Origin of the sequence: Acinetobacter sp. V115_6 (assembly GCF_031799025.1) — a bacterium.
GTDB lineage: Bacteria > Pseudomonadota > Gammaproteobacteria > Pseudomonadales > Moraxellaceae > Acinetobacter > Acinetobacter pittii.
Window position 1 is genome coordinate 57672 of sequence record NZ_JAVQNO010000020.1, and the last position, 57671, is coordinate 115342.

The window sequence follows — 57671 nt, forward strand, 5'->3', positions numbered from 1 at the left end:
ATAAAAGTTTTTATTTCACCAGACACAAAAAAATCGAAAATATTAATAACAAAAAAAGGTTTATCATTTAGAAACTCTTGGATGATAAACCTTGTTTTAGAAATTCAGTTAATATTTTTGGTCTTAATTGGATTAATTGTATATTTGATGGTGACTTCTAAAAAATAATAGAGGACTAATTTGTATGTTAATAGTATATAATTATCTGTCATTTGCTAAAAATTAATCTATTATAGTTTTGAGTCATGAATAAATTTTTCTATATTGGCCTCTATCTTGTGCTATTTTTACTTGTTGTAATATTTTTTTGCACAAGCATTCCTGCTGCTAAATTAAAAATCTTTAATGTAACTCATCCAAATTGGATACAGCTAGAAAAATTTCAGATCTTAAATTATAAAATTAAGTGCTCAAGTCCTTGGGGACGAGGCGGGGACAAAATGGCAAATCTAGCAGTTTCATATCAATATAATTATGGAAATAAAAGCTATCTTCAACAAGACGAAATTTTTTATAGAATATATAAAACATATATTTTTGAACGTTGCGATTTTTTTAAAGAAAAAAATAAAGAGATTTTTAATAAGGCTATAAAAGACCAGACAATAAAATTATTAATAAATAAGAATTCCCCTAATACATCTAAGTTATTTCTTTCAAATAAAGAATTTAACTATAGATTATCTTGGTTAAGTATTTTCTTCTCAGAAATACAAGGAATTCTATTAACCTTACTTGCGATTGTTACTCTTTATAGTATTTATATGTTATTTAACCGAAGATAACCTTTCTAATGCTTGATCAGCTTCAGGGATATGGTTTTTTGAGGCTTCCATATACCAAAATTTAGCCTTTTCCAAATCAGGGAAAATATTTTCATACATATAAGCTAAATTATATTGTGCTTGAGGAAAGCCTTGCTGAGCTGCTTTAGTAAAATACTCTAAAGCTCTCTTATTATCTTGGGTAACCCCTTCACCATCTGCATACATATTACCTAAATTATAGGATGCTTGAGGAAGGTTTTGCTGCGCTGCTTTTGAGAAAAGTTCTAAAGCTTTCTTATTATTTTGTGGAACACCATCTCCATTGGCGTAAGCATTACCTAAATTATATTGAGCCTTAGCGTAGCCTTGTTCAGTTGATAATTCATAAAGCTCTAGGGCTTTTTTTCTATCTTTTTGAATATAGAGACCTTTATCATACATGAGTCCAAGGTTATATTGGGCTGCTGCTAATTTTTGGTTAGCTGCACTATCAAAATATTTAAAAGCTTTTTGATAATCTTGAGTTGTTCCTAGACCTTCGAAATACATTCCCCCCAGATCATTTTGTGCCTCAGCTAATCCTTGATCAGATGCTTTTTGAAATAATTCTAAAGCTTTTTGATAATTCTGCTTAACATCTTTACCTAAAAAATATTTTTGACCTTCTTCATATAATCTCAGAGCTTCTGAAGGTTTTTCTTGTACAAGATTTTGTGACGAGGGTTGCTTGGCACATCCAGATAGTAAAAAACTATTAGATAAAATTAAACACCCAGCAATAATCAATAATTTCGATTTCATCTTTAGTCCCGATTAATAATTAATCAGCTCCCATTATGTGCCATTCTAACATAGGATCTTTTTCAAGCTGTCTTTGTCTTTCTGCTTCAGCAGTTGCTTTTTCTTGTGCTTCCATTAAGTCTGCTGCATCTGCTAACCCATTAACAATAGTGACTGCCGCTTGAGATTCACCAAGTTTTTGTCCAACTTTTGATCCGCCTATTACTTTACCAGCGGCATCCCCAGCCTTGTTTCCTAAAAAAAATAGTGTTCCAAAACATGACCCACCAACAAGCACTGCCTTTTGTGGAGAACCTTTTGCTAATTTGGGACATATTCTACCAGCTAGCGCTAATCCTCGATTTTCCCCATAAGTTGAACCAGCCATTGTTGCTGCTTTCACAACTAATCCTTTAGAATCACGTTCTCTGGTTAATATTCCAATTTCTGCAATATCACCACCTTTTCCTAGCCTTCCACCCATTTTATCAAATTTGTTTGCCACTTCTCCTACATTGGATACACCTATGTAACGATTTCCTCTAAATACCTGATTTCCTGTATTCTCGGGCTTGTGATAATACATACTTGCACTAGTAGCCTTTTTAATACGTTCTAAACTAAAAGGAGGAGTATTTTTTGAGTGTAGAAGTCCCCAGGAAAAGTTATTTTTCTCGATCAGTTTAGTTGAGTTAGTTAACACGCCAATATACGTTGAAGTATCTTGTGCTGTACTAGCAGCTTCTTTTTGGCTTGGCGAGAATAAATAAATAGGTCTACCATTTTGATTTACTTTTTGATTTCCATCACTCATCAGTCAATTCTCCTAATTACGCTTATTCCGAATAATTACTTCTTAAATAATCGCCCTTTTCTTCTGTTTCAGGCAATAATTCTATTTCTTTTAATATTTTAGGACTAATTAAAATAATTTCTCGAACAAAATTATTTTCAATACGCATCATAGGTTTATATGTTTGGTCTATAAAGTTTTTAATAGATAAAATAGGAAAGTCATCATTAGGGCTACTAAATTTCGCTTCTCCATTTTGGTCAGTTCGACAAGATGTTATTAATTTATTGTTGTCATTAGTGATTTGGAACTCTAAATTACTTATTGGATTCCCTAAGAAATCTAAGAATTTTATATATGTTTCATCATTCTTAGTTCCACCTAGTTTGTCGATATAATAATGCCAGTCATCGCCTCCGATCAGAACTTTAATCTTTTCTTTTTCATTAGATTTGATGCGTCCAGTCCTACCATACTGGTCAAGGAAACCAGTTTTTACTTGCCCATTTGAATGTAAAACAGAATATTCAATATTAGATATATCAGGGAATAAATTATAAACATCTAATTTATTACTGAAAGGAAGCTGAATATTAGGAATTTCAGGTAAAGAATAGTTAGCTTTTTCACCGCCTTTAAAAAGGTGTTGTCCAGCTTTCGGCTCAAATTTTCCTGGTGTAATCAGGGTAATACCATCTTTATTAATAATAATTTGAGAACCACCAGCCATCAATAACCTCAATTTTTATAAAAAATATTCAGAACTTTGCATAGATATAGCCTAAAATAAATGTATATCAAATGTCTCGTTATTTTACGTAAAATATGACTTTCATCTTAGCTATTCAATTAAACGATAGCATTATTGTTGCAGTTGACAATAAAAGAGTAACTGTAAATGAAACCTTAGATGTGGAGCTTTCTACTACACATTACTCGAAGTTATACGCTTGGGAGCAAGGTATTATTACTGGTACTGGCGAATCAAGAGTGGTTCAGCAATCAGTTGATATATTTAAAAATATAGCAAAATCTAAATTAATAACTTTACCTGAATGTCTAGATATTTCTAAGAGAATCCGTTCTTTAGAGTTAGGTCAAAACCTTGATCAAGTTCATAATGGAAAACTACTTTGCACTAGTTATAGTCAATCTGGTGCGCAATTATATAAAATTGAAAGATTTGATAAAACATCTCAGCATACGCTGAAAAAAGTTTCTCCTATGGAGATTATTATTTGGTTGTTTCATCCAAATGTAGAATTGATTGCGGATAACTTGAATAGCCTATATTTTGACCTTAAAGATTATTCTTATTTTTCAAATCAAGTTGATTGGATCAATTATTATATCAATAGGCTTAAACCAATTTATCAAAAACAAAGTGAAGTCGATCCATTTATGAGTCAAAGCTTTGATGTCTTTTTCCAAACAAAAGATGAGCATTTCTTTGGGCATATCCCTAATACACAAAATATTCCTTTAAGTTTCCAACAAGTTTTTAAAAAGAATAGCTATATTAAATAGAGATAAAAAATTCGAAATAAATCTAGATTTTACGATGGCTATTACCTTAGGCATAGCCATAAAATTACTGGCTTGTGCATCACTGATTTGATAAAAAGTTATACCCGTTTACAGGAAACTTTCTTCATACTCCACATACCCATCTTCAATTGCAGGAATAATCTCTACAAACTCAAAGTAGGGAACTGTACAAAATTCAGAGTCTCGAATCGCATCAATCACAAAATAATAATCTTGTAGAGATGTGGTCTCAAACACAGCAATATCACTGGCTTTAGTGCTAAACGCTTCAACGTCATACCACCGAACTTTTACAGTTGGGTACTTCGCAAAAATAGGTTCAAGCTTCTGTGTACTAAACTCAGCCCGCTTTTCACGAGCTAAAGCCAACCAAGCAGGCAAAGCTCTTAAATGAATAAAAAAAGTATAGGTTCTGGACATAACCACTCCATGACTGGGCCGAGTTTTAGTTCAATTGAAAAGACTGCATTTACTTGTCAGATCAACATGACTCAGTCAGTATATGAGTGATTACTCACATTAAATACTCGCATTTCGGCCCATGTCAGAAACCCTCCCAGACCCACGTAAACGCCCACGTCAAGCACGGTCAGTGGCTACATTTGAAGCTATTTTAGAGGCGGCTGCTCGCATTTTGGAGTCTTTAGGCTTTGCTGGATTTAACACAAATGCCGTGGCTGAACTTGCTGGCGTAAGCATTGGAAGCCTATATCAGTACTTTCCATCTAAAGATGCTTTAATCGTTGAATTAATTCGACGTGAGCGGGCTGAGCTTTCAAATCGTATTGTTGAAGCCATAGAGCAAAATGACGCTACAGACCTAAAAGAAAAATTAAAACTCATCATACACGCTGCTGTGCAACATCAATTGAGCCGTCCGCAGTTGGCACGAACACTAGAGTTTGCTTCTGAAATCATTGGAAAAGACATTGAGGAAAGTGAACTTCAACACGAACTTGAAAACATAATTTCTGATCTGTTTATACGCTCAGGTATTTCACATGCACAGTTAGCTGCACAAGATGTAATTGCTTTAAGCAAAGGAATGATTAACGCGGCAGGCATAGCAGGGGGAAGTGATTTAAACCATTTACAGCAGCGAGTTGAAAAGGCTGTATTTGGGTATTTAGAGTTATATTAAAGATTATTGATTTTGCTATAAAATAGCTTTTTTTATTTTATTAAATAATTATATTTTTTATTGGGGAATTTATGAAAGATGAAATTATGAGTAAAGCAGAGGTAAGCGCATTTACCTCAATTTTCTTAGGTTTGGCGGGTTACTCTATTTTTATGTTTTATCTACTTGCTAAACGAAGCAAAGGAATAAACTATTTTGATGATTTATCTTCTTTAAATGATAATGTTTTATATTTGATTTGTTTTCTTATTTTTATAGTAAGCAAGTTTTTTAAGGAAAATAAGAATATAGCTAAGTTTATACCATTTTTAACAGGGATTCTTTTATCTGTGATGTTCTTTATTGTTGTTTTATAGTGGGGATAGGTGTGATTTATAAACTTAAAATATGGATATCAGCTGAGGTGATTGATCCATTTTTTTAATTATATTCGTATATTTATAAAAATTTTGTTCTTGTCCTTTCCTTAAGTTTCTGTGTGATTGTACTGCTTTGTGCTCTTAACCCAAGTATAGTTTTTACTCCTAAAAAAGAGGATTTTATTGTTTATGAACCTGAATTTAATATTAAACATGGGCGAATGACATCACTGATAATAAAAAGGAGAAATAAAAAAATTTTTATTAATTGTGCATATTTTAAAAATGAGAATGGTTCATTTTGTGAATTATATAGACCTAGAAAATTGCTTAAAGTAGAAGGAAGTTTTTTTCCTTATCCTTCAATATTTCTTGATGGTAATAAAATTGTAGCTAGTAGTGTTCGCTTTGAAGATGAAAAAGGTAGTGTAATTAATTTTTCAACAAGTGAAGAAAAAATTGCTTCTTGGTGGAATTGGGTTATGTTCCCCACCTTATTGATGAGATATTTAATTTTAATCTGGCTAGTGGTGGTCGTTTTAATATTACTTTTAAAAGCTTTTAAATATCAGAATAAAAGCTAATTCTTATCACAACAGATATTCTTGTAGTTCTTTTTCAATTGTTTCGCTAATCAACGTTGAATAGTCACTATCCTTCGTATCTAAATGACGCATTAGCCACACATCTTGTTTTAAAGTTTGCTTAGGTAGTATGGGTGCTAAACCAGAAGCCTGTGCAACAAAACAAGGCAGAGCTGTAATTCCTTGTCCTTCAATGACTGCTCGTAGTTGCGAGTGCATGTTATCAAAAGACAAAGCAGGGGCTGCATCTTGGGTGAGTTCACACATCCATTGTGCTAAGAACGTATATTGAAGGCTTCTGTCCCAACCGATTATACGATGATTCAGTAAATCATCAGCCGTTTCAGCATGCTCTGTGAAACTGGCAAAATAATCTTTACTACAATAAAGACCATATTCTAGTTGGCCAAGGCGTCGAATAATGTAACGCCCGCTTTCTGGGCGAACAAGTCGAAGAATAATGTCAGCTTCCCGTCGGGAAAAATCAACAGGAACGGCACTCGTTGAGATTTCTAATTGTAAATCTGGATGCTTCAATTGCAACGCTGTTAGCTTTGATTGAAGCAACTGCTGCCCAATTAACTCAGGTAAAGCAATGCGGAACAATGATTGTTGACCTTGATCATTGTAACGTTCCATCGCTATTAAATGCTCTTCAGCTTTTTCAGCCAAAGCAAAAAAATGTTTTCCAACGTGGGTGAGTGTATAGCCATCATTGTCTCGGGAAAAAAGAACCGCATTGAGGCTTTTCTCCAGTTGAACGGCTCTGCGATGTACGGTAGAAACACTAATACCAAGCAATTTTGCACTGCGGCTCAACCCGCCAGTTCGCCCAATAGCTAACAAAATTTTAGTATCGTCCCAGTTCATACCTTTCCATATTTAGAAAATGTGTTTGCAATAAAAACTATAGTATCCCCGATGTTTAGATTTATACAATTCAAACAATCACTACAAGGCCTCAAAACTCATTATATGAGGCGACTATAAACCTTTTAGAGCTGCGACATGCATTGCTTCAATTAAATAAGATTTTCTGGTTATGGCAGGAGCTATTTCTGAGATCAAAATATTAACAACAGAGGAGTTCTGCCATGACAACCATTTATGTGGTTGATGCATTTACCACCCAACCAAATACAGGAAATCGAGCAGGGGTTGTTTTAGATGCTGACCATCTTTCAACTCAAGAGATGCAAGATATTGCTGCATTCGCAGGGTATTCAGAAACTGCCTTTGTTTTGTCACCTAAAGATCAAAGCCATGACATACATGTTCGATATTTTACGCCAACAAATGAAGTCCCGATCTGTGGACATGCGACGATCGCTACTCATTTTTTACGTGCAACTACAGGCCACCAATCAGACTACCCATTAATCGCAAAAACGGGGGCAGGACATTTACCCGTTTCAATATTTGGAAGCCCAGAAGCGTTATTGCTGAAAATGACTCAAGGTCGCGTAGAGTTTTTACCACCTTTTAATGCGAGTCAACGGAGTGAACTTGCAAGCGCACTGGGTGTGAGTGAAAGTGATTTTGCGGATTTACCAATACAAGTTGTCACAACGGGGCATTCCAAGGTAATGGTGCCCATGCTGAGCAGAAGTACGCTTGATGGATTAACTCCGAATAATGAAAAATTGAAAGCTATGAGTACTGCAATAGGTTGTAATGGTTTTTTCCCCTTTGTGTTGGAAGGGAGTAGGCAAGAACCTATTACTTATGGTCGAATGTTTGCGCCTGCGATCGGTATTAATGAAGATCCTGTAACTGGTAATGCAAATGGTCCAGCGGGAGCGTACCTTGTTCACTATGATTTAATTGATTGTGATCAGAAAGTTAGCTATTGGGGCTATCAAGGTCTCGTAATGCAAAGACCTGGGCGAGTTTTAGTGACAGTTGAGAAAACAGATTCAATATTACATGTCAGTATTGCAGGACAAGCGGTTTTAGTTGGCTCAGTTTTGTACTCGGGTAAAGATTGATTATATTTAAGAAATTATGACTTCTTGCGTGTTCTAGAGAACTTCTTCTCTTTACAGCAGCGAGTTGAAAGGGTTGTGTTTGGGTATTTAGATTTGTATTAAAGATCACCGTTTTATGAGTATATAGATATAAAAAGGGTTGCTCTTGGCACCCTTTTTCTCTAACTAAAATACATTGTAGTTTACTGAAACTGTTCTAAAGCCTCTTTCGCGGGTTCATAGCCATTATCGGCAGCTTTTTTGAACCAAAATTTTGCTTTTTCATAATCTGAGAAAACATTAGCATACATATAGGCTAGATTGTTCTGAGCTTCAGGTATACCTTTCTCAGCTAGTTGTGTATATAGCTTCAAAGCTTTTTCATTATCTTGTTTAACTAAGCTACCATCTGAATAAATATTTGCTAAATTATATTGAGCTTCAGAAAGATTTTGTCTTGCAGCTTTTTCATATAATTCTAAAGCTAAATTAATATCTTTTTGTACACCATCTCCTGAAAGATAAGCATTTGCTAAATTATATTGAGCTTTAGCATAACCTTGATTAGCAGATAATTTATAGAATTCTAAGGCTTTAGATCTATTCTTACTTACATAATAGCCATTATCATACATAAGCCCCATATTGTATTGAGCTTCTGGAAAATTATTTTTAGCAGCTTTCTCATACCAATAGTAAGCTTTTTCTTTATTTTTCGACGTACCAATTCCTTTGGAATACATTCCTGCTAAATCATTTTGTGCAATAGGTAAGCCTTTTTCAGCCGCCATTTGGAAATAAGAAAAAGCTTTTTGATAATCTTTTGGAACATCTTTTCCTAAGAAGTATTTACCACCTTGTTCATATAATTGGCTTGATTCACTTTGGTTATTATTCTGTGGTGAAAGTGGTTTTGAGCAGCCTGCAATATTTAAGGTACACAAACTTATGACGCTAAAAATTATTAAATACTTTATATGCATAATGTATCTCTTATAAGCTAATCTGATTCAATTAATATTAATAATTATCTTAAATAAGTATAAAAAATCCGACATATAGTCGGATTTTTTATAGCCTCAAATTACCTTGAGGAAGAACGCTTAAACTTACCAGCTTAACGCACCACCAGTTTGGTAGTCAGTTACGCGCGTTTCAAAGAAGTTCTTCTCTTTACGTAAGTCCATCATCTCAGACATCCACGCAAATGGGTTGGTTACACCAGCAAATTGCTCTGGTAAACCTAACTGAGATAAACGGCGGTTACAGATGAATTTCAAATATTCTTCCATCATGCTTGCGTTCATACCCAATACACCGCGTGGCATCGTGTCACGTGCATATTCGATTTCAAGCATCGTACCTTCAACAATCATTTGAACCACTTCTTGTTGGAACTCAGCAGTCCAAAGGTGAGGGTTCTCAATCTTGATTTGGTTAATCATGTCGATACCAAAGTTCAAGTGCATAGATTCATCACGTAAGATGTATTGGAATTGCTCAGCAACACCGTTCATCTTGTTACGACGACCCATACTCAAAATTTGAGTAAAGCCACAGTAGAAGAAGATCCCTTCAAGTACACAGTAGAATGCGATCAAGTTACGAAGTAAGCGTTGGTCGTTTTCAGGTGTACCTGTGTGGAAATTAGGATCAGTTAAAGATTGAGTATATTTCAAGCCCCAAGCTGCTTTACGTGCAACAGATGGAACTTCGCGGTACATGTTGAAGACTTCGCCTTCGTCCATACCTAAAGATTCGATACAGTATTGGTAAGCGTGAGTGTGAATTGCTTCTTCAAACGCTTGACGCAAGATGTACTGACGGCATTCAGGGTTAGTAATATGACGGTAAATCGCCAATACTAAGTTGTTTGCAACCAAAGAGTCTGCGGTCGAGAAGAAACCTAAAGAACGCATAACAATAGTACGCTCATCTTCGGTCAAGCCATTTTCAGACTTCCAAAGCGCGATGTCATGGTTCATGTTAACTTCTTGAGGCATCCAGTGGTTTGCACACCCGTCAAGATATTTCTGCCAAGCCCATTCATATTTAAATGGAACAAGTTGGTTCAAGTCCGCACGACAGTTAATCATGGCTTTGTCGTCAACTTGAACACGTTGAGCACCCATTTCTAGCTCTTCAAGGCCAGGGGCAACGTCTAAGTGTTCTAAGGCTTGAGCGGCTCTAGCCACTGTATCGGAGGCAACTGTTGGTCGCACGGAATGGGTTCCAGCGGATTGTGGAGCTGCCACGCTCGGCGATGATGGCTGCGCAGTAGATACATTCTGCGAATCTGACGCTTTTTCCGATTGGACGGGCGCAGACTTGTGTTCAGGTGTAGTCGGTTTTTGCGAATCATCTTCAAAATCGTCCCAACTAAGGATAGACATTTTTGTTCTCTCTTCGTTGTATATATCTATATTTGACATCTCTTAAACGAAGATGTCCCTACTATACGCTTTTAATGTGTAAACAAAATTAAGTTTTATTGATGCATGACCAAATTTTGGGCCTTTGGTCTCTACTCCCTACAACTTATTTTGTTTACGCTGTTGCTTACGTATTGTGATAAATGCGTAAACCATCGGCATATAAAAGAAAATAAAGGCAAAGATTAAAACTCCAACACCAAGCATATAGTTATGGCTGAGATGAGAAAGCATAATCTTTACCTCTTTTAAGATTGCTCTTTAGTGAAAAAGAGCAATCTTATTAAATGTTATTGGCAAGCTTCACAATCAGGGTTATCGATTGAACAAGCCATTGGTACTGGAGCTGCTTGAGTAAAGCCTTCTTCCTCAACTGCTGCTTCTGGTTTCTTCGCTTCTACAACAGGGGCAGCAACCGCCGCGGCTTCAACAGTTGCAGGTTTAACTGCGTTTAAAGCACCTGTGTTGATTGTAGATTTTTCAGCAGAAGTTGCACCTAAAGCTCGGAGGTAATAAGTCGTCTTAAGACCACGTAACCATGCCATCTTATAAGTGATGTCAAGTTTCTTACCATTTGCACCAGAGATGTAAAGGTTAAGCGACTGAGCTTGATCAATCCATTTTTGACGGCGTGATGCAGCATCAACGATCCAACGTGTATCTACTTCAAACGCAGTAGCAAAGATTGCTTTTAATTCTTCAGGAATACGAGCAATTTTTTGTACTGAACCTTCAAAGTGTTTAAGGTCGTTAACCATTACTGTGTCCCAAAGACCACGTTCTTTTAATGCACGAACAAGGTATGGGTTAATAACAGTGAACTCACCAGACAAGTTAGATTTCACATATAAGTTTTGGAATGTTGGCTCAATAGATTGAGAAACACCACAAATGTTAGAGATGGTTGCAGTTGGAGCAATCGCCATCACGTTTGAGTTACGCATACCGTCTTTTTGAACTTTGGCACGTAAAGTGTCCCAGTCTAAACGTTGAGTACGGTCAACTTCGAACATGCGCTCTGGACGAGACTTCGCAACAATTTCTAAAGAGTCGATTGGAAGGATACCTTGATCCCACAATGAACCTTTGAATGTTGAGTAAGCACCACGTTCAACAGCCAAGTTGCTTGAAGTTTCAATCGCGTAGTAGCTAATTACTTCCATTGATTCATCAGCAAAATCAACAGCAGCGTCTGAACCGTAAGCAATACCCATTTCATATAGAGCATCTTGGAAGCCCATGATACCCATACCCACAGGGCGGTGTTTCAAGTTCGAGTTTTTGGCTTGTGGTACAGCGTAGTAGTTAATGTCGATCACGTTATCGAGCATACGTACAGCTGTTTTAATTGTGCGAGCTAATTTCTCACGGTCTAACACACCACCTTGAACGTGTTGTACAAGGTTGATCGAACCTAAGTTACATACTGCAATTTCGTCTTGATTTGTGTTCAAGGTAATTTCAGTACATAGGTTAGATGAGTGAACTACACCAACGTGTTGTTGTGGTGAACGTAAGTTACATACATCTTTGAATGTGATCCATGGGTGACCAGTTTCAAACAACATAGAAAGCATTTTGCGCCATAAGTCTTTAGCACGTACTTTCTTGTGTAGCATGTTGGTTTCTTTCGCTACAGACTCATAGTAAGCATAACGCTCAGCAAATTCAGCACCAGTTAAGTCGTGTAAGTCTGGAGTTTCAGAAGGGGTAAATAATGTCCATTCACCATCTTCAAATACACGTTGCATAAACAAGTCTGGAACCCAGTTCGCAGTGTTCATGTCGTGAGTACGGCGACGGTCATCACCCGTATTTTTACGAAGCTCTAAGAACTCTTCGATGTCTAAGTGCCAAGTTTCTAGGTATGCACACACAGCACCTTTACGCTTACCACCTTGGTTTACTGCAACAGCTGTATCGTTCGCAACTTTCAAGAATGGAACAACACCCTGAGACTTACCGTTAGTACCTTTAATATAAGAGTTCAAGGCACGTACAGGTGTCCAGTCATTACCTAAACCGCCAGCCCATTTAGACAGCATCGCGTTGTCACGCATTGCGCCATAAATGTCATAAAGGTCATCGCCAATTGTTGTTAAGTAACAACTTGAAAGCTGTGGACGTAATGTACCTGAGTTAAACAGGGTAGGCGTAGAAGCCATGTAGTCGAAGCTAGACAATAAGTTATAGAACTCAATTGCACGCTCTTCTTTATCTTGCTCATTGAGTGCAAGACCCATCGACACACGCATGAAGAATAATTGTGGTAATTCGAAGCGAACGCCGTTTGAGTGAATGAAGTAACGGTCAAATAAAGTCTGTAAGCCTAAATAGGTAAACTGATTAGAACGTTCTGGCTGAATTGCTGCTGATAATTTTTCTAAGTCGAAGTCAAGCAAGTCAGGTGAAAGCAAATCAAGCTCAACACCTTTTTTCAAGAATGCTTCAAGTGCATTGTTTTCAGGTGTGTCTGTTGATAAGCCTAAGAACGTTAAACCAGTGCTCACTAATTCGTTACAAAGCAAACGTGCAGTCACGTAAGTGTAGTTTGGTTCTTGTTCAATACGGGTACGTGTTGCCATCATCATTGTTGTGGCAATATCACTTTCTTTTACGCCGTTATATAAGTTTTTAACGGTTTCATCGACAATGGCTTGAACGTCAATACCTTCCAAACCTTCAGCTGCCTTAGAAACAGTTGCTTGCAATGCACTTAAATCAAGTGGCTGAAGCTGACCGTTTGTGTCGGTAACTTGTAAAGTAGGGTGGTGGTTTGAGTTCGTTTGCTGACGAGCGCTAGCACGTTGTTCACGGTAAATCACATAAGCGCGGGCAACCTTTTGTTCCCCAGTACGCATTAAAGCAAGTTCTACTTGATCTTGAATTTCTTCAATATGGATCGTACCGCCCGATGGTAAACGGCGAGTAAAAGTATTTAAGACCATTTCCGTCAACTGGGTAATACGGTCATGAATACGGCTAGAATCCGAACTCTGTTGACCTTCCACAGCAAGAAAAGCTTTACCAATCGCAACTGAAATTTTCTCTGCATCAAATGCAGCAACATCTCCAGTGCGCTTAATCACCTGAATTTGACCGGGAGTCGAAGTAATTACGCTCATGCCAGCATAGCTCCATTGTCACTTTTGTTATGTTCATAGACCGTTTGAACCGAGCAAAAAACATGCCACGATATTTGAGGGATAAACACAAGACTTAGTAGTTAAAGTTTATTTTCAACACAAGATACGGGATTTTTCATAGCAGATCAATCTTGACTTTTTAGTAATTTTTTATCTGTATGATTTGATGGGAGATAGCATAGCAAAGCTGTTAAAAAACACTTATAGATAACTTTGTGGATAACTCAAAAAACAAACACTTAAATAAATTTAAACTAAACAGAGAAATAATTTGTTTAATATTCATACATTGGAAATATGAATAGAATATGAAATTTAATAACAATAAATAAATCTTAAAAACACGTGAAAATTCAAAGGCTAATAAAATGCAACAAAATACGATGGTCATGTATCAGTTTGGTGAACGCCTACTTGTTTACAATGTAAACGTGTGTATATTGCAAATGATAAACGAATGTATCTGCAAGATTTTTAAGATGCATGAAACGAGATTTATAGGGGCAATGATATGAGCCAAGAAGAAAAGTTACCAAAGATTCTGATCGTTGAAGATGACGAGCGCTTAGCGCGATTAACTCAAGAATATTTAATTCGCAACGGTTTAGAAGTTGGTGTAGAAACTGATGGTAACCGTGCAATTCGTCGTATTATTAGTGAACAACCAGATCTAGTAGTTTTGGATGTCATGTTGCCGGGTGCCGATGGCTTAACAGTTTGCCGTGAAGTTCGTCCACATTACCATCAACCGATTCTGATGTTGACTGCACGTACAGAAGACATGGATCAGGTACTTGGTTTGGAAATGGGCGCAGATGACTATGTTGCTAAACCGGTTCAACCACGTGTTCTTTTAGCGCGTATCCGTGCACTATTACGTCGCACAGATAAAACTGTAGAAGATGAAGTTGCTCAACGTATCGAGTTCGATGACCTTGTAATTGATAATGGCGGTCGTTCTGTAACGCTAAATGGTGAACTTGTTGACTTCACTAGCGCAGAATATGACCTATTATGGTTGCTTGCATCAAATGCTGGTCGTATCTTATCGCGTGAAGATATCTTCGAACGTTTACGTGGTATCGAATACGATGGTCAGGACCGTTCAATCGACGTCCGTATTTCACGTATTCGTCCAAAAATTGGTGATGATCCTGAAAATCCAAAGCGTATTAAAACAGTACGTAGTAAAGGTTACTTGTTCGTTAAAGAAACCAATGGGTTATAAGATCTGAATAAACTTCCTATAAGGTTGGTCGAGTGTTTAAACACAGTATATTCCTGCGAATATATGCGGGACTGGTAATTCTTGTTGTTTTGGTGGCTGTCTTTGGTTATTTGCTTGTACAAATTATCAATTATCAACGGGCACAAGAATACCGAGAATCTTTAACTGATGGTATCTCTTATGTCATTAGTGAGGGAGTCGCTCGACAACCGGGGAAACAACAGAAAATAGACTGGGTTTCAGATGCGTCAGATTTATTGGAACTTCCAATTTATTATACTGATGCAAGTAAGGTTGAGTTATCTCGTACCGAGAAAAAACGAATCGAAGCTCAAAAATCTGTTGTCCGTTACGATGCCAGTAATAGTATTGCGTATATCATTATTGGCTTACGTGATGATCCTCAGCACTTTTTATCTATAAAAGTCGACAAAATTACTGAGCGCCAAATGAAGGCTCTCCCTATTTTTGTACTGGATTATCTAATGTTTTATCCGGGGCAAGAACAAGAATATCTTGCCAAGATTCAAAAGCATTTCTCTTACCCAATTAATATCTACAATATTCAAGACGTTAATCTGGACTCTGAACAAATTGGTCGGTTACGCCAAGACCAAAGCGTCATGTTGTACAAAGACAGTGCAACAGTCCGCGGTACAACCATTTCAATCGTCTCTCCAATTCCGAATCAGCCTACACGGGTTCTCGTGCTTGGACCAGTTCCGATGTTTAACTGGATGCCTTTGCAGCTTTCAGCAGGGATTACCTTATTTAGCTTATTTTTGCTGAGTCTAGGTGTCTATGGGTTGATCTTGCCACTTGAGCGTAAGATTCGCCAAGTACGTTATGCATTAAACCGTATGAAGTCTGGTGATTTGTCATTGCGTGTTCCTATTGAAGGAAGTGACGAAATGGCAAACTTGGCATCAAGTTATAACAACATGTCTGATCATATTCAGCGTTTAATCGAGGCTCAGCGTGAGTTAATGAGAGCGGTATCTCATGAGCTTAGAACACCTGTTGCCCGTATTCGCTTTGGTACAGAGATGTTGGCGGAAGAAGATGACTATAATCATCGTATGCATCAGGTCGACATGATTGATAAAGATATTGAGGCACTCAATACTTTAATTGATGAGATCATGACTTATGCAAAACTAGAGCAGGGTACACCTTCACTAGATTTTGATGAAATTACTTTATTTGATGTGTTAGATCAGGTTGCGGTCGAAACCGAAGCCTTAAAAACGCAAAAAGAAATTGAACTTGTTGCTCCTCCACTTTATGTAAAAGTAGATGCTGAGCGTCGTTACTTACATCGCGTTGTTCAAAACTTGGTGGGTAATGCGGTTCGTTATTGTGATAATAAAGTTCGGATTACCGGTGGTATCCACAGCGATGGCATGGCCTTTGTTTGTGTTGAAGATGATGGCGCAGGTATTCCTGAACAAGACCGTAAAAGAGTATTTGAAGCTTTTGCCCGTCTAGACGATAGCCGTACGCGTGCGTCGGGCGGTTATGGTTTAGGATTGTCTATCGTAAGCCGTATTGCCTATTGGTTTGGCGGTGAAATTAAAGTGGATGAAAGCCCAACCTTGGGTGGCGCTCGTTTTATCATGACATGGCCAGCAAAACGCTTTAAACAGCCTCCTTTAAAAGCCAATAAAAAAGCACCTTCATAAGGTGCTTTTTTATTGATCTATTTATAGTTGAGTCGCATCTGGTTCCAAAATAGGTTTTCCGCTTCTTAAGCTGGTTAACGCATCGGAATTAAAATCGATCAGTAACGAATTGTTTTTTGCATCAATCTGGTATTTTTGAATAAGAGGTTGATCTCCATTAAGTGTTTCTATTTTATATTCATCTGCAATATGCAAAATACCTTCTAGGTTTGTTGTGGTTGACGCAAAATCCTGTCTAAATATTTCATAGACATCCCGCAAGTCAAAAATTGCATTGTTGGCATCTGGATGTTTGTGAATATAGCTTTCTATATGTCGCACCAGTAATTGTGCAAACAAGTAGTAGTTTGGTTTATGCGTATATTCTAGAGTCATGCATTTTTCTCCTTATTATCTGCTATTAGCATACATGGCAAAACACAGGTTATTGTATAAAATTCATTACACTAGATGATGAAATGAAAAAGTTATAAAGATATAAATACTCGATTACGTCCTTGGCGTTTTGCTTGATATAAAGCGTCATCTGCTTCTTTAAATAAACTTTCAATAGCTCGATGGGAAGATGGGGAATATAAGCTTATGCCAATACTCACCTGTATAAAAATTGGTAATTTTCCATAAATATAAATCGGTTGCTGACTAATTTTAATTCGAATTTGTTCAGCCAGTTCAAATGCACTTTCCTTGGTGGTATCTGCAATAAAAATGGCAAACTCTTCACCTCCAAAGCGACCTAATAAATCATGAGGATGTAAAATATTTTGAATCGTAGTGACACAAGTTTGTAGCGCTCGATCACCGATTTGATGACCATAGTTGTCGTTAACTTGCTTAAAGTGGTCGACATCAAGCATGAAAAAAGCTGAGGTCTTATTTTCTTTTTGTACTTTTTCTTGAAGTAATCTGACCGACTGTAAAAACTGGCGTCGAGTCAGACTTGAAGTTAGTTCATCATGTGCAATGGCATGTTGAAGTTTTTGGATTAACTCTGAATGCAAAACACTAATACTAGAAACCGTAAGTGGGGCAATCGTCATCATAATTAACCCAATTCGGATTGAGATCGTATTGCTGAAATATTCGTTTGGATAGAGCAAAAGGTAATGTCCAGAGACATGATAAATAATATAAGCACTGGTAAAGCTAGTAATGAGTGCAACAACAATAGGTTTGTAGCGAATAGCACACCAGATCAGTGCAGCAATCGGGTAGAGCAGCGAACCCGGGCCAGAGTCATAATAGCTAGCAGCAATCGAAATAAGCACAGCGCCAAAAGGTAAAAGGTCGGTTGGTTGTAGGCCACGATTTCTTGAAAAGTAATGCTTAACCTGACTATATTGAGGAATGTTCAATATGATAGGTAAAAGAAGCAAGGCATTTTGCAGTTCTGAAGTGAACCAGTAACCAAACTCATCCAACAAGCCACCAATCATAAATTTGGTATTAAACATAGGCACGAAAGTTGCTGCAAACAATGCACCTACTACGCTACCTATTCCGCATAATCCAAATAAAAAAAGGTAGGAATAACCGCGATAGGCCGCCTTAATATGTTGATTAAAAAACATATAGAGCGCAAATGTAGTAACAACATAAAGAAAGTTTGATGTTGTTAAAACAAGTGTGAGAGCAAATGGAGTGCCCTGAAATAAGTCAGCAATCACATATCCTATATAGGCACCTAAAAATGCGCTTGGTCGGCGTGTGATTGGAAAACGAATAAGCAATCCGAGCAAAACCGAATTGGCAGGCCAAAAGAATGCAAGAAAACTTAAAGGGCGAGATGCAATGCCAATGAAACAACATGTCGCAATAATGAAGCTAAATAGGAGAAAAAATTTTAAAAAGGAGAGAAATGAAAATTCACGAAGTGAGTATGGCATCAGCTGCCCTTAATGATAAATACTCTTATCCAAGAGTAATAAAATATTATGCATGATTAAACATTCATCATAATTCAGAGGAGAAGCTGAATACAATAAAAAACAAACTAATATTATAAAAAAGTAAGTTATAAAAAGTTAATAAGCGCTTCAACTGTGTAAATATTCTAAAATTAAAAAATGAAAAAAATCATCATAAATAAAAAAACTATTAGTTAAACCGATTATGTGCTGTGAAACCCCCCTTACAACACATAGAAGAATAGTTTTGTCTAGAAAATCATCCGAAAGACTAAGACGCTTCAACTAGCATGGGAAATTAGAAATCAGGTACAATTGGCGGGATTAATTTTGTGTTTGGTGTATTTGAAGGCCAATACATACATTCTTTGTTAAATAATAGGCCTGCCAGGAGTTATCCCCGCATGAGTGCCATTACTCCATACGACTGGGCGATTATCGCCTTCGTGATCGGCGTTACATTTCTTTGCGTCTTTATGCTCACAGTTCCCTTACTCCTCGGGGGAAAATCGTGGGGACGTGCTAAGCAAGAGCAGTTTGAATCAGGTGTCGTGAGTGCTGGTGGCGCTCGCATTCGCCTGTCTGCAAAGTTCTATTTAGTTGCAATTTTCTTTGTTGTCTTCGACTTAGAGGCACTTTACCTCTATGCATGGTCTACTTCTGTGCGTGAAGTAGGGTGGTTGGGATATACCACTGTAGTGATCTTTGTCGTTGATTTATTGATTGCGCTTGTTTATGCCTTCTCTGTAGGTGCTTTAAGTTGGTCACCAGCAGATCGCCGTAAATCAGCAGGTGAGGCGGTTAAAATCGGTTCACCAACAATGAACATTGCTGAAATTACACGCTTTAATTCTATTGAAGAGCTCGTAACTGACCCTACAGGCCAGATTCCAGCTCAATCATCAGGTCGTGTTAAGTCAAAAACTACACCTGCATTGTCATCTGAAAAGGAGTAAGTCGGGATGAAATATACTCTGACCCGCGCGAATCCGGATGCTGATCAATACCCATTGCAAGAACGTCAAATTGTGACGGATCCGCTTGAAGAGGAAGTGAATAAAAACGTATTCATGACTCGTTTAGAGGATGTCTTGCATACAGCAGTAAACTGGGGACGTAAAAACTCTTTATGGCCATTTAACTTTGGTACCTCATGTTGTTACGTCGAATATGCAACGACCTTAACCGGTGTGCATGACTTGTCACGTTTCGGTGCAGAGGTTATCCGTGCTTCACCTCGTCAGGCTGACTTGATGATTGTTGCAGGTACCTGTTTCGTAAAAATGGCACCAGTTATTCAGCGTCTGTATGAACAGATGTTAGAGCCTAAATGGGTCATCTCGATGGGTGCTTGTGCAAACTCTGGAGGTATGTACGACATCTATTCAGTAGTACAAGGTGTAGACAAAATTATTCCTGTTGACGTGTACGTCCCAGGTTGTCCGCCTCGTCCTGAAGCATTAATTCAAGCTTTAATGCTTTTACAAGACCAGATTCAATTAGAGCGACGCCCGCTTTCTGCCGTGATCGGTGATGATCTTCAGCCAGTATATAAGCCAAAGATGATGCCAGAACGTGACCGTAAGAATGCTGAGCGTATTGCCGTTAAAAACTTACGCTCTATGGATGAGATTAAATAATTTTTTGACGGTGTTTTGACATATCTAACTGATATGTTCATCGAGAAAATTGACAGAATTTGTATTAAATAGGAAGCCAAGCCAATGGCTGAAACTGACATTGCTATGCCAGAGTCAACAGCAGTTGATTCACGCCCAGCATTTGCAATCGTAGAAGAGCTCAAAACCAAATTTGGTGAGAACTTTTACGTGCAGGCGACTTTTGAAGAGTTTCCAACAGTCTGGGTCGAGCGCGCACGCGTGCAAGAAGTCCTTATGTTCCTGCGTAAAGTGGAACGTCCGTATGTAATGCTGTTTGACTTATCTGCGATGGATGAACGTTTACGTGTTCATCGTGATGGTTTACCAGCATCTGACTTCACTGTGTTCTATCATTTATTATCGCTTGAGCGTAATAGTGACATTCGTATCAAGGTTGCCTTGAACGAAAATGATCTAAACATTCCAACAGCGACAAATATCTGGCCAAATGCCAACTGGTATGAACGTGAAGCTTACGATATGTTCGGTATCAATTTCGAAGGGCATCCAATGCTCCGTCGTATTTTGTTGCCAACCTATTGGGAAGGTCATCCGCTTCGTAAAGAATACTCAGCACGTGCGACAGAATATACGCCGTACATGCAAGACAAAGCGAAACAAGACTTTGAACAAGAGCACTTACGTTTTGTACCTGAAGACTGGGGTCTTAAGCGTGGTAACGCTGATGAAGACTTCATGTTCTTGAACTTGGGTCCTAACCATCCATCTGCACATGGTGCGTTCCGTGTTGTATTGCAGTTAGATGGCGAAGAAGTGAAGGACTGTGTACCTGATATCGGTTATCACCACCGTGGTGTGGAAAAGATGGCTGAACGTCAAACATGGCATTCTTTCATTCCTTATACTGACCGTGTTGACTACTTAGGTGGTTGTGCTCAAAACATGCCGTATGTGATGGCTGTAGAGCAAATGGCAGGCATTAAAGTTCCTGAGCGTGCGCAAGTGATTCGTGTCATGTTGAACGAGTTGTTCCGTATTAATAACCACTTGTTATTCTGTGGTACGGCAATTCAGGATGCCGGTGGTATGACACCAGTATTCTATATGTTCGCAGACCGTCAAAAAGTGTATGACATTGTTGAAGCAATCACGGGTTACCGTATGCATCCAGCATGGTTCCGTATTGGTGGTACAGCACACGATCTTCCAAACAACTGGCAAAAGCTTGTTAAAGAATTGCTAGAGTGGATGCCTAAACGCTTAAACGAATATTACACAGCGGCATTGAAAAACTCTGTGTTTATTGGACGTACGCGTAATGTTGCACAATACGATGCCAAATCTGCACTCGCATGGGGTGTAACTGGTACTGGTTTACGTGCAACAGGTATCGATTTTGACGTACGTAAATATCGTCCATACAGCGGCTATGAAAACTTCGATTTTGATGTGCCGGTTGAGTATGAAGGCGATGCATATGCACGTGTGCTTGTTCACTTCCGTGAAATTACCGAGTCGCTAAAAATTATTCAACAGTGCTTGGATAACATGCCTTCTGGTCCATACAAAGCGGATCATCCATTGGCTGTTCCACCACCGAAAGATAAGACATTACAAGATATTGAAACCTTGATTACGCACTTCTTGAGCGTTTCATGGGGTCCTGTCATGCCAGCGGGCGAGTCATCATTTATGACTGAAGTGGTTAAAGGTGCAAGTACTTATTACTTGACTTCAGATAAAGCGACCATGAGTTATCGTACTCGTATTCGTACACCGACGTTTACTCACTTACAGCAAATGCCTTCAGTGATTAACGGAAGTTTAGTATCTGACTTAATCATTTATCTGGCGACCATTGACGTGGTTATGGCTGACGTGGATCGCTAAGAGGTAACACATAATGATGATTTTGACTGATAAAAAACCACGTGTGAATGTCGAAGGGATTTTGACTGCGGAAGAAATTCACGAAATCGAACATCACATTGGTCACTATCCATACCCTCGTGCAGCCTCTTTGGATGCATTGAAGTGTGTACAACGCCGTAATGGTTGGGTAGATGACGCTCAAATGAATGCCATCGCACAGTTGTTGTCGATGAGTGTTGCTGATTTGGAAGGAGTTGCAACATTTTACAACCGTATCTATCGCCATCCGGTAGGTCGTCACGTAATTTTGCTTTGTGACTCAATTGCTTGCTTCTTAATGGGTGCAGAAACTCTTGCTGAAGCATTCCAGCGTGAATTAGGAATTCAGTATGGTCAAACGACACCAGATGGTCGTTTTACATTGCTTCCAATTTGCTGCCTAGGCAACTGCGACAAAGGCCCAACTTTAATGATTGATGAAGATACTCACGGTTTAGTCGAAGTGACATCAATTAAACAGTTATTGGAGAAGTATGTATGAATACTGAACCAAAACCAATTTATGGCGACGGTAATCCGGAAACTCATCCGCTCACTTGGCGTTTAAGCAAACAAGAAGCGGTACGTAGTGCTGATGATTACGAAGCACTAGAAGGCTATGCTGGCTTTAAAAAAGCTTTAGGCATGAAACCTGCTGAAGTGTTAGATGTCATTAAAGCTGCAACTGTAAAAGGTCGTGGTGGTGCGGGTTTCCCAGCGGGTATTAAATGGTCATTGATGGCACCAAATGATGGTGGTCCACGTTACTTGATCTGTAATGCCGACGAAATGGAACCGGGTACCTTTAAAGACCGTTTGTTGATGGAAAAACTTCCACATCAATTGATCGAAGGGATGTTAATTGCGGGTTATACCTTAGAAGCAACTCAAGGTTATATCTTTATCCGTGGTGAATACATCGAGGCTGCTCAATATCTAAATGAAGCGTTAGAACAGATTCGTGCTAAAGGTTATTTAGGCGAAAACATCTTAGGTTCTGGCTGGAATTTTGATCTGCATGTACATACGGGTGCAGGGCGTTATATCTGTGGTGAAGAAACTGCATTGATTAACTCGCTTGAAGGCCGTCGTGCAAACCCACGTACTAAGCCACCGTTCCCGCAAGTTGCAGGAGCATGGGGCCGTCCGACGATTGTGAACAACGTTGAAACTTATAACAACTTGCCAGCAATTATGCTTCGTGGACCAGAGTGGTATATCGGCTTGTCAGCGGGTAAATCAAAAGATCCAGGTACTAAAATTTATGGTGCATCGGGTAAAGTTAAATTCCCGGGTCTTTGGGAATTGCCATTTGGTACAACTGCACGTGAAGTAATTGAAGATCATGCAGGTGGTATGCGTGAGGGCTTAAAGCTCAAAGCATGGTTACCAGGTGGTGCTTCAACTGACTTTTTACCAGCAGATACCATTGATTTACCAATGGATGCAGACACGATTATGAAAGCAGGTTCTCGTTTGGGAACATGTTTGTTAATGGTGGTAGATGAAACCCAATGCATGGTATCGCTCACTCGTAACTTAGAAGAGTTCTTTGCGCGTGAATCATGTGGTTTCTGTACACCATGTCGTGATGGTTTGCCATGGGCTGTTAAAGCGCTTAAAGCACTTGAAGCAGGCGAAGGCAAGAAAGAAGATATCGACCATTTACAAGAACTAACTCGTAAATTATGGATTGGTAAAACTTTCTGTGCCCACGCACCAGGTGCGATGGAGCCGCTTATGGGCGCACTCAAACATTTCCGTGGTGAGTTTGAAGCGAAAGTGACGAATCGTCCTGTCGTGCAAACCAGCAACGTAGAACAAGCTTAAGGAATTCGACTATGGCTACAATTCATGTCGATGGAAAATCGTATGAAGTCAACGGCTCGGAAAACTTGCTACAAGCATGTTTGAGTCTGGGCATCGACATCCCATATTTTTGTTGGCATCCATCCTTAGGTTCGGTTGGTTCTTGCCGTCAATGTGCTGTTACGCAATATGCGAATCCAGAAGATACGCGTGGTCGTTTGGTCATGTCTTGCATGACACCAGCATCTGACAATACCTATATCTCAATTGAAGACAAAGAAGCAACGGATTTCCGTGCATCCATTGTTGAATTTTTGATGACCAACCACCCACACGACTGTCCAGTTTGTGAAGAGGGTGGTCACTGTCATTTACAAGATATGACTGTAATGACGGGTCATGACCGTCGTCGCTATCGTTTTACAAAACGTACGCATTACAACCAAGAACTCGGCTCATTCATTGCGCATGAAATGAACCGCTGTATTGCTTGTTACCGTTGTGTTCGTTACTACAAAGACTATGCGGGCGGTACAGATTTTGGCGTATATGCGAATGCATCTCGTGTTTACTTTGGTCGTCCGGAATCAGGTACTTTAGAGTCTGAATTCTCTGGTAACTTGACTGAAGTATGTCCAACAGGTGTATTCACTGATAAGACTCATTCAGAGCGTTATAACCGTAAGTGGGACATGCAGTATGCACCAAGCGTGTGTCAAGGCTGCTCTTCTGGCTGTAACATTTCTCCGGGTGAGCGTTATGGTGAAATCCGTCGCGTAGAAAACCGTTTTAATGGTTCGGTTAACCAGTACTTCCTTTGTGACAAAGGTCGTTTTGGTACAGGTTATGTAAACCGTGCAGACCGTCCACGTCAGCCTCAGTTCCGTAATGGTGAAACTGTTGCAACTGTTTCTGTCGATCAAGCTCTAGATCAAGCGATTGCTAAGCTTCAAGGCAAGAAAGTTTTGGGTATTGGCTCTCCTCGCGCAAGCTTGGAATCGAACTACGCATTACGTGAGCTTGTAGGTCAGGCAAATTATTCAACTGGTATTGCACAAAAAGAGCAAAAGCTTGTTGAACTTGCTGCATCTATCATGCAAACCGAGGGTATTTACAACCCGAACATGCGTGAAATTGAAAGCTACGATGCTGTTCTGATCTTAGGTGAAGACCTAACTCAAACTGCACCTCGCATGGCATTGTCTGTTCGCCAAGCTGCGAAAAACAAAGCACGTGAAATGGCTGCAAAAACACGTACACCAGATTGGTTAGCTGAGCCTGTACAACGTATTGGTCAAGAAGCAAAATCTCCGGTTTACATTTTAGCTGCAACTCAAACTCGTCTTGCTGACGTTGCAACTGGTGAAGTAGTTGCTTCTCCAAATGACATCGCACGTTTAGGCTTTGCAGTTGCTGCAGCAGTGAATGGTGAAGTTGTAAGTGGTTTAGATGAAGATGCAAAAGCATTTGCTCAAACCATTGCTGACACTCTAAAAGCAGCAAACAAACCATTAATTATTGCGGGTACAAGCTTGCAAGATGCTTCTATTATGGAAGCTGCAGCACAGTTGACTCAGAACCTAGGTTCTAAAGCTGGTTTAAGTCTTGTAGTTCCTGAAGTGAACTCTATGGGCTTAGCATTGTTCGGTGGTTTAAGCCTTGAACAAGCATTTGCTCAAGATTACGACACACTTGTTATTGTTGAAAATGACTTGTTCCGTCGCTTACCAGCTGCCCAAGTACAAGCTGCATTAGATAAAGCTGAAACAGTAATCGTGCTTGATCACAGTGAAACTGAAACTGTGAAACAGGCTGATATCGTTCTTTCAGCAGCAAGCTTTGCAGAGGGTGATGGTACTGTTGTAAGTCAAGAAGGCCGTGCACAGCGTTTCTATCAAGTTTACGATCCAAGCTACTACAAACCTGAATATGCAATTAAAGAATCATGGCGTTGGTTACATGCCATTGAAACTGGCATTAAAGGTAAGGCTGTAGATTGGACATTACTTGATGATGTAATTGAAAGCATCGTAAAAAATGTACCAGTACTTGAAGCTATCCAAGACGTTGCACCTGATGCAGGTTACCGTGTACATGGCTTGAAAATCGCGCGTGAACCACGTCGTTATTCGGGTCGTACAGCAATGCGTGCGCCGTTATCGGTTCATGAACCTAAACAGCCTACTGATCCAGATTCAGCATTAACATTCTCAATGGAAGGTTATGTCGGTCCGCAAAAAGCATCATCATTAGTACCATTTGCATGGGCTCCGGGTTGGAACTCTCCACAATCTTGGAATAAATACCAAGATGAAGTCGGTGGTCACTTAAAAGGTGGTGATTCTGGTGTTCGTTTATTCGATCGCTTGGCAAAACGTCCTGCACGTAGCTACGTTGCTCCAGTGCCAGTAGTTGCAAACCCTGAAAGTTTCCGCTTAGTACCAATGCATCATATTTTTGGTTCTGGTGAATTCACGATTAAAACACCTGCAATGGAAACTCGTATTCCTGAAGCTGTGTTTGCAGTGGGCGAACAAGATGCAACTCGTTTAAACCTTCAAGAAGGTCAACGCATTACAGTAAAAGCAGGCGAAACGACTGTAAGCTTGCCTGTACAAGTAATTGAATATTTACCTACAGGTTATATTGGTTACCCAGTTGGTTTAGCACCAATGGTGTCACTAGCCGAGCCTGTTTCAGTGGCTTTAGGAGTGTAATTCATGAATCAAGAAATTATACGTCAAACGCCACTTTGGGCTGAGAACTGGCCGATTGCTTACGCTGTCGTTCAAGCAGTTGTAATTTTGCTTGTTGTTGTTTTAGTTGCAGCATTGATGTCTTTTATTGAGCGTCGTTTACTTGCTTGGTGGCAAGACCGTTATGGTCCAAACCGTGTTGGTCCTGGCGGTATGTTCCAGATCGTTGCCGACATGCTCAAGATCATGTTCAAAGAAGACTGGACCCCAAAATTTGCTGACAAACTTACATTCCGTTTAGCACCAGCTGTTGCAATGGCAACAGCGGTTCTTTCATTCATGGTGATCCCTGTGAGTCCTTCACTGGGTGTTGCCGACATGAGTATCGGTTTATTGTTCTTCATGGCAATGGCTGGTATTGCTGTCTACGCAGTTTTATTTGGTGGCTGGGCATCAAATAACAAATACTCATTACTTGGTGGTTTACGTTCAGCAGCTCAAACCATTTCTTATGAAGTGTTCTTGGGTATTTCATTGATGGGTGTAGTTGCAATTGCAGGCTCATTTAACCTTCGTGAAATTGTTGAAGCACAACGTGATGTTTGGTTTGTCATTCCGCAATTCTTAGGTTTCTTGATTTTCGTAGTTGCTGGTGTTGCGGTAACTCACCGTCATCCATTTGACCAACCAGAAGCAGAGCAAGAATTGGCAGAAGGTTACCATGTTGAATATGGCGGTATGAAATGGGGTATGTTCTTCGTTGCTGAGTATGTCAACGTGGTACTGATCTCTGCATTGATCGTGACTTTATTCTTTGGTGGCTGGTTAGCGCCATTCAATTTAGAAATTCCATTTGTTCCACCAGTATTCTGGTTTGTGATTAAAACAGCATTCTTTGTAATGATGTTTGTATTGGCACGTGGTTCTTTAATGCGTCCACGTTATGACCAAGTCATGAACTTTGGTTGGAAAATTTGTTTGCCATTGGCGTTGGTCAACTTGTTAGTGACTGGTGCTGTGATTCTGATGAATCAGGCCTAGGACAGCAGGGAGTACAAAATGTATAAATTTCTAGCTGGATTCGGATCAATTGTACGTACGTTACTCATGGTGTTTAGCCATGCAACGCGTAAACGTGACACGATTTTATATCCAGAAGTTCCGGCTGAACAGATTGTGCCGCCACGCTTTCGTGGTCGTATTGTATTAACGCGTGACCCTGATGGGGAAGAGCGTTGCGTAGCATGTAACCTATGTGCAGTTGCATGTCCGGTTGGCTGTATCTCACTACAAAAAGCAGAAACAGAAGATGGTCGTTGGTACCCAGAGTTTTTCCGTATCAACTTCTCGCGTTGTATTTTCTGCGGTATGTGTGAAGAAGCTTGTCCAACAACTGCGATTCAGCTCACACCAGACTTCGAGTTAGGCGAATATGTACGTCAAGACCTTGTTTATGAGAAAGAAAACTTACTCATTTCAGGTCCAGGCAAATACCCAGATTACAACTTCTACCGTGTAACGGGTATGGCAATTAACGGTAAAGAGAAAGGTCAAGCACAAAAAGAAAGTGCACCAATCGATGTACGGAGTCTATTACCATGATGTGGCCGTTTTATTTGATGGCACTCGTGGCCATTGTTTCTACGGTTCGTGTAGTGACTAACACGAACCCTGTACACGCTCTACTTAGTCTAATTGTTTCATTGCTTGCTGTTGCTGGTATTTTCATGATCGTGGGGGCACCTTTTGCGGGTGCTCTTGAAATCATCGTTTATGCCGGAGCAATTATGGTTCTGTTTGTCTTCGTGGTGATGATGCTTAACTTAGGTCAACACACCGTTGAACAAGAACGTAAATGGCTTTCTTCAGATGCTTGGGCATATCCAGCACTCATGAGTTTCTTGCTCGGCTTGCTTTTAGTTTGGATGCTTGGTGGTGAATACACTACTATTTCAGCACCGCTTGGGGCACAAGTGATTGGACCAAAAGTAGTTGGTCAAGCACTCTTTACTCACTATTTATTATTGGTTGAAGTTGCCGCGATGTTATTGCTAGCAGCCCTTGTTGCAGCATACCACTTAGGTAAACGTGAACCAGGTGCAGAAGAGGAAAAAGAATAATGGGCCAGATTCCTTTAGAACATGGTTTGATTGTTGCAACCATCCTTTTTGCACTCGGTTTTTACGGTGTAATGGTGCGACGCAACCTATTATTTATGTTAATGAGCCTTGAAATCATGATGAATGCTGCAGCATTGGCATTTGTTCTTGCGGGTAGCGTATGGGCACAACCAGATGGACAAGTGATGTTCATCCTGATTTTGACCCTTGCAGCAGCAGAGGCATGTATCGGTCTTGCGATTGTCCTTCAGTTCTATCATCGCTTCCATCATTTGGATGTGGATGCTGCTAGTGAGATGCGCGGATGAGTTATTTATATCTAACAGTATTATTTCCGCTAATCGGTTTTATTTTATTGGCGGCAGGACGAGACAAACTCTCTGAAAATGTTGCAGCTGTTATTGGTGTAGGTTCTGTAGGTTTATCTGCATTATTTGCACTCATTGCTGGAATGGCATTTACCACGAGTGGTCAGCAAGTTTTTGTTCAAAACTTGTGGACATGGTTCAATGTTGGCGGTTTTGCGCCGGGCATTAGCTTACATTTAGATGGCTTATCTTTACTCATGATGGGCATGATCACGGGTGTTGGTTTCTTAATCCATATCTTTGCATCATGGTACATGCGTGGTGAAGAGGGGTATGCGCGTTTCTTCTCTTATTTCAACCTGTTTGTTGCAAGCATGCTTGTGCTTGTATTGGGTGACAACTTGGCGTTGTTATTCTTGGGTTGGGAAGGCGTAGGTCTTTGCTCTTACTTGCTAATCGGTTTCTATTATGCAAACCCTGCAAATGGTTGGGCAGCGATCAAAGCGTTTACAGTGACCCGCGTTGGTGACGTATTCTTGCTTATTGCTTTATTCTTGCTTTACCAACAATTTGGTACGCTTAATACTCAATACATCGTTGAACACGCAGCTGAAGTAATGACGAAGAGTTCGTCACTTACAATTTGGACTGCATTAATGTTGTTCTTGGGTGCTGCTGGTAAGTCTGCTCAAATTCCATTGCAAACATGGTTGGCAGATGCGATGGCAGGTCCAACACCTGTTTCTGCATTAATCCACGCTGCAACAATGGTAACGGCTGGTGTGTACTTATGCTGTCGTCTATTCAGCGTATTTGAACTTGCTCCTGAAGTGATGCAATTCATTTCAGTAACAGGTGCGGTAACTTTGTTAGTTGCAGGTTTTGCTGCACTTGTACAAACAGACATCAAACGTATCTTGGCTTACTCAACAATGAGTCAGTTGGGTTATATGTTTATGGCTGTAGGTGCGGAAGCTTATCAAGCTGGCTTGTTCCACATGTTGGCTCACGCATTCTTTAAGGCATTATTATTCTTGTCTTCTGGTGCGGTTATTCTGGCTTATCACCACGAGCAAAACATTTTCAAAATGGGTGGTTTGTTCAAACGTAACAAATTCCTGTTTGCTTGTTTCGCGATTGGTGGCGGTGCATTAGCAGCGATTCCATTCTTGACTATTGGCTTCTTCTCTAAAGATGCGATTCTTGGTGAAGTTTGGGTACAAGGTCAATCAGTTGCTTTATACCACACCTTATATTGGGTGGGTGTAGCAGGTGCATTCCTGACTTCAATCTATACATTCCGTTTAATCTGGGTTGTATTCTTTGGTCAAGAAAATACGCCTTACCATGAAATTAAAGGAGCAACTTACTGGGCTCCATTGGGTATTTTAGCTGTATTGTCTACTTTTGTTGGTGCGGTATTAAAAGCACCGGTAGCAGGTATTCTGAATACTGCAAAAATCCCTGAATTCCATGTCGCTGAACAATTTGTAGAAGGCATGCATGGGGCAGAGCACTTAGCAGTAGGTATTGCACTAGTTGGTCTTGTTGTTGGTATAGCATTATTTACATTTGCTTATGGTGCAGTGAAATCATTCGCTCAAACAAGTTTGGGTTCAGGTTTGGCACATATTTGCCGTACCGCTTTTGGTTTTGATGCATTGTATGACATCGTTTTTGTTAAACCTTATTTATTCTTCGCCAAAATCTTTGGCCGTGATCCGATTGACGGTTTGTGGTTAGTTCTTCCTGCACTCGTGAAAGGCGGAAATAGTTTTACAAGCTCACGTCAAACAGGTTCATTGCGTGAATACGCATCAAGCATGTCACTCGGTGTAGTGGTGTTATTGATGATCTTGATCGTTATTCAGGTAGTGGGGAAATAAAATGGAAAACAATTTAATTTTACCCGCGCTGATCCTTGTTCCGTTCATTGCCGGTTTTATTTGTTGGTTAGTCGATAAGCTCGACAAAACTTTGCCACGCTGGATTGCCTTAATTGGTATGCTCATTACTTTGGGCTTAGGTCTTGCACTTTGGCAAAGTGGAACTTATAGCTACGAGTTGGGTTCTAAAATCCCAACTTGGTCTGCTGAGTTCTATTTACCGTGGATTCAATCACTCGGTATTGGCATTCACTTAGCTGTGGATGGTTTATCTTTACTCATGGTGTTATTAACAGCGTTACTTGGTGTACTTGCTGTTGGTTGTTCATGGGGTGAGATTCAAAAGAACGTTGGTTTCTTCCACTTAAACCTATTATGGAGTTTAGGTGGCGTTATCGGTGTATTCTTAGCGATTGACTTGTTCTTGTTCTTCTTCTTCTGGGAGATGATGCTTGTACCAATCTACTTCTTGATTGCGTTATGGGGTCATAAAGGTTCAAATGGTCGTTCACGTGTTTACGCTGCAACTAAGTTCTTCCTTTACACGCAGATTGCTGGTCTAGTGATGTTAATCGGTATCCTAGGTCTTGTAGTTTATGGCTACATGATGACAGGCATGATCGGTTTTGATTACAACTATTTATTAGCTGTAGCTAACCATTTACCTGCAGGCTTAGCGTACGGTTTCATGATCTGTTTCTTCATCGGTTTTGCGGTGAAGTTACCAGTATTCCCATTACACGGTTGGTTACCAGATGCACATGCTCAAGCACCTACAGCGGGTTCTGTAGACTTAGCGGGTATCTTGATTAAAACAGCTGCGTACGGCTTGCTTCGTTTTGTTATTCCATTCTTCCCGACAGCCTCTGCACAGTTTGCAGACATTGCGATTATTTTTGGTTTGATTGGTATTTTCTACGGCGCATGGTGTGCTTACCAGCAAACTGACATGAAACGTTTACTTGCGTATACGTCGATTTCACACATGGGCTTTATCTTACTTGCAATCTATGCAGGTAATATTTTGACCTTCCAAGGTCTAATGATCATGATGTTGGCACATGGTTTGTCATCAGCTGCATTGTTCATTATGTCTGGTCAAATCTACGAACGTTTACATACACGTGATTTACGTTTAATGGGTGGTCTTCGTGGCCAGCTTCAGTACTTGCCATTTTTCTTGATGTTCTTCGTTGCTGCTCTTGTAGGTGTACCAGGTTTAGGTAACTTTATTGGTGAATTCCTGATTTTGATGGGTTCATTTAATAAATATCCTGTCTTCACGATTCTTGCTTCTATCAGCCTTGTATTTGCAGGTTTATATGGCTTGATCTTGATTCACCGTGCTTTATTTGGTGAACCAAATCCTGAACAAAAGCAACATTACACTAGTCCATTGAAAGACTTATCTGCTCGTGAAGTTGGTATTTTGATGATTTGTGCAATTGGTCTCGTTTGGCTTGGTATCTACCCACAAACATTCTTGGATGTATCTCATTCAAGCATGCAGTGGTTGGTCAATAGTTATGTGCCAGTACAAGAAGTCGTTGAAACTGTTCAGCAAACAGCTACTCAACTTGACCATGTGGAGATCCAATAATCATGAACTTCACAGTATCATTCTCTACGCTTATGCCTTTAGCTCCGGTGATGATTGTTGCTTTGACAACAATCGTCGTCATGCTGTTAATTTCAATTAAGCGTAATCATAATTTAATCGCAACAGCCTCTGTTGTCGGTTTAAACCTTGCTGCACTTTATATTTTATTTGCAGTATTTGGCGGTAAGTTTGTACCGGCAAATGTGATGGGCATGTTTATGGTTGATCCATTTACCATGTTCTATCAATTTATGATTTTGATTGCGGCATTGGCATGTTGTACTTTGTCTCATGCTTACATCGAAACTTATAAAGACAACCGCGAAGAGTTATATCTTTTGTTACTTGCTTCAGTAGCAGGTGCAATGTTGATGGTTGCAAGCTCTCACTATGCATCGTTCTTCATTAGCCTTGAGTTAATGTCGATTCCTGTATATGGCTTACTTGCTTATACTTATCAACGCAGTAACTCACTTGAAGCGGGTATTAAATACCTTGTACTTTCAGCGACAGCTTCTGCAATGTTGTTGATGGGTATGGCATATATCTATGCATATACAGGTTCGCTTTCATTCTATGATTCTGTACAGGCATTATTTGAAGCAATCAAACAGCCAATGGTGTTATTAGGTTTAGCACTTATTATCTTTGCTGTTGCATTTAAATTATCGCTTGCGCCGTTCCATAAATGGACACCGGATGTATATGCAGGTGCACCAGCGCCAATGGCAACTTTCTTAGCGACTGCTGCTAAAGTTGCAACAATTGGTTTGTTCGTGCGTTACATGCTTGCTTCAGGCGCAATGATGGTGAACTCGTTAGTAACTATTTTGACGATCATTGCTGTATTGTCGATTTTAGTTGGTAACTTACTCGCTGTTCGTCAAGTTAACTTAAAACGTATTCTTGGTTATTCATCTATTGCTCACTTTGGTTATTTGTTAATTGCTTTAATTAGCATGACTTATGCGAGCTTGGGTAGCGTAACTGTATATGTGGTGTCTTATGTATTAACTACTATCGGTGCCTTTGGTGCGGTAGCATTAATGTCTAGCCCATATAACAACGTAGATGAAGCACAAAGCCTTGCAGACTACCGTGGTTTGTTCTGGCGCCGTCCAGTACTTACAGCAACTTTAACAGTCATGATGTTGTCTTTGGCTGGTATTCCATTAACAGCAGGCTTCATTGGTAAGTTCTTGGTGGTAATGGCTGCTGTAACAACTCAACACTGGTTCTTAGCTGCAATGATTATTGTGGGTAGTGGTATCGGTTTGTACTATTACTTACGTGTGATGGTTGTAATGTATATGACACCACCAGAAACTCCTCGTATTGATGCAGATGCTCATTGGGGACAAAAAGTGGGTGGTTTAATGGTATTAGCTGCTGCTGCATTAGTTATTATTTTGGGTGTTTACCCAGATCCAATGATTAATTTGGCATTAAAAGCAGAAATTTTATCGCCATTACATTTCATGCTTTCACAACAGTAATTCTGGTGTACAAAAAAGCCTCCAAATCTGGAGGCTTTTTTTTATTGAGCGTTAAAAAAAGATTATAATAAATACGTTTTTATATTTTTAGGTAACATCTGTGGCCATTCAAGAAATTCGTCACCCACTTATTCGTCATAAATTAGGTTTGTTACGTCGTGCTGATATCAGTACTAAGAACTTCCGTGAGCTTGCTCAGGAAGTGACTATGTTATTGACGTATGAAGCAACAAAAGATTTGCCAGTTGTGGATTGTGAAATTGATGGATGGGCTGGAACTGTTACTACACAGCGTATTGCTGGTAAGAAAATAACGATTGTACCGATTTTACGTGCCGGAATTGGTATGTTGGATGGTGTACTTAATCTGATTCCAAGCGCAAAGGTGAGTGTTTTAGGTCTTGAGCGTAATGAAGAAACACTAGAAGTTCGTACGTATTACAAAAAATTAGTTCCAGATGTCGCTAATCGTCTTGCGATGATTATTGACCCAATGTTGGCAACAGGTAATTCTTTAGTTGCTGCTATTGATGTGTTAAAGGCAAGTGGTTGTAAAGATATCCGTGTTATGGTGTTGGTTGCTGCTCCTGAAGGTGTTGCTAAAGTTGAAGCAGCTCATCCGGATGTACAGATTTATACAGCATCTATTGATAATGGCTTAAATGAACAAGGTTATATTGTTCCTGGCTTGGGTGATGCTGGCGATAAAATTTTTGGTAGTGTACAAAAAGATTAATTTTTTGAAATAGCATTAAAAAGAGACTTCATTCAACCGTATAATTTTAAAAACGGGATCGTGAGTCTCTTTTTTATTTATTGCAATGACTGGATTGGAAAAGTAGGGGAAAGATCATGAAGCAAGAGTTTTATACTGGAAGGGTAAAACAATATAACGCTGATAAAGGGTTTGGTTTTATTGAGACCACTGAAGGAGATATTTTCTTTCATATTTCTGATTTCCCTGCATCAGAGGGCGAACCGAAAAGAAATGAAAAAGTGAGATTTCTTGCTGCAGATAATCAGGGCAAATTTAAAGCGATTAAAATTGAGCGTGTTGACCCGAATCCTGCGAAAACCAAGAAAAATAAAATTGCGGATCACAATAAAGCGATCACAAGCGAATTGCTATCAAATTTTCGACGCTAATCAATGAAAAGATCAGGTTTTAAACCTGATCTTCACAGAATTGTAAGAATGCTTTGAGGCCTGGACCTTGATACTTTTGACGGTGTACCAGCATATAAAGCGGACGCGTAAGCTGCCAGAATGGTGTATCTAAAATTACTAATTGTCCCTTTTCAATTAAGGGTTCAATGGCAAGTTTAGAAATACATGACATACCTAAACCACCAGCAACGATTTTTAAAATTGCTTCATTGTGACCTAGGGTTAAGCGAATATTCGCGTCTGGCAGATCTTGCAATATCGCATTATCAAATACTTCACGAGTTCCTGAGCCTTCTTCACGTAAAATCCATTCGACTTGAAGAAAATCATGCGCTGTTAGAGGCCTATTTAAACGTGCTAACGGGTGATTTGGGGCGCAGCAAACTGCAAGCTCATCATCACGCCAATGAATACATTGGAGTTGAGGTAAGTGACATGAGCCTTCAATTAAAGCTAAATCAAGTTGGAATTGATTGACTGCTTCAATCATTTGGCGTGTATTGCCCACTTGTAATTGCAAATGCGCTTTAGGGTGATGCTGTAAAAAGTTTGCCATTAAATCTGGCATGAGGTAATCACTAATCGTTAAAGTGGCCCCAATACGTAAATCAATGCTTTGCAATTCACCTTTTGCAGCTTGCTCAAAAGCTTCACAGCGACCTAATATTTCTAATGCTTGAGGCAATAGAAAACGACCTAAATCATTAAGCTGTAATCGTTTACCTAAACGATCAAATAGAGGTGCACCAAGACCATCCTCTAAATCGGCTAAAGCCATACTTGCTGCACTTTGCGTCAGTCTGACCGCATCACTCGCTTTGGTGACAGTTCCTTCTTGAGCGACTGCTACAAAAACAGCCAACTGGCGTAATGTCATGCGCATGTTTAAAAAGCCTTAACGTTTAAAAGTATTCATTATTTCGGCTGTCATGCTAACATGAGCGCACTATTTCATGCCACGTTGAAATCATGTCAATTGAAAAATTTAGCGTAGAAAAAGTTTTATCTGTACACCGCTGGACTCCAACTCTTTTCAGTTTCACCATGACCCGCCCTGCACATTTTAAATTTACTGCTGGGCAATTCGCACGTATTGGGCTAAAAGTTGGAGAGGAACTTGTTGTTCGTGCTTATTCGGTAGTTTCATCACCATTTGATGAAACGCTTGAGTTTTTTTCGATTGTGGTACCAGACGGTGCATTTACGTCAAATCTTCAACATTTAAAGGTAGGAGATGAGCTTTATTTAGAAAAAATACCTTATGGCTATTTGACTTTAGCTCGCTATCAACAACCTTTACCGCATGATTTATGGTTATTGGCAACGGGTACAGGATTAGCTCCATTTTTATCGATGCTACAAGACTTCGATACATGGTCTAAATATCAAAAAATTAATTTGGTTTACAGTGTCCGTACCGCAGCTGAGTTAGCTTACGTTGATCGTATTCAAGAGATTGCTGAAACTTTTGGGGAAGGACATAACGGATTTAAATTTATTCCGATTATTACTAGAGATCCATCTGCGCTATTGCATGATCGTTTGCCGATTCTGATTGAAAATGGTGAATTAGAAAAATCTGCTGGTATAGAGCTGAATCCTGCCACAAGCCACGTCATGCTTTGCGGAAATCCGCAAATGGTAGATGACACTAAAGAGGCTTTAAAGCGCCGTGGTTTGACGATGAATCGTCGAGGTGAGGGAAATATTGCGGTAGAAAATTACTGGTAATAAATTGCGGTGAAAACAACTTTATAATTAATTTTATGGATATGTTTATTAGTGGACAAACATATCCATAAATTCGCGAATTTCTGAAATTGCGCTATCTACATCGGTTGAAAGCCAAGTTGGCTCAAAAAGACCTGCATAATGTTCCAAACGATCTTGTGGAACGACTAAGCGAACAGGACAGTCTTCTTCTAGTAAGCGCCAAGGTAAAATCGGAACATCATTGTCTAGAAAAATATTGATATTACGAATATCAACAATCATGGCATTAATGCAGTCAGGAAATGGCATGACGGAAAATTCTTCAGTACGGCGACGAAAATACTCTAAATCACCCCATTTAAGTTCATAACTTGGTTTATTAAATTCAATAATACCAATGAGATGTTCGTCTCTCGTCTGATGTATATAACATTGATGTGTGACGTCAGTGTCGAGATCAAGTGTTACGTTTTGCTGACGATACATCATAAAATAGAGCAGCTTTAAAACAAGGGGGCTTATTATAGCCTATTTTATAAAAAGTAAGCGCTAAAACATATTGTATTACAAATAGAACATTAAAGAAGCTCGAGCATAACTTCTCATTATTTTTTAATGGCTAAATATTTTTGCCTAAATTTTATACTGTTTTTACTATTTTAATAGTAGAGTTTTGCAACCACAGACACCTTAGCATAATGCTTTTTCACACAATGCAACAAACCAAATTGCTATGATGATTATAAAGTTAATGATAAAAGAAGAGGGGAAAGAAGATGCATGATTTTTCAAAACCACCTCATGTGACGAGTCCTGAAGAAACTGCGAAAAAAAGAAGATTGCCAGTTTACATTTTAATTATTGTTGGGCTTTTTCTTATTGCACTCATCGTCTACATGGTTGCTGATCACAGCAAAACACCTAAAGAAGAAGCCGCTTTTCAACATGAGGCCATACCGCATGTCATTAAGAGTACTTCAGATTTGAATATCTATAAAGGGTAATAAGCCAACCAGTATATCTTGATAGAAAGCCTTTGGGATGTGACCTAAAGGCTTTTTTGGCAACCTTTTGCATCAATTTGTTGTATTTATGCAGAAGTGTGTTGATTAGAAAATACTCAAAACATAAGGTGAGATAGACCGCATTTATCGTCATTTTTAACAACGAATGGTGTTTTTCATAATTGATGGCACTGAAAAGAACATAACAATTGAGGACATAACAATATGAATGAATTTTTTGATGGGCCTCGCGGCGCTCAGTTTGATGCGATGTATTACTGGGATCAGTTTCATCCTATTTTAGCTGCAATCGTCATCTTACTGGTTGGCTGGATAATCGCTTTATTAGTTGCGGCAGGTGTAAAAAAACTTCTGCAAAAAGTAAATACCAATGCAAAATTATCTTCAGCAACTGGGCGTGCTCCAAACATAGAAGGTCTTATTTCAAAAGTCGTATTCTGGTTTATTCTAATCTTAGCTGTGGTCGCAGCTCTCAATGTACTTAACATTAGTGGAGTAAGTGGCCCGTTCAGTAATATGGTGAATCAGGTACTCGTCTATATTCCAAATATTATTGCTGCTGTTGTGGTGGGTTTTATTGGTTGGATCGTTGCTCGACTGGTGCGAGCGGGGGTGACCAATGTTTTATCCCGAACTCAACTCGATGATAAGTTAAGCAGTGAAGTGGGTGTAGGTGGAATTAGCCAGAATATTGGTGAAATTCTTTACTGGCTTGTATTGTTACTTTTCCTTCCGATTGTTCTTTCAATACTAGGATTAACAGGCTTACTGATTCCAGTTCAAAATATGGTAAATGATGCTGTAGCATTCTTACCAAATATCTTTATTGCTGGTGTTATCGTTTTTGTTGGTTATATCTTGGCAAAAATTGTACGCGGTATTGTTGAAGGTTTAGTAAATAGCTTAGGTGTTCAGGCTCAAGCTGAAAAAATTGGTCTTTTCAAAAGCTCTAACGTAGGCAAATTCTTAGGTTCGTTTGTTTTCGCAATCATCATTATTACCACATTGATTGTGGCGTTTGAAGCTTTAGGTATTGAGACAATTTCTCAGCCAGCAACAGCAATGCTTAATGAAATCTTGCAGGCGATTCCAAACATTATTGCTGCTGGTTTAATTCTACTAGTTGCTTATATTGTTTCTCGTTTTGTTGGCCGCTTAGTCGCTGAATTAATTGCAGGTACAGGTGTTGATGAAATTCCTGCAAAGTTAGATGTACAACGCTTTTTAGGTCAAACGAAAGTTTCTAATGCAGTTGGCTGGTTAATTGTATTCTTTACGATGCTGTTTGCAGTTTCTGAAGCTGCGGATCGTCTTGGTTTCGATCAAATAAGTGGTCTAATCGCAATGTTTATCCATTTCGGTGCAAACATTCTATTGGGCGCTGTAATCTTGGTTATTGGTTTCTGGCTTGCCAATGTTGTGGCGAACGTGGTTCAACGCGGCGAATATAATAGCTCGCGTTGGTTAGGTAGTTTAGTTCGTGTGTTAATTATTGGTCTCGTACTTGCGCTTGGTTTAAGAGCGATGGGTATTGCAGATTCGATCGTTAACCTTGCATTTGGTTTGACTCTAGGCGCAGTTGCAGTTGCTTTCGCTCTTGCATTTGGTTTGGGTGGTCGCCAACCAGCAGAAAGACTGTTGAGTGATTTGTTAGATAAAGCTAAAAAAGAAGCTAATGAACCAAATCCTCTGTATCAACCACCTTCTACTACGACCACAAGCAGTCCATCTACTGGTAGCTCATCTGCAACTACGAGTTCGTCAACATCTACAGTTGCACCAACGACTACTACCTCACCATCAACGGTTTCATCTGATGCAAAACCTGCTGATTCTGCACAAGTAAATCCAGCAGAACCACCAGTAAATAAACCGTTTGGATCTACTGGAGAAAATGACGAAATTTAGTAAGTAAAACTAATTTTCAGATAAACCGTACAAAAAATCTTTGATTTTTGTGATAAGTTCGACCACTCTATATTGAGTGGTCGAACTTTTTTTGGGCCATTATAAAAAGAAATAAGTGAGGAAAATACGATGAAGAAACCAGGTCGTTTTTTAGCACCGATTGTCATTGCGGGAATTACCGTAGGTTTTTTAGCAAGTGCTTATAAATTTGTGTTTAATAAATCTAATTCATCAAAACAGGCAACAACTCATACACGTAATTCTGAAAAATCATCTAATGATTCGAAAGCCTCAAATTAGCTTATTCATCAGTTAAACGTATTGTGCTGCTGCATAAGCGGAAGACCAAGCCCATTGGAAGTTATAACCTCCTAAATGGCCAGTCACATCAAGTACTTCCCCAATAAAAAACAGTCCTTTCTGCTTTTTACTTTCCATGGTTTTGGAAGATACTTCACTTGTATCAACTCCACCTAAAGTAACTTCGGCAGTACGATAGCCTTCTGTGCCTGAAGGTTTGACGGCAAAACCATGTAGTTGCTCAGCAATATGATCTAGCTGTGCATCACTGATATTACCAATTGCTGTCTCGCTCTGTTCAGGCCATATAAGTTGTTGTAACTCTTGTACAATACTTTTTGCCGTAAATTCATTCAGAAGAGTACGCAATAAAACTTTAGGTTGGGCTTTCTTTTTGTCTTTTAAATAATTTGCTAAATCTTGGCTCGGGAAAAAGTCAATTTTAAAACTTTCACCCGTATTCCAATAGTTTGAAAGCTGTAAAGAACTTGGACCACTCAAACCACGATGCGTAAACAATAATGCTTCAGTAAAGCTATTCTTCGAGTTACTTAGAGTCACATCTAAAGCATTACCACTTAGGCGTGTAGTGACTTCTTTAATATGATCTGAAAAAGTAAATGGGACTAACCCTGCGCGAGTTGGGAAAACCGTATGTCCAAATTTTTGTGCCAGTTCATAGCCAAATCCAGAACCACCCAAAGTTGGAATGGATAAACCACCTGTAGCAACCACTAATGACTCACAGCTAAATCGGCCTTGGTTTGTGTGTACAGTAAAACCGCCTTTTTCTAATGGATCAATCTGTACAGCTTCACATTGAGTTTGGATATCAACATTATTGGTTTTATTACATTCATTCACTAGCATCTCTAAAATTTCTTTAGCGCCGTTTAGCGTGAATAATTGCCCGTGTTTTCGTTCTTCATAAGCAATTTTATAATCACATACCAAACCGATAAAGTCCCAGTTGCTATAACGTGACAGGGCAGAAATAACGAAGTGCGAATTATGAGAAATATAGTTGTCAGGCTCTACATACAGGTTGGTAAAGTTACACTTGCCACCGCCCGACATTAAAATCTTTTTACCAATTTTATTGGCTTTTTCTAAAATTAAAACCGAGCGCCCTCGTTTAGCAGCATGTGCAGCCAACATGAGTCCAGAAGCACCTGCACCTAAGACAATGACATCAACATGACTGTTAGACATAAGAGATTCTCGATTAATCGTGAAAATTTAAAAGGGGCATATACTATCATGCCGAGCCTTAGTCATGCTAAAGACATTTACTGTTATGCGGAGTAATGTGTACTAAAAGCTAATAAGTTATTGATGTGTTTTATTTCTTATATCTGCCTGTAAACCACCAGAATGAATTGCCAGAATGCGAGTACCTTCAGAAAAGTAATTATTCTTTATAAGATCAAACAGACCAAACATCATCTTTCCCGTATAGATCGGTTCAAGTGGTACCGCATGCTGCTCTTCAAAACTTTCTATAAACGCCAATAACTCGGGTGAAGTTTTTGCATACCCACCACAGCAGTATGCATCTGTCACAGACCAGTTCTGTTTTTTGGTCCACTGCCGAATTTCTTGTTGTAAAAAGTCACCTTTTAAAGCCGAAAATCCTAAGACTTTTTGATCGGCTGAACTCCTTTCAATAAGACCCGAAATCGTTCCGCCAGTTCCTACTGCACAACAAATCACATCATAGTTTTGCAAATCGCTTTGACTGATAATTTCCTGACAACCTTGAACTGCCAGTTCATTGGTACCGCCTTCAGGAATAATGAAAGTTTCAGGAAATTGATGGTGTAACTGTTGAAGATAGTTTGCATCTTCTCGTAAGCGATATTCATTGCGTGAGACAAAATTTAGATGCATTCCTAAACTTTGAGCTTTTGCTAAGGTTGGATTCAGAGGTTTGTCAGCTAACTCTTCACCACGAATAATTCCAATACTTCTTAAGCCAAAAAGATGAGCGGCATAGGCAGTCGCGGCAATATGGTTGGAATAAGCGCCACCAAAAGTCAAAATGCTCGATAAACCTTGTTGTTTTGCGACAAGCAGATTGTATTTTAGTTTGAAAAATTTATTGCCCGAAATTTGAGGATGAACTAAATCTAATCGCTTAATGTCGAGATGAACTAAAGAGGGGAGTTCAATATGCTGATAGGAAACAGGTTGGGCAATGTGATCAAACATTAGAAATTGAGAAAAATAATGATTGATCACATTGTAGCTTTTTAAATAGAGCTTTAAAAAGCTGTTTACGAACTTGTATCGACAGAAGTAATCACTGACATGCCAGGGCGTAAGTGTTCTATTCCTTCTTGATTTGGATCAATGGTAATGCGTACGGCAATTCTTTGAACCACTTTGGTAAAGTTTCCTGTTGCATTGTCAGGCTTTAATACACTGAACTCAGAACCCGCAGCAGGTGAGATCTGCTCAACATGCCCTGTAAATTTTTTGTGTTTCATCGCATCGACTGTGAACCATGCTTTTTGACCAATCCGCATATTGGCAATTTGGGTTTCTTTAAAGTTGGCAATCACCCAAGTTTGCTGTGGAATCAGATAGAGTAATTGTGACCCTGCTGCTACATATTGCCCAACACGAGGGTTCACCTCACCAAGTTGTCCATCCATTGGAGCAACAATGACACTATAGTCTTTGGTAGTTTGTGCCTGATCTAGTTGTGCCTTAGCACTTGAAACTTGTGCTTCTAAGCCAGCTTCCGCGACCTGCGCCGTTTTAAGTGCTTCTTTGGCAACTAAAACATTGGCTTCTGCCTGCTTCAGTGCTGCAAGGTTATTTTCAGCATCTGCTGCGGCTTTATCTTGCTCAGATTTAGAAGCTGCTCCACTATTACCTAACTGTTGATATCGTCTAAGCTGTGCTAAAGAAAGTTCATATTGAGCTTTAACTTGATCTACTTTTGCTTGTGCAGCCACAATATCAGCTTGTTTTTGAGCAATAGACTGTGTCTGATTGGCTAAAGTATTTTTAGCTTGTTCAACTCCAGAAGCCGCTTGCGTTACTTTTTGGTCGTAGGTGGTTGCATCAATATGCATTAATACTTGACCCTTTTTAACGTGGTCAAAGTCCTTAACTAATACATCTTTAACATAGCCATTAATTTGCGACGATAAAATCGTTGTTTTACCTTTAACATAACTATTGTCAGTTTGCTGAACGCTCGTTGCGAAGGGTCCGATTCTCCATGCCCACAAAATCACTAAAATACCAACAATGAGCACAACTAGCATCCATAATAAAGTTGAGCGTTTTGTTGGAATTAGTTTGCTCGCAGGTGCAGGTTCGTTAGATGGAGCGGGAGCTGCTTGAGGTGGAGCTTGTTCTGGTTTGTTTTGATCATCTGACATATATCAATCTCAATTTCTATTTCATCAATAAAGAAGCCATTAAGGACGGCTAATTCCTCTGCGTTGTAGATATTTACTACGTGCAATATTAAATCCACCCCACAAGAGTAGGGCGATAGCAAAAATACCGTTCAATGCAATAACGTCATTGTAGGCACGCACTTGCGCTTCACGAGTGACCACTTGATTAAGTGAGCGCATGGATTGGGCTGTTTGTAATGCTGGGTCAGTAGTCGTAACTGATGCACTGCGTTGATAGGTCGAGAGCCTTTGAGCAACTAGAGGATCTGCTTGTTCTAAATCTTTAATAATCTCGACTTGATAGTTTTGTGTACGGTGTTGTTGATAGGTCGAGAAGAATGAAGACCCAACAAGGCCGCCAAATGTTTGAGTTGCAGAGAACAGCACAATAAAAGTCACCACATACGAAGGACCTTTAGCCAAAGTTTGCGCAAAGCCAATCAGGAGCAATGGCCCAATAAATAAACCACCTGCAAAGCCGACTAAAAACTGACTTGCAAAGAAATTCACAGGTCGAACATCACTAGTTAGGTGATAATCTAGTCCACAGGCCACTAAAATTAAAAATTCTGCAAAAAGTAAGTGGAAGATAATCCGTTCGCGTGAAAAAGTCAGTGCGCTAAAAAGTGTTCCGCTTAAAATCCCCACTAATATGACCACATAGAGTGGAACAAATTGGTCAGGACCCATTCCCATGGTTTTTAAGAAATTAACAGCTGCGTAGCTTTGTTCTGACATTAAAAGTCGAATGGCAAAGGCACCAAAAATGAAGCGTAGGGTCGAAGCGGCACCTAACCAGCGTGTCATAATTAATGGATTGGCGCGATAGTGCTCATAGAGCAACCCCAAAACAACTAAACTAAAACCTGCAATTAAGACGTAAGCGAGCCATTCGCTGTTAAACCACCATAAAATTGGACCTTGCGTGAGCACAATACACAAGCAGGCAAAACCTGGAGCCAATAAAGCAAATGTAAAGAAATCCTGCTTCTCAAAAACATAAATTCTTAAGCTTCGCGGTAATTTCAATGAAACGACCATGGCTAAACAACAAAGTGCTAAGCCGAGCTCAAAGGTATATAGAACAGACCAACTGTCTGTATTTACAAGAAATGGAGAAATAATCCAAGCTAATGGTACGCCAAGTTGCTGAAAACCAAAGGCAATATATATACCTTTTGCCATGTCTGCTTTTTTAAAAGCTTGCATGGTGTAATACATACCTAAAGAGCTTAATGGCGCACCAGCTAAACCAGCTACAACCCGCGCAAATAGGGCCATTTCATAGGTATGCACAAAAATATGCAATACCAGAACTGCAATAAAAATCACGAGTCCTATTTCCGAAAATACTCTCAGGCCATACTGTTGCCGGGCTTTAAATAAAATCAGGTTTGAACTGACATTTGCCATGACATAAGCAGCAGGCAACCAAGCCGCTTCGGAAGGAGTTAGTCCATACTCACCTTGGATTAAAGGTAAATTTGCCGTAATAAAACCATTACTTAAGCTTGCCGAAAGGGCGATAAATAAACCAATAAAAAAGTAAATAAACCGCTTAGGTACAGAGTGTGCAATAGCTGCTGGTGAACCAGGTAAAGTCGGTTGCTCTTCTGGGGTCCAGTCGGGTGGTGTTTCTAAGTAACGAGGCGTTTTACTCATTCTATCCCTCGAATTTTTTGTATTTGAATACCATGAAATAGTAATTCAATTGCTCGTTTTGCTAAGCGAGTCTGTTCTTCTGGCTCATGTCCTTGAAATGAAGAACCCAACATTGCTGTGACCATTGCATAGTCATCGGCGGTCAGATCAGCTCGGCACAATTTTTGTTCTATCGCATTTTCAATCAGTGGGTTAAGTGCATTATTTCGCCGTTCATAAATTTTTAACATAATTGGATCTTGCCGATCAATCACTCTCCAAAAATCTTGCAAAATTGCGAGCTTGGGAAGTTGCCCAATATGTCCTTCAATTAAACGAAATAAACCATCTTCGAATTGTTGAAAATGAGCTGCTTTTTGCTCTAGCTGTGTAATCGCGCGTTCTAAAAGTGCACTAATTAAAGCTTTTCGATCACAAAAATTACGATAGAACGTCGCTCTGCCTACACCAGCGTGGTCAATCACAACTTGTAAGGGAACATTAATACCATGAATGCGAAAACATTCTTCGGCTGCATTGAGTAATTCATCCCGATTATGGGCAGCAATTTTTTGACGTTTACTCATGTCATCGGTTTGGGGAGTTCGAAAGGTTATATATTTAACGGACATTTTTGTCCGTTGTGAAGATCTAAATTGTAAAAACATGAAAATTCAATTTTCATCATTTATATCTTCGCCATTTTTATATGTGTCATAAAAAGCTGTTAGAATACCGCGCAATTGCGTGATGCTAGGTCAATACAATGTTTGAGTCCCTTATTCCTCTTTTTTCAATTGCGATGGCATTGATGCTTGGAGCAATAAGTCCTGGGCCAAGCTTTATTTATGTTGCACAAAATTCAATTTCTAAATCACGTAAACATGGGTTGTTTACCGCTTTAGGGACGGGGACAGGTGCAGCGCTTTTTGGTCTATTAGCAGTTATGGGATTGCAAGCAGTTTTATTGGCGGTGCCTTCTGCTTATCTAATTTTAAAAATTGGTGGTGGTCTATATTTACTTTGGCTGGCTTTTAAAATTATTAAACATGCTAAAGAACCAATTGCGATGGAAAACGATGGCAAATCGAAAATGACCTATAAGCAGGCATATCGATATGGCTTAATTACCCAGTTAAGTAATCCAAAAATCGCAGTCGTGCTAGCGAGTGTATTTACTGCTTTGTTGCCAAAAGAAATTCCAAATTATTACTACGTCGCATTACCAGTGATTTGTTTTATGATTGATGCTGGTTGGTACTCATGTGTGGCAATGCTGCTCTCTTCAGAGAAGCCTCGAAAAATGTATCTGAAAGCAAAAACAGGGGTGGATAGAGTTGCTGGAAGTATTGTGACTTTATTGGGTTTAAAATTAATTTTCTTCAAATGATTATTCTTTAATTAAAATATCTACAAAATCCAAAGCCAGCTATTTATAGTCTGGCTTTATTTTTGCGTAAAATATATACAAATTGAAATATCTTTTTTAGCACTTAAACACTTTAAAAGTGGTAACTTAATAAATAAAACAAAAAGAAATGAGGATCACGTTATGAAAAAACTAATGGTGAGCATTTCTGTAGTTTTTCTCATCTTAACTACAGGATGTGAGATGAGAACAATGAGCAAGCAACAGCCAGAAAATGAGCGGACCATGAGTATTGTGGGTACTCCGGTTCATGAAAAGGATTATAAAATTTCCGATATACAAGTGAATAATCATGAGCAATCTAACTATTAGGTTACTTGCTGGATGTGCAACTTACTGTGTTTTGAATATGGTAAGTGCATGTGAGCCTGCTTCTTTAGATTTGGAGCTTTTTCAGGAAAAATATGATTTAAATCATGATGGCATGTATAGCCAAAAAGAATTTCAACGGGTTGAAGACTTTTATCCTTATAACTGGCCGAGTGATAAGCGTTTTCAAGGTGAAAACAAACAGACAGAGCTATTTCATTATTTAGATGAAAATAAGAATGGCTATTTAACAAATGAAGAGTTGGGAAATATACACGTTTTATTTAATAACCCTTGCGAAGGGTGGCCGTGGTCCTAATTTAGTAAGCCTCTTTTAAACCTATTCAAAGCCCTTAAAAATAAAAAAGCTCCCAATTTAGGGAGCTTTTTTTGAAAGCAGATTAAGAAACTTTATCGCCAGGTTTCGCACCGCTGTCTGGAGAAATAATGAAAATACCTTCACCATTTCCAGCAGCAAGTACCATGCCGTTTGAAATACCAAAACGCATTTTACGTGGTGCAAGGTTAGCAACCATAACAACCAATTTACCTTTTAGGTCTTCTGGTGCGTATTGGCTACGAATGCCACTAAATACATTGCGTGGTTCAGCTTCACCAACATCTAATGTCAATTGAAGTAATTTATCTGAACCTTCAACTGTACCTGCTTCAACGACCTGAGCAACACGTAAGTCAACTTTTAAGAAATCTTCAATACCGATAATTTCAGCTTCACCCACTGCTGGAGTAGGCGCTGCTTTTTTCTCAGCTGCTTTGTCTTTTTTCGCTGCCGCTTTTGTTGCTTCTGGAGCAGGAGCACCTAAAGACTCTTTAGAAGCATCAACCATAGCTGCAACAGCTTTTGGATCAACACGCTGCATAAGCGGTTGGAACTGCGCAATCTCATGGCCTACAAGAATTTGTTTGCGTGACTCGAAATTGAAGCCTTCAAGTTTTAAGAAATCTTGAACTTGTTGAGCTAAAGTTGGCAGAACTGGAGCCAAGTACACTGCGAGTTGACGGAATAAGTTGATACCCACAGAACATACATCAAGAACCTGTTGTTCTTGACCTTCTTGTTTAGCAAGTGCCCAAGGCTTTTTCTCATCAATATATTGGTTTGCACGGTCAGCTAGCGCCATAATTTCACGGATCGCCGTAGAGAATTCACGTGCTTCATATGCAGCAGCGATTGAATCGCCAGCATCAATAAAACTTTGTACTAACTCAGTTTCTGTACAGCTAGCAGATAACGTATTGTTAAAACTGCTGTTAATGAATTTCGCACAGCGACTAGCAATATTAACGACTTTACCGACTAAGTCTGAATTTACTTTCTGAACAAAGTCATCAAGATTTAAGTCAGAGTCTTCAACTTTATCTGAAAGTTTAGATGCAAAGTAGTAACGTAGATATTCTGGGTTTAAATGCTGTAAATACGTCTCGGCCTTAATGAAAGTACCACGTGACTTAGACATTTTTTGTCCATTTACAGTCAAGAAACCATTTACAAAAAGACCAGTTGGAGTGCGATAGTTCGCACCTTCAAGCATTGCAGGCCAGAATAAAGCATGGAAATAAACAATGTCTTTCCCAATAAAATGATAAACATCGTTTTGGCTGTCTTTTTTCCAGAAATCATCAAAGTTTAAATCTGGGCGTTTAGTTTTGATGTAGTTTTCAAAACTAGACATATAACCAATTGGGGCATCTACCCATACGTAGAAATATTTATTTGGTGCATCTGGAATTTCGAAACCAAAATATGGTGCATCACGAGAAATATCCCAGTCTGCTAAACCAGCTTCAAACCATTCATCTAACTTGTTTGCAATCGAAAGAGGTAAACGACCTTCATCACGCGTCCATTTTTGTAAATATTCAGAGAAGTTTGGAAGCTTGAAGAAATAGTGATCTGATGATTTTTCAACTGGTGTTGCACCACTTAAAGTCGAGCGCGGGTTAAGTAACTCAGTTGCATTGTAAGTTGTACCGCACACTTCACATGAGTCGCCGTATTGATCTTCTGACTTACATTTTGGGCATGTACCCTTAATGAAACGGTCAGACAAGAACATCCCTTTTTCTGGGTCAAATAACTGAGTTACAGGGCGAACTGCAATATTTCCAGCTTCACGGTTTTTAATATAGATATCTGTTGAACGTGCTTTGTTTGCATCGCTATGCGTTGAATCGTAGTGATCGAAATGTACGCCAAAACCGTCAAAATCACGGATGTGTTCTTTTTGAACATTCGCAATTTGCTCTTCTGGGCTAATACCGTTTGCTTCGGCACGTAGCATAATTGCTGTACCGTGAGCATCATCCGCACATACATAAGTCACATCATGACCCATTGCTCGCATGGCACGAACCCAGATATCTGCCTGGATGTAACCGAGTAAATGACCCATATGAATTGGACCATTAGCATAAGGGAGGGCATTAGTGACTAAAATTTTACGCACGGATTTCATTCTCTCATTCGTATTTATAAGGTGGAAGATTTTAACTGATGCAGGGAGATAAGCAAAGATTAATAATCTCCAGCTTGGCATAAGCGATTTCTATTAAAATGGATTTTGGTCAGGCATGGTTTCTCTTTAGAACAGATAAACAAATCAAAAAATATTTGAATCTTCCTGTATTGTCTTTGTTTCAAATTGCAGTTACGGTCAGAAAATAAGCCATAACGATGTATAACTAATAACTTATTCAGGTAATTTTTTAATTAACTATGAGGATAACAACGATGACTACAGAAAATAAATTAGATGAATTAAAGGCAAAAGCGGCTGATGCAAAAGTACAAGGTGAAAAAGCTTTGGACGATTTAAAGGAAAATGTAAAAGAGAAGCAAGCTGCTGGTAAAGAAGCAGTTGAAGATAAGGTAGACCAATTAAAGGCAAAAGCGGCTGATGCGAAAGTACAAGGCGAAAAAGCTTTGGACGATTTAAAGGAAAATGTAAAAGAGAAACAAGCTTCTGGTAAAGAGGCTCTTGAAGAAAAAGCAACTGATTTAAAAGGTAAACTTGAGGATGCTCAGCATAGTCTACAAGATAAGTTTGATCACTTGCGTACAGAAGCAGCTCATAAACTTGACGATGCTAAAGCCAAAGCTGCGGGATTAAAGGAAGAGGCTGCTACAAAATTGGATGAGTTGAAAACGCAAGCAACCGCAAAACTTGATGAGTTGAAGAAAACTGCGACCGATAAACTCAATAAATTAAGGAACCATGATTCTGCTGAATAAGCTGATTTAAACTAAAATCTGCACTCCTTACCTAAAAGATGAGATCTGAAGTTAGTAATTATTCATCCCAAGGTGAGCGAGTGCGGAGCAATACTGTTACACTATCTCCATTAAGCTGTAATGATCTGTTTTTGGAGTAAACAATATGTCTTGGCTTTCTTCATTAAAGTCCGTTTTTTCACCCGCACAAGAGGTGAAAGAAGATGAAATCCAAACCGTACTCCAAAATTATTTATTACCGCATTCGAAAGATGCTTTAAAGGAGCGCATTAGTCAGCTTCAAGTTCAGGGTCGTGTATTACAACTTACGATTAATACATTTGCTGATGAAAAAGAGCATTTGCAGCAAATCCATGATGATTTAGCGGGTGCATTAGAAAAGTGCGGTATTGAAGAACTTAATTTACACGTGGTTCAACAAAAGCGCCCTACACAAGAAAGTTTAAATTTACCTCCTGTACTTGACGCCTCACCTAAATCAGAACCAGATCCAAATAATCCACCGATTCAAAAAGCCGCTCCGCAACAAAGAGATGTTCCACTTCACCCTCGCATTAAGAATGTTATTTTAGTTTCATCAGGAAAGGGGGGTGTTGGTAAATCGACAACTACGGTTAATTTAGCGCTTGCCTTGCAAAAGATGGGGCTTAAGGTTGGGGTATTAGATGCTGACATCTATGGTCCAAGTATTCCCACAATGCTAGGAAACGCTGGCAAAACTCCACTTATTGAAAGTGAAAATTTTGTACCTTTAGATGCTTATGGTATGGCTGTGCTTTCTATTGGACATTTAACTGGTGATAACAACACACCTGTTGCATGGCGTGGACCAAAGGCAACAGGCGCTCTAATGCAATTGTTTAATCAAACACTTTGGCCTGATTTAGATGTACTCATGATTGATATGCCACCAGGTACTGGTGATATTCAGCTTACGCTTGCACAGCGTATTCCGGTTACAGGCTCAATCATTGTGACTACTCCACAAAATGTTGCCTTGCTTGATGCCACCAAAGGAATTGAGTTATTTAATAAAGTTGGTATTCCAGTATTAGGTGTTGTCGAAAACATGTCGACTCATATTTGTTCAAACTGTGGTCATGAAGAGCAAATTTTTGGTATCGGTGGTGGTGATAAGCTTTCCGAGCAATACCATATTCCATTGTTAGGCCGTTTGCCTCTAAATGCTCAAATACGTGAACATGCTGATCAGGGTAAACCGAGCGTTGTGGCAATGGATGATGCGGCTGATAGTTATATTGAGATTGCTAAAGCAGTTTGGCAGCAGATTGAAAAAATCCCTCAACGCACACGTGATGATAAGCGTATTTTCTAATTTATTAAAACCCGGCTTTAAGTCGGGTTTTTTTATCATCTGATTAAAATAAAAAATTAAATTACTGAATCCTAATAACAAAGCTGAACTTGAAATTGGCATGTAGATTGCTACCTTACACTTTTTAAAAAGAAAGGTTAAAAAATGCAATTTAAGTATAGTTTGGGCGTAATCAGTTTATGTAGCGCTTTATTTTTAGTTGGATGTAACGATGACAACTCATCTGCTTCACAAACACCAACAGTTCAGGAACAAAAACAGAAGTTACAGCCGATCATTATTCAGGGTGCTTTGCCAGTAGAATCGGAAAGAATGGCTTCAAAATTAGAGAATAAGACTATTGAAGAAATTGGTGGGTGGAAATTCTGGAAGGGTACCTATAACGGTTATCCAATGATTATTTCTAAAACTCGCATGGGTATGAGTAACTCTGCTGCAGCAACTGCTCTAGCGATTGAGCGTTATAAACCGATTGCGATCATTAATCAGGGAACTTCAGGTGGACATGATCCTGATTTGCACGTTTACGATATTGTTTTAGGAAAATATACAACCAATATTGGTGCATTTAGAACACCTAAACAGCCAGTGGGCGGTGGTTCAGACTCACTCACATGGGTTGAGGCTTTTGATGTTTTGCCAACTCAAGAATCAAATCCAGAACCGATTGCAATACGCAAATTTGAAGGTGACCAAGAGTTGTTAATGGCAGCACATAAAGTCCGTTATGATAAAGGTGATGTGGTTGAAGGAACGATTGGTTCAGCAGATGTCTGGAATAATGAGCTAGATCGTATTCAATTTTTCCATCAACGTTATGGTACTTCTGTTGAAGAAATGGAAGCGGCTTCTGTTGCACAAATTGCAAGTCAATTTAACGTACCTTTCCTGGGCATTCGAATCTTATCTAATAATATTACCAATAATGGAGCTTATGACCCTGGTACAGGAGAGGCTTGCCAAGAATATGTGCTTAATGTGGCCGAAGAATATATGAAATCAAAACTGCCAAAATAATGATTTAAACTTAAGCAAGAAGAGTGAAGCTTTTATAAAATCTCTTCTTGCTTCTTTTGACGATGTCTATTTTTCCAGTTTTTAACGACCATCCAGCGCCAGAAAATTTCTGTACATATATATAAAATGACAGCAAATACAAAAGCTTCTACAACAAGTCCAGTCATCAAGATTTTCGCAAGACTAAAATCAATGTGGCCATGGCCGAAATGAGTAATCCAACGAGAAATCTGATGCAATACACCTAGCAACATTTGTTTGTTAATCATATGTACATGAAAAATGTGTGCACCGAACCAAAAACCAATATATAGAATAGGAACTAATGTAAGCGGGTTACTTAACCAAGCGAGCATTAAGCTAATAGGTAAATTTACTTCGAATAGTAAGACCGCCATCACAATAAATACACTGTGAAAAGGAATAGGGAGTAAACCAAAAAAAGTTCCGACAAAAACAGCTCGGGTAATTGATTTTCGATTGACATACCAAAGCACAGGATTAAGGGTCTTTTGACCAAAAATCCTTAGAAATTTCATATTCGAAACTTTCTCGGGGGAGGGAAGCCAAGATTGAAAAAAGTGCTTTGCCATAATCATTAAAGTAGTAGAGCGCGGTGCTCTATATAAAAAATCAGAAATAATATAAGAATTGAAACTTATTAAAAGCTTAAAATTTAAACTTACCATTACTATATATTTTTTATTATAAAGACTTTTGATGGAAAAATAGACTTAAAATAAAAATACTTATGTTACTTAATGCGTAATCTATTTGAAAAGCGTCACAACTGACCGTAAAGTTTTCTTCTCTACTTTTTGAATTAATTTTATAAGTATTTGTTTTTATAAATTTTATTGAGATGGTAAAAATAATTTTAAAAATTTTGTCTTACAATTACCTTTTGCCTTGTAACAGGATATCTATTAATCTGAGATGACTATATTGTGAGGTCATTCAATGATTTCATGGCTTTTTATTGGCTTAGTAGCCACAATTTTACTTACTCCTGGTCCAACCAATACCTTACTAGCTTCTTCTGGGGTACAAGTGGGTTTAAGGAAGTCAGTAAAACTTATTCCAGCAGAAGTTTTAGGTTATGTCATCTCTATTTCTGCATGGGGAATGCTGATTGGAAAAGTGTCTAGCACACTACCAATGCTGCCGCCTATTCTAAAGCTATTGAGCGCTTGCTATATTATTTTCTTAGCCATCAAGTTATGGCATACGGCAAATCAAGAAGTTGAATTAAATCAGCCAACGATTCGTGCTCGTGAGTTATTCTGCGCCACTTTATTAAACCCAAAAGCATTACTATTTGCCTCAGCAATTTTCCCAGTAGGTGCATGGAGTAATTTTCATATTTATTTAATTCATATGATGGCTTATTTAGCGCTTATTACCCCAATTGCATTGTTTTGGATTTTCTTGGGATCGGTTTTAGCTTCTAAGAAAGTGGGTTGGTTAAATCAAACTAACTTGCAAAAAACAGCTTCACTTGTATTGGTCAGCTTTTCAATTCCAATTAGTTATTCTGCTTTACTAAACCTTTAAATGTACCGCTGAGCTATTCTTATTTATTTGAGTAGCTCTGCGTTGTTTTCATAATTGGTTTTTTAAGTTAAAGTACGTCGGAATCAATGAAATTACCTTTTGGATAGAAAATACATGGCTATTAAGTCTGATCGTTGGATTCGCGAAATGAGCGAAAAACACGGCATGATTGAACCTTATGCAGAGAATCAAGTCCGTTTTGATGAAAATGGTGAAAAGTTGATTTCCTACGGGGTCTCTAGCTATGGTTATGATGTACGCTGTGCCCGTGAATTCAAAGTTTTTACAAACGTACATTCTGCAATTGTCGATCCAAAGAATTTTGATGACAAAAGTTTTATCGATATTGAGTCTGATGTTTGTATTATTCCGCCAAACTCATTTGCCCTAGCGCGTACAATTGAATATTTCCGTATACCTCGCAATGTGTTAACAGTGTGTTTGGGTAAATCGACCTACGCTCGTTGTGGTATTATTGTAAATGTGACTCCATTAGAGCCTGAATGGGAAGGTCACGTTACGTTAGAATTTTCAAATACAACAAATTTACCTGCACGTATTTATGCTGGGGAAGGCGTAGCACAAATGCTATTCTTTGAAAGTGATGAAGTATGTGAAACCTCCTATAAAGACCGTGGTGGTAAATACCAAGGTCAAACAGGTGTTACGCTTCCTAAAACTTAATCTTTCCTCGATGAAAAGATTTTAAAAATAATGGGTCACTTAGGTGGCCCAATTTTATAAATAAAATTTTTTTGAGAAGCGTTTATCGGAATTATGATAAACGACAGTTTCCTTTTGTAAAAAATGATATAAAATGATCAATAATTGATTTGTTTTTTTTGTGCTGTATCACAGAATTTAAAAGCAAATGTAGTTGATATAGGCTCTCTTTGATAATGTTTAGTTAAATATTTATCAAATGCAGATAGGCCAAATAAAAAGAAATTAAACAGGATTATGCCCCCACGGATACGGAGGTCGGCCATGCGACAGTTTACGTCTCTTCGAGTAGCACTTTTGACACTTGGAAGCTTATGTTTTTCTTCAGCTTACGCTGCTTCTACACTAGTCCCTATGTCAGATTCGGAACTATCAGCAACTCGGGGCCAAGCCTTGATGAGTATGTCTTATATTGCACCTAATGATTCGGCAAATCTGGAAAAATTGCGTGATAGCAGTAGTAATGTAGGATTTTATAAATTAGGTTTAGAGGCCGAGTTAGAAATTAATGCCAATATTCGTAAACTGCAGTTAGGTTGTGGTGGGGTAAATGGTGCGGGCGGCTGTGATATTGATTTTGATAATGTTAGTTTAAGTGGTGTAGCAGATACACGCGAGGGCCGGGTAGCAAGCGATGCTAAACTGACAAACCCTTTTTTCGAATTGGCAATAAAGAACCCAAATAGTGCATCAACTCGTGAAGTAGCTGGTATTCGCTTGAGTGCTGAAGCAGTTGAAGGGCTTTTAACTATTGGCACAGAAAACTCAGCTACACCAAATGGTATTAATAGTTTAAGTGGTTATATGGTAGTAGCACCCCAAGTAGGTGCGGCGACTGTTGAGGCTGCACGCATCACGCAAACAGGTAGTCCTGCTTGCGGCGTATATCCATCTCCTTCGGGTTGTGGTGTTAACCAAGCAATTACAGGTAAAGCTAGAGGTGAAATTGCATTAGGAGCAGGATTTAATCTTGATTTCCAGACTAAGTCTTATGATATAACACTGTCCCCTACCCAAAAAGCACAGTTATCATTACCACAATCAATTGTATCCGGACACCGGATGAGCAGTGTAAATTTATTAGCCTCTGCTATAGTCAATGGTATTGATTTGTCGGGTACACTGGCAGCTGATGTTGATATCCTTGGGGGAATTACGTTAAATGGTAATCTTCGTGGGACCATTAATAATTTACCTGTAACAGTACCGTTGTTAGAAAATTTAGGTTATATCCATAAAATTGATTTGAGTGGTAGTCCATTATCATTATCGATGCAGGGACAAGATATACGTTGGCCTGGAACAGTATCAACAGCAATGCGTGGTTGGTGGCTAGAGTTATCAAATCCAATAGATATTGGTCGAATTGACCCGACTAATAGTGTCGTTATTAAAACAGATACTATTAGAGATGCACTTACTGAAGTGAGTAAAGAATTAACCCAGAATCCATTAAACTGTGGTTTCTTGGCTGTAAATTGTATTGGTGGTGATTTTAATGTTGGGACAAGGGATTTATCAAACGCGAGACCAGCAGTACTAGAATTACAGAATTTACAATTAGCTAATCAGTCTTTTGCTCCAAACTGCTACGGAAGTTTAAAATTCTGCTAAGTATGAATGCATAGTTTTAAATTTTACATTCATCGGAAAAGTAAGTTTTTAAGCTCTTTTTTTTGCATTCGTGCAAATATTGCGCATAATGGAAATGTGGAAGGGTTGGCAATATCTATTTGGATTTGCCTTCTAGTCTAGGGAGAAAAGGAAAAATTCACCTAGCATCAAGGATTGTTAAAGAAAAATAAATATGGTGCGCGGCATCGTATAAAACAGGAAGGTCAAGATGACTACACTTAATTATACGGTAAGGTTTCAAAAAACCGTTCTGGCAAGTTTAATTGGCTTTTGTATAAGTCAGCCAAGTTTTGCTCTTGAAGAACTTTCTGATGCAGGTTTAAGTGAAACCACTGGGGAAGGTATTGCTATCTTGCCACAGAATACTTATATGGTATTTCGTGGAGCTGGAGCGAATGAAACTACAAACCAAATTTTAACTGACCGCACTAAAGATACGGGTTATATCAATTATGTACCTGTAGGTCCATTAAGTATGACTTCGGCAGACACCAATAAAAACGGTTCGGTTGATTCAGGTGACCGTGCAGTGGGTAAAGCTGATATTTATCTTTATGGCCTTGCTTTATCCAAATCTGATAATAATACTAATACACGTATAGCTTCTACTGAGACAGCAGCAGCAATATCAAGCTGGGGTACAGCTGTTAACCCTTGGATATTTAAAGTTGCAACTGAAAATTCAGTACCGAATTTTAGTGCAAATAATTGTACAGGTGCGACTGATCCTACTTGTCAATTAACCTATCTAGCTTTGGAAGCACCTTTATATGAGATTGGAACAAAAGATACGGCTGGTATAGATGCTTATAAGTTGAAACTAGGTCTATGGTCCGATATCTTTGTTCGAAATCCGAATAAAATAAATGGAGCAGCAGATCAATTTAATTATGGCGACTCAAATGGTTTAATTGGTACAAGTACTGATGCAACTCGTGCAAACCGTCTTCGTTTACAAGGAGTGTGGAATAACTTTAGCTTAAATGGCAGCCGTTTACAGCTTTTCCAAACATTAGGCGGAGCAACATCTGCTGGTGGAATGAGCCCTTTTTATAATAATACTTTGGGGGTTGCCGGAGTTATACGTTTGAATAGCGGAGACAGCAAGGATGTTAAGGCTATTACTACAAGTTCTCTAACTGAGGGATCTACTACTACTCCGTGGACTCTTATTCATGCAGGTGCTAATTCAACATTAAGTACAAGCACAACAGGTGATTGTAATAATGGAGGAACAGGAAGTTTTGGTACCTCAGCGGGATGCCGCTATTATGTAGAAAAACGTACACGTACAGATAGTAAAACTGCCACAAAAACGTGGGATGCTTCAGGTTTATCGAATGCTGGAGTTTTACGTTTGAGTACACGTGAAACGAGCGATAGTGGAAACCTTATCACACCTGCAATTAATGGTGGCGTAGCACCCACTTTTGATGCTAACGAGGGAGTTTACCTTTATAACC

General features: G+C 39.1%; 58 protein-coding genes and 1 pseudogene (2 of these 59 cut by a window edge). 39 read left to right on the plus strand and 20 right to left on the minus strand.

Annotated features, from left to right (window positions below):
- Together RMA94_RS07910 and RMA94_RS07915 are read left to right on the plus strand one after the other, a co-directional pair.
- On the plus strand, positions 1-168 hold the 3' portion of the coding sequence (locus RMA94_RS07910; RefSeq protein WP_311082453.1) for a hypothetical protein. It extends 360 nt beyond the left edge of the window; only the last 168 of its 528 coding nucleotides appear in the window; its start codon lies beyond the left edge, outside the window; it ends in the stop codon at positions 166-168.
- Between the two features lie 77 nt (positions 169-245).
- Positions 246-785, plus strand: coding sequence for a hypothetical protein (locus RMA94_RS07915; RefSeq protein WP_311082455.1), 540 nt, complete (start codon positions 246-248; stop codon positions 783-785).
- Here RMA94_RS07915 and RMA94_RS07920 read toward each other — a convergent pair.
- The 3 genes from RMA94_RS07920 to RMA94_RS07930 are packed head-to-tail and all read right to left on the minus strand — an operon-like array spanning position 768 to position 3070.
- Complete coding sequence (locus tag RMA94_RS07920) at positions 768-1568, minus strand: tetratricopeptide repeat protein (protein WP_311082457.1); 801 nt, start codon at positions 1566-1568, stop codon at positions 768-770. The genes RMA94_RS07915 and RMA94_RS07920 overlap by 18 nt on opposite strands.
- 19 nt (positions 1569-1587) lie before the next feature.
- On the minus strand, positions 1588-2361 hold the full coding sequence (locus RMA94_RS07925) for a hypothetical protein (protein WP_311082459.1): 774 nt from the start codon (positions 2359-2361) through the stop codon (positions 1588-1590).
- A 22-nt stretch (positions 2362-2383) separates the two neighbouring features.
- Positions 2384-3070 (minus strand): type IV secretion protein Rhs, encoded by a 687-nt coding sequence (locus RMA94_RS07930; RefSeq protein WP_311082462.1) that lies wholly within the window; start codon positions 3068-3070, stop codon positions 2384-2386.
- A gap of 95 nt (positions 3071-3165) precedes the next feature.
- On the opposite strand from RMA94_RS07930, the gene RMA94_RS07935 reads away from it, so the two are divergent.
- Complete coding sequence (locus RMA94_RS07935) at positions 3166-3867, plus strand: hypothetical protein (protein ID WP_311082463.1); 702 nt, start codon at positions 3166-3168, stop codon at positions 3865-3867.
- Between the two features lie 108 nt (positions 3868-3975).
- Here RMA94_RS07935 and RMA94_RS07940 read toward each other — a convergent pair whose 3' ends face one another.
- Positions 3976-4308: a darcynin family protein gene (locus tag RMA94_RS07940; protein WP_311082464.1), complete on the minus strand. Its 333-nt coding sequence runs from the start codon at positions 4306-4308 to the stop codon at positions 3976-3978.
- A 121-nt stretch (positions 4309-4429) separates the two neighbouring features.
- On the opposite strand from RMA94_RS07940, the gene RMA94_RS07945 reads away from it, so the two are divergent.
- The 3 genes and pseudogenes from RMA94_RS07945 (at position 4430) to RMA94_RS07955 (ending at position 5972) form a co-directional block, all read left to right on the plus strand.
- On the plus strand, positions 4430-5029 hold the full coding sequence (locus tag RMA94_RS07945) for a TetR/AcrR family transcriptional regulator (protein WP_311082465.1): 600 nt from the start codon (positions 4430-4432) through the stop codon (positions 5027-5029).
- 71 nt (positions 5030-5100) lie between these two features.
- Positions 5101-5385 carry a hypothetical protein gene (locus RMA94_RS07950; protein WP_311082466.1) on the plus strand — a complete coding sequence of 95 codons (285 nt, stop codon included), beginning with the start codon at positions 5101-5103 and terminating at the stop codon, positions 5383-5385.
- An 11-nt stretch (positions 5386-5396) separates the two neighbouring features.
- Positions 5397-5972: pseudogene (locus RMA94_RS07955) on the plus strand (hypothetical protein).
- A gap of 6 nt (positions 5973-5978) precedes the next feature.
- Here the strand turns inward: RMA94_RS07955 and RMA94_RS07960 are convergent.
- The gene (locus RMA94_RS07960) at positions 5979-6842 is read right to left on the minus strand and encodes a LysR family transcriptional regulator (RefSeq protein WP_311082467.1); all 864 of its coding nucleotides are present in this window, start codon (positions 6840-6842) and stop codon (positions 5979-5981) included.
- A 224-nt stretch (positions 6843-7066) separates the two neighbouring features.
- Here RMA94_RS07960 and RMA94_RS07965 point away from each other — a divergent pair, with 224 nt between their 5' ends.
- Positions 7067-7960: a PhzF family isomerase gene (locus RMA94_RS07965; protein ID WP_311082469.1), complete on the plus strand. Its 894-nt coding sequence runs from the start codon at positions 7067-7069 to the stop codon at positions 7958-7960.
- 182 nt (positions 7961-8142) lie between these two features.
- Here RMA94_RS07965 and RMA94_RS07970 read toward each other — a convergent pair whose 3' ends face one another.
- The 4 genes from RMA94_RS07970 to RMA94_RS07985 form a co-directional block, all read right to left on the minus strand.
- The gene (locus RMA94_RS07970) at positions 8143-8922 is read right to left on the minus strand and encodes a tetratricopeptide repeat protein (RefSeq protein ID WP_057085754.1); all 780 of its coding nucleotides are present in this window, start codon (positions 8920-8922) and stop codon (positions 8143-8145) included.
- A 126-nt stretch (positions 8923-9048) separates the two neighbouring features.
- Positions 9049-10332 (minus strand): ribonucleotide-diphosphate reductase subunit beta, encoded by a 1284-nt coding sequence (locus tag RMA94_RS07975; RefSeq protein ID WP_005803276.1) that lies wholly within the window; start codon positions 10330-10332, stop codon positions 9049-9051.
- 138 nt (positions 10333-10470) lie between these two features.
- Complete coding sequence (locus RMA94_RS07980; protein ID WP_002120013.1) at positions 10471-10605, minus strand: hypothetical protein; 135 nt, start codon at positions 10603-10605, stop codon at positions 10471-10473.
- Between the two features lie 56 nt (positions 10606-10661).
- Positions 10662-13496, minus strand: coding sequence for a ribonucleoside-diphosphate reductase subunit alpha (locus tag RMA94_RS07985; RefSeq protein WP_005071099.1), 2835 nt, complete (start codon positions 13494-13496; stop codon positions 10662-10664).
- A 353-nt stretch (positions 13497-13849) separates the two neighbouring features.
- On the opposite strand from RMA94_RS07985, the gene RMA94_RS07990 reads away from it, so the two are divergent.
- From RMA94_RS07990 to bfmS, 3 genes are read left to right on the plus strand one after another with little or no spacing between them, the layout of a single operon-like run.
- Positions 13850-14032 carry a hypothetical protein gene (locus tag RMA94_RS07990; RefSeq protein ID WP_031944149.1) on the plus strand — a complete coding sequence of 61 codons (183 nt, stop codon included), beginning with the start codon at positions 13850-13852 and terminating at the stop codon, positions 14030-14032.
- Positions 14029-14745, plus strand: coding sequence for a response regulator transcription factor BfmR (gene bfmR / locus RMA94_RS07995; protein WP_000076440.1), 717 nt, complete (start codon positions 14029-14031; stop codon positions 14743-14745). Before RMA94_RS07990 ends, bfmR begins: the two co-directional genes overlap by 4 nt.
- A gap of 32 nt (positions 14746-14777) precedes the next feature.
- Entirely contained in the window at positions 14778-16427 is a 1650-nt protein-coding gene (gene bfmS / locus RMA94_RS08000; protein ID WP_032006728.1) for a sensor histidine kinase BfmS, read from the plus strand.
- A gap of 21 nt (positions 16428-16448) precedes the next feature.
- Here bfmS and RMA94_RS08005 read toward each other — a convergent pair whose 3' ends face one another.
- Positions 16449-16802, minus strand: coding sequence for a hypothetical protein (locus RMA94_RS08005; protein ID WP_002120022.1), 354 nt, complete (start codon positions 16800-16802; stop codon positions 16449-16451).
- A gap of 92 nt (positions 16803-16894) precedes the next feature.
- Complete coding sequence (locus RMA94_RS08010) at positions 16895-18313, minus strand: sensor domain-containing diguanylate cyclase (RefSeq protein WP_044424824.1); 1419 nt, start codon at positions 18311-18313, stop codon at positions 16895-16897.
- Between the two features lie 425 nt (positions 18314-18738).
- Here RMA94_RS08010 and ndhC point away from each other — a divergent pair, with 425 nt between their 5' ends.
- The 15 genes from ndhC to RMA94_RS08085 all read left to right on the plus strand — a co-directional run bounded on the left by ndhC (position 18739) and on the right by RMA94_RS08085 (position 34928).
- Positions 18739-19290, plus strand: coding sequence for an NADH-quinone oxidoreductase subunit A (gene ndhC / locus RMA94_RS08015; RefSeq protein WP_002120061.1), 552 nt, complete (start codon positions 18739-18741; stop codon positions 19288-19290).
- Positions 19291-19296: 6 nt separating this feature from the next.
- Positions 19297-19974, plus strand: coding sequence for an NADH-quinone oxidoreductase subunit B family protein (locus RMA94_RS08020; RefSeq protein ID WP_002120034.1), 678 nt, complete (start codon positions 19297-19299; stop codon positions 19972-19974).
- An 84-nt stretch (positions 19975-20058) separates the two neighbouring features.
- Positions 20059-21846 carry an NADH-quinone oxidoreductase subunit C/D gene (nuoC, locus tag RMA94_RS08025; protein WP_002120052.1) on the plus strand — a complete coding sequence of 596 codons (1788 nt, stop codon included), beginning with the start codon at positions 20059-20061 and terminating at the stop codon, positions 21844-21846.
- Positions 21847-21859: 13 nt separating this feature from the next.
- Positions 21860-22369 (plus strand): NADH-quinone oxidoreductase subunit NuoE, encoded by a 510-nt coding sequence (nuoE, locus tag RMA94_RS08030; protein WP_002120040.1) that lies wholly within the window; start codon positions 21860-21862, stop codon positions 22367-22369.
- Positions 22366-23697 carry an NADH-quinone oxidoreductase subunit NuoF gene (nuoF, locus tag RMA94_RS08035; RefSeq protein WP_002120030.1) on the plus strand — a complete coding sequence of 444 codons (1332 nt, stop codon included), beginning with the start codon at positions 22366-22368 and terminating at the stop codon, positions 23695-23697. The genes nuoE and nuoF overlap by 4 nt, the downstream gene beginning before the upstream one ends.
- Positions 23698-23708: 11 nt before the next feature.
- Entirely contained in the window at positions 23709-26393 is a 2685-nt protein-coding gene (gene nuoG, locus RMA94_RS08040) for an NADH-quinone oxidoreductase subunit NuoG (protein ID WP_014205900.1), read from the plus strand.
- A 3-nt stretch (positions 26394-26396) separates the two neighbouring features.
- Positions 26397-27413, plus strand: a complete 1017-nt coding sequence (gene nuoH / locus RMA94_RS08045; protein ID WP_004703499.1) for an NADH-quinone oxidoreductase subunit NuoH — start codon at positions 26397-26399, stop codon at positions 27411-27413.
- Positions 27414-27431: 18 nt separating this feature from the next.
- A complete protein-coding gene (gene nuoI, locus RMA94_RS08050) occupies positions 27432-27974 on the plus strand; it encodes an NADH-quinone oxidoreductase subunit NuoI (protein WP_002120012.1) in 543 nt (180 codons plus the stop codon).
- Entirely contained in the window at positions 27974-28492 is a 519-nt protein-coding gene (gene nuoJ, locus RMA94_RS08055) for an NADH-quinone oxidoreductase subunit J (protein ID WP_014205902.1), read from the plus strand. Before nuoI ends, nuoJ begins: the two co-directional genes overlap by 1 nt.
- Positions 28492-28800, plus strand: coding sequence for an NADH-quinone oxidoreductase subunit NuoK (gene nuoK, locus RMA94_RS08060; protein ID WP_000529822.1), 309 nt, complete (start codon positions 28492-28494; stop codon positions 28798-28800). Before nuoJ ends, nuoK begins: the two co-directional genes overlap by 1 nt.
- Positions 28797-30686, plus strand: a complete 1890-nt coding sequence (gene nuoL, locus RMA94_RS08065) for an NADH-quinone oxidoreductase subunit L (protein WP_002120008.1) — start codon at positions 28797-28799, stop codon at positions 30684-30686. The genes nuoK and nuoL overlap by 4 nt, the downstream gene beginning before the upstream one ends.
- Position 30687: 1 nt before the next feature.
- Complete coding sequence (gene nuoM, locus RMA94_RS08070) at positions 30688-32286, plus strand: NADH-quinone oxidoreductase subunit M (RefSeq protein WP_002120006.1); 1599 nt, start codon at positions 30688-30690, stop codon at positions 32284-32286.
- 2 nt (positions 32287-32288) lie between these two features.
- Positions 32289-33782, plus strand: coding sequence for an NADH-quinone oxidoreductase subunit NuoN (nuoN, locus tag RMA94_RS08075; RefSeq protein ID WP_002120035.1), 1494 nt, complete (start codon positions 32289-32291; stop codon positions 33780-33782).
- Positions 33783-33882: 100 nt separating this feature from the next.
- On the plus strand, positions 33883-34518 hold the full coding sequence (gene upp / locus RMA94_RS08080; RefSeq protein WP_002120045.1) for a uracil phosphoribosyltransferase: 636 nt from the start codon (positions 33883-33885) through the stop codon (positions 34516-34518).
- 116 nt (positions 34519-34634) lie between these two features.
- Entirely contained in the window at positions 34635-34928 is a 294-nt protein-coding gene (locus RMA94_RS08085; protein ID WP_016144454.1) for a cold shock domain-containing protein, read from the plus strand.
- Positions 34929-34947: 19 nt separating this feature from the next.
- Here RMA94_RS08085 and gigC read toward each other — a convergent pair whose 3' ends face one another.
- Positions 34948-35832: a LysR family transcriptional regulator GigC gene (gene gigC, locus RMA94_RS08090; protein WP_002120024.1), complete on the minus strand. Its 885-nt coding sequence runs from the start codon at positions 35830-35832 to the stop codon at positions 34948-34950.
- Between the two features lie 86 nt (positions 35833-35918).
- Between gigC and RMA94_RS08095 the strand changes: the two genes are divergently transcribed.
- Positions 35919-36680, plus strand: coding sequence for a ferredoxin--NADP reductase (locus tag RMA94_RS08095; protein ID WP_311082476.1), 762 nt, complete (start codon positions 35919-35921; stop codon positions 36678-36680).
- Positions 36681-36728: 48 nt separating this feature from the next.
- Here the strand turns inward: RMA94_RS08095 and RMA94_RS08100 are convergent, their stop codons facing one another.
- Complete coding sequence (locus RMA94_RS08100; protein ID WP_014205905.1) at positions 36729-37148, minus strand: hypothetical protein; 420 nt, start codon at positions 37146-37148, stop codon at positions 36729-36731.
- 290 nt (positions 37149-37438) lie between these two features.
- Here RMA94_RS08100 and RMA94_RS08105 point away from each other — a divergent pair, with 290 nt between their 5' ends.
- From RMA94_RS08105 to RMA94_RS08115, 3 genes are all read left to right on the plus strand, one after another.
- Positions 37439-37666 carry a hypothetical protein gene (locus RMA94_RS08105; protein ID WP_014205906.1) on the plus strand — a complete coding sequence of 76 codons (228 nt, stop codon included), beginning with the start codon at positions 37439-37441 and terminating at the stop codon, positions 37664-37666.
- Positions 37667-37891: 225 nt separating this feature from the next.
- Positions 37892-39595: a mechanosensitive ion channel gene (locus tag RMA94_RS08110; RefSeq protein WP_039756257.1), complete on the plus strand. Its 1704-nt coding sequence runs from the start codon at positions 37892-37894 to the stop codon at positions 39593-39595.
- Positions 39596-39724: 129 nt separating this feature from the next.
- Complete coding sequence (locus tag RMA94_RS08115) at positions 39725-39895, plus strand: hypothetical protein (protein ID WP_002120038.1); 171 nt, start codon at positions 39725-39727, stop codon at positions 39893-39895.
- A gap of 12 nt (positions 39896-39907) precedes the next feature.
- Here RMA94_RS08115 and RMA94_RS08120 read toward each other — a convergent pair whose 3' ends face one another.
- From RMA94_RS08120 to RMA94_RS08140, 5 genes are all read right to left on the minus strand, one after another.
- Positions 39908-41107 (minus strand): NAD(P)/FAD-dependent oxidoreductase, encoded by a 1200-nt coding sequence (locus RMA94_RS08120; RefSeq protein WP_311082478.1) that lies wholly within the window; start codon positions 41105-41107, stop codon positions 39908-39910.
- Between the two features lie 117 nt (positions 41108-41224).
- The gene (locus RMA94_RS08125) at positions 41225-42106 is read right to left on the minus strand and encodes a pyridoxal-phosphate dependent enzyme (protein ID WP_311082479.1); all 882 of its coding nucleotides are present in this window, start codon (positions 42104-42106) and stop codon (positions 41225-41227) included.
- Between the two features lie 65 nt (positions 42107-42171).
- The gene (locus RMA94_RS08130) at positions 42172-43290 is read right to left on the minus strand and encodes an HlyD family secretion protein (RefSeq protein WP_005075213.1); all 1119 of its coding nucleotides are present in this window, start codon (positions 43288-43290) and stop codon (positions 42172-42174) included.
- Positions 43291-43329: 39 nt separating this feature from the next.
- Positions 43330-44973 carry an MFS transporter gene (locus RMA94_RS08135; protein ID WP_014205911.1) on the minus strand — a complete coding sequence of 548 codons (1644 nt, stop codon included), beginning with the start codon at positions 44971-44973 and terminating at the stop codon, positions 43330-43332.
- Positions 44970-45539, minus strand: a complete 570-nt coding sequence (locus RMA94_RS08140; protein ID WP_002120318.1) for a TetR/AcrR family transcriptional regulator — start codon at positions 45537-45539, stop codon at positions 44970-44972. Before RMA94_RS08140 ends, RMA94_RS08135 begins: the two co-directional genes overlap by 4 nt.
- 179 nt (positions 45540-45718) lie before the next feature.
- Here RMA94_RS08140 and RMA94_RS08145 point away from each other — a divergent pair, with 179 nt between their 5' ends.
- The 3 genes from RMA94_RS08145 to RMA94_RS08155 all read left to right on the plus strand — a co-directional run bounded on the left by RMA94_RS08145 (position 45719) and on the right by RMA94_RS08155 (position 47009).
- Positions 45719-46342, plus strand: a complete 624-nt coding sequence (locus RMA94_RS08145; RefSeq protein WP_002120398.1) for a LysE family translocator — start codon at positions 45719-45721, stop codon at positions 46340-46342.
- Positions 46343-46504: 162 nt separating this feature from the next.
- Positions 46505-46693 carry an NF038215 family lipoprotein gene (locus tag RMA94_RS08150; protein WP_202724711.1) on the plus strand — a complete coding sequence of 63 codons (189 nt, stop codon included), beginning with the start codon at positions 46505-46507 and terminating at the stop codon, positions 46691-46693.
- The gene (locus tag RMA94_RS08155; RefSeq protein WP_311082482.1) at positions 46674-47009 is read left to right on the plus strand and encodes a calcium-binding protein; all 336 of its coding nucleotides are present in this window, start codon (positions 46674-46676) and stop codon (positions 47007-47009) included. Before RMA94_RS08150 ends, RMA94_RS08155 begins: the two co-directional genes overlap by 20 nt.
- 82 nt (positions 47010-47091) lie before the next feature.
- Here the strand turns inward: RMA94_RS08155 and metG are convergent, their stop codons facing one another.
- On the minus strand, positions 47092-49158 hold the full coding sequence (metG, locus tag RMA94_RS08160) for a methionine--tRNA ligase (protein ID WP_311082526.1): 2067 nt from the start codon (positions 49156-49158) through the stop codon (positions 47092-47094).
- 284 nt (positions 49159-49442) lie between these two features.
- On the opposite strand from metG, the gene RMA94_RS08165 reads away from it, so the two are divergent.
- The 3 genes from RMA94_RS08165 (at position 49443) to RMA94_RS08175 (ending at position 52296) form a co-directional block, all read left to right on the plus strand.
- On the plus strand, positions 49443-49943 hold the full coding sequence (locus RMA94_RS08165; RefSeq protein WP_311082484.1) for a hypothetical protein: 501 nt from the start codon (positions 49443-49445) through the stop codon (positions 49941-49943).
- A gap of 145 nt (positions 49944-50088) precedes the next feature.
- Positions 50089-51279, plus strand: a complete 1191-nt coding sequence (apbC, locus tag RMA94_RS08170) for an iron-sulfur cluster carrier protein ApbC (RefSeq protein WP_311082486.1) — start codon at positions 50089-50091, stop codon at positions 51277-51279.
- Between the two features lie 144 nt (positions 51280-51423).
- Entirely contained in the window at positions 51424-52296 is an 873-nt protein-coding gene (locus tag RMA94_RS08175) for a 5'-methylthioadenosine/S-adenosylhomocysteine nucleosidase (protein WP_311082488.1), read from the plus strand.
- A 32-nt stretch (positions 52297-52328) separates the two neighbouring features.
- Here the strand turns inward: RMA94_RS08175 and RMA94_RS08180 are convergent, their stop codons facing one another.
- Entirely contained in the window at positions 52329-52895 is a 567-nt protein-coding gene (locus RMA94_RS08180) for a DUF2062 domain-containing protein (RefSeq protein ID WP_311082490.1), read from the minus strand.
- 361 nt (positions 52896-53256) lie between these two features.
- On the opposite strand from RMA94_RS08180, the gene RMA94_RS08185 reads away from it, so the two are divergent.
- The 4 genes from RMA94_RS08185 to RMA94_RS08200 all read left to right on the plus strand — a co-directional run.
- On the plus strand, positions 53257-53850 hold the full coding sequence (locus RMA94_RS08185; protein ID WP_032004285.1) for a LysE family translocator: 594 nt from the start codon (positions 53257-53259) through the stop codon (positions 53848-53850).
- A gap of 114 nt (positions 53851-53964) precedes the next feature.
- Positions 53965-54534: a dCTP deaminase gene (gene dcd, locus RMA94_RS08190; RefSeq protein ID WP_003653416.1), complete on the plus strand. Its 570-nt coding sequence runs from the start codon at positions 53965-53967 to the stop codon at positions 54532-54534.
- Positions 54535-54837: 303 nt separating this feature from the next.
- A complete protein-coding gene (locus RMA94_RS08195; RefSeq protein WP_017387217.1) occupies positions 54838-56187 on the plus strand; it encodes a hypothetical protein in 1350 nt (449 codons plus the stop codon).
- A gap of 229 nt (positions 56188-56416) precedes the next feature.
- Positions 56417-57671, plus strand: partial view of a hypothetical protein gene (locus tag RMA94_RS08200; protein WP_130174116.1) — the 5' portion only. 839 nt of this gene lie beyond the right edge of the window; 1255 of the gene's 2094 nt are visible here — the first part of the coding sequence; its start codon is at positions 56417-56419; its stop codon lies beyond the right edge, outside the window.

Bases quoted from the DNA above. Each gene is read 5' to 3' on its own strand.
- nuoL (WP_002120008.1), top strand. From the start codon at position 28,797: ATGAGTTATTTATATCTAACAGTATTATTTCCGCTAATCGGTTTTATT.
- RMA94_RS07915 (WP_311082455.1), top strand. From the start codon at position 246: ATGAATAAATTTTTCTATATTGGCCTCTATCTTGTGCTATTTTTACTT.
- RMA94_RS07970 (WP_057085754.1), bottom strand. From the start codon at position 8,922: ATGCATATAAAGTATTTAATAATTTTTAGCGTCATAAGTTTGTGTACC.
- RMA94_RS08085 (WP_016144454.1), top strand. From the start codon at position 34,635: ATGAAGCAAGAGTTTTATACTGGAAGGGTAAAACAATATAACGCTGAT.
- RMA94_RS08155 (WP_311082482.1), top strand. From the start codon at position 46,674: ATGAGCAATCTAACTATTAGGTTACTTGCTGGATGTGCAACTTACTGT.
- bfmR (WP_000076440.1), top strand. From the start codon at position 14,029: ATGAGCCAAGAAGAAAAGTTACCAAAGATTCTGATCGTTGAAGATGAC.
- gigC (WP_002120024.1), bottom strand. From the start codon at position 35,832: ATGCGCATGACATTACGCCAGTTGGCTGTTTTTGTAGCAGTCGCTCAA.
- RMA94_RS07985 (WP_005071099.1), bottom strand. From the start codon at position 13,496: ATGAGCGTAATTACTTCGACTCCCGGTCAAATTCAGGTGATTAAGCGC.
- RMA94_RS08165 (WP_311082484.1), top strand. From the start codon at position 49,443: ATGACTACAGAAAATAAATTAGATGAATTAAAGGCAAAAGCGGCTGAT.
- RMA94_RS08010 (WP_044424824.1), bottom strand. From the start codon at position 18,313: ATGCCATACTCACTTCGTGAATTTTCATTTCTCTCCTTTTTAAAATTT.
- nuoC (WP_002120052.1), top strand. From the start codon at position 20,059: ATGGCTGAAACTGACATTGCTATGCCAGAGTCAACAGCAGTTGATTCA.
- nuoJ (WP_014205902.1), top strand. From the start codon at position 27,974: ATGTGGCCGTTTTATTTGATGGCACTCGTGGCCATTGTTTCTACGGTT.
- RMA94_RS08005 (WP_002120022.1), bottom strand. From the start codon at position 16,802: ATGACTCTAGAATATACGCATAAACCAAACTACTACTTGTTTGCACAA.
- nuoG (WP_014205900.1), top strand. From the start codon at position 23,709: ATGGCTACAATTCATGTCGATGGAAAATCGTATGAAGTCAACGGCTCG.
- nuoI (WP_002120012.1), top strand. From the start codon at position 27,432: ATGTATAAATTTCTAGCTGGATTCGGATCAATTGTACGTACGTTACTC.
- nuoN (WP_002120035.1), top strand. From the start codon at position 32,289: ATGAACTTCACAGTATCATTCTCTACGCTTATGCCTTTAGCTCCGGTG.
- RMA94_RS07965 (WP_311082469.1), top strand. From the start codon at position 7,067: ATGACAACCATTTATGTGGTTGATGCATTTACCACCCAACCAAATACA.
- RMA94_RS08125 (WP_311082479.1), bottom strand. From the start codon at position 42,106: ATGTTTGATCACATTGCCCAACCTGTTTCCTATCAGCATATTGAACTC.
- RMA94_RS08115 (WP_002120038.1), top strand. From the start codon at position 39,725: ATGAAGAAACCAGGTCGTTTTTTAGCACCGATTGTCATTGCGGGAATT.
- RMA94_RS08120 (WP_311082478.1), bottom strand. From the start codon at position 41,107: ATGTCTAACAGTCATGTTGATGTCATTGTCTTAGGTGCAGGTGCTTCT.
- RMA94_RS07935 (WP_311082463.1), top strand. From the start codon at position 3,166: ATGACTTTCATCTTAGCTATTCAATTAAACGATAGCATTATTGTTGCA.
- RMA94_RS08110 (WP_039756257.1), top strand. From the start codon at position 37,892: ATGAATGAATTTTTTGATGGGCCTCGCGGCGCTCAGTTTGATGCGATG.
- RMA94_RS07975 (WP_005803276.1), bottom strand. From the start codon at position 10,332: ATGTCTATCCTTAGTTGGGACGATTTTGAAGATGATTCGCAAAAACCG.
- nuoM (WP_002120006.1), top strand. From the start codon at position 30,688: ATGGAAAACAATTTAATTTTACCCGCGCTGATCCTTGTTCCGTTCATT.
- RMA94_RS07930 (WP_311082462.1), bottom strand. From the start codon at position 3,070: ATGGCTGGTGGTTCTCAAATTATTATTAATAAAGATGGTATTACCCTG.
- RMA94_RS08105 (WP_014205906.1), top strand. From the start codon at position 37,439: ATGCATGATTTTTCAAAACCACCTCATGTGACGAGTCCTGAAGAAACT.
- RMA94_RS08145 (WP_002120398.1), top strand. From the start codon at position 45,719: ATGTTTGAGTCCCTTATTCCTCTTTTTTCAATTGCGATGGCATTGATG.
- nuoE (WP_002120040.1), top strand. From the start codon at position 21,860: ATGATGATTTTGACTGATAAAAAACCACGTGTGAATGTCGAAGGGATT.
- RMA94_RS07925 (WP_311082459.1), bottom strand. From the start codon at position 2,361: ATGAGTGATGGAAATCAAAAAGTAAATCAAAATGGTAGACCTATTTAT.
- RMA94_RS08175 (WP_311082488.1), top strand. From the start codon at position 51,424: ATGCAATTTAAGTATAGTTTGGGCGTAATCAGTTTATGTAGCGCTTTA.
- RMA94_RS07960 (WP_311082467.1), bottom strand. From the start codon at position 6,842: ATGAACTGGGACGATACTAAAATTTTGTTAGCTATTGGGCGAACTGGC.
- RMA94_RS08135 (WP_014205911.1), bottom strand. From the start codon at position 44,973: ATGAGTAAAACGCCTCGTTACTTAGAAACACCACCCGACTGGACCCCA.
- nuoF (WP_002120030.1), top strand. From the start codon at position 22,366: ATGAATACTGAACCAAAACCAATTTATGGCGACGGTAATCCGGAAACT.
- RMA94_RS07945 (WP_311082465.1), top strand. From the start codon at position 4,430: ATGTCAGAAACCCTCCCAGACCCACGTAAACGCCCACGTCAAGCACGG.
- RMA94_RS08140 (WP_002120318.1), bottom strand. From the start codon at position 45,539: ATGAGTAAACGTCAAAAAATTGCTGCCCATAATCGGGATGAATTACTC.
- ndhC (WP_002120061.1), top strand. From the start codon at position 18,739: ATGAGTGCCATTACTCCATACGACTGGGCGATTATCGCCTTCGTGATC.
- RMA94_RS08100 (WP_014205905.1), bottom strand. From the start codon at position 37,148: ATGTATCGTCAGCAAAACGTAACACTTGATCTCGACACTGACGTCACA.
- dcd (WP_003653416.1), top strand. From the start codon at position 53,965: ATGGCTATTAAGTCTGATCGTTGGATTCGCGAAATGAGCGAAAAACAC.
- RMA94_RS08180 (WP_311082490.1), bottom strand. From the start codon at position 52,895: ATGATTATGGCAAAGCACTTTTTTCAATCTTGGCTTCCCTCCCCCGAG.
- RMA94_RS07940 (WP_311082464.1), bottom strand. From the start codon at position 4,308: ATGTCCAGAACCTATACTTTTTTTATTCATTTAAGAGCTTTGCCTGCT.
- RMA94_RS08095 (WP_311082476.1), top strand. From the start codon at position 35,919: ATGTCAATTGAAAAATTTAGCGTAGAAAAAGTTTTATCTGTACACCGC.
- apbC (WP_311082486.1), top strand. From the start codon at position 50,089: ATGTCTTGGCTTTCTTCATTAAAGTCCGTTTTTTCACCCGCACAAGAG.
- RMA94_RS07920 (WP_311082457.1), bottom strand. From the start codon at position 1,568: ATGAAATCGAAATTATTGATTATTGCTGGGTGTTTAATTTTATCTAAT.
- RMA94_RS08020 (WP_002120034.1), top strand. From the start codon at position 19,297: ATGAAATATACTCTGACCCGCGCGAATCCGGATGCTGATCAATACCCA.
- RMA94_RS08195 (WP_017387217.1), top strand. From the start codon at position 54,838: ATGCGACAGTTTACGTCTCTTCGAGTAGCACTTTTGACACTTGGAAGC.
- RMA94_RS08185 (WP_032004285.1), top strand. From the start codon at position 53,257: ATGATTTCATGGCTTTTTATTGGCTTAGTAGCCACAATTTTACTTACT.
- nuoK (WP_000529822.1), top strand. From the start codon at position 28,492: ATGGGCCAGATTCCTTTAGAACATGGTTTGATTGTTGCAACCATCCTT.
- nuoH (WP_004703499.1), top strand. From the start codon at position 26,397: ATGAATCAAGAAATTATACGTCAAACGCCACTTTGGGCTGAGAACTGG.
- RMA94_RS07980 (WP_002120013.1), bottom strand. From the start codon at position 10,605: ATGCTTTCTCATCTCAGCCATAACTATATGCTTGGTGTTGGAGTTTTA.
- RMA94_RS08150 (WP_202724711.1), top strand. From the start codon at position 46,505: ATGAAAAAACTAATGGTGAGCATTTCTGTAGTTTTTCTCATCTTAACT.
- RMA94_RS08130 (WP_005075213.1), bottom strand. From the start codon at position 43,290: ATGTCAGATGATCAAAACAAACCAGAACAAGCTCCACCTCAAGCAGCT.
- RMA94_RS07950 (WP_311082466.1), top strand. From the start codon at position 5,101: ATGAAAGATGAAATTATGAGTAAAGCAGAGGTAAGCGCATTTACCTCA.